General features: G+C 61.2%; 51 protein-coding genes (2 of these 51 only partly in view). 25 read left to right on the forward strand and 26 right to left on the reverse strand.

Features of this window, described 5'->3' with window-relative positions:
- The 3 genes from hrpB to AC02Y0_RS18810 form a co-directional block, all read left to right on the forward strand.
- A protein-coding gene (gene hrpB, locus AC02Y0_RS18800) for an ATP-dependent helicase HrpB (RefSeq protein ID WP_476380416.1) crosses the window boundary here: on the forward strand, window positions 1-2,433 show its 3' portion. It extends 39 nt beyond the left edge of the window; the window shows 2,433 of its 2,472 coding nt (coding positions 40-2,472); its start codon lies off the left edge, out of view; its stop codon occupies window positions 2,431-2,433.
- 25 nt (window positions 2,434-2,458) lie between these two features.
- Window positions 2,459-3,760 carry an ActS/PrrB/RegB family redox-sensitive histidine kinase gene (locus AC02Y0_RS18805; RefSeq protein ID WP_476380418.1) on the forward strand — a complete coding sequence of 434 codons (1,302 nt, stop codon included), beginning with the start codon at window positions 2,459-2,461 and terminating at the stop codon, window positions 3,758-3,760.
- 72 nt (window positions 3,761-3,832) lie between these two features.
- Window positions 3,833-4,429, forward strand: a complete 597-nt coding sequence (locus tag AC02Y0_RS18810) for an ActR/PrrA/RegA family redox response regulator transcription factor (RefSeq protein WP_476380420.1) — start codon at window positions 3,833-3,835, stop codon at window positions 4,427-4,429.
- Here the strand turns inward: AC02Y0_RS18810 and AC02Y0_RS18815 are convergent, their stop codons facing one another.
- Window positions 4,430-4,912, reverse strand: coding sequence for an MmcB family DNA repair protein (locus tag AC02Y0_RS18815; protein ID WP_476380422.1), 483 nt, complete (start codon window positions 4,910-4,912; stop codon window positions 4,430-4,432).
- Window positions 4,913-5,089: 177 nt separating this feature from the next.
- On the opposite strand from AC02Y0_RS18815, the gene AC02Y0_RS18820 reads away from it, so the two are divergent.
- Window positions 5,090-5,755: a L,D-transpeptidase gene (locus AC02Y0_RS18820; RefSeq protein ID WP_102021237.1), complete on the forward strand. Its 666-nt coding sequence runs from the start codon at window positions 5,090-5,092 to the stop codon at window positions 5,753-5,755.
- An 82-nt stretch (window positions 5,756-5,837) separates the two neighbouring features.
- Here the strand turns inward: AC02Y0_RS18820 and AC02Y0_RS18825 are convergent, their stop codons facing one another.
- The 6 genes from AC02Y0_RS18825 to hslV form a co-directional block, all read right to left on the reverse strand.
- Complete coding sequence (locus AC02Y0_RS18825; protein WP_476380424.1) at window positions 5,838-8,009, reverse strand: malate synthase G; 2,172 nt, start codon at window positions 8,007-8,009, stop codon at window positions 5,838-5,840.
- Between the two features lie 106 nt (window positions 8,010-8,115).
- Window positions 8,116-10,104 (reverse strand): hydantoinase/oxoprolinase N-terminal domain-containing protein, encoded by a 1,989-nt coding sequence (locus AC02Y0_RS18830; protein ID WP_476384083.1) that lies wholly within the window; start codon window positions 10,102-10,104, stop codon window positions 8,116-8,118.
- Between the two features lie 113 nt (window positions 10,105-10,217).
- Window positions 10,218-11,621, reverse strand: coding sequence for a cytochrome P450 (locus tag AC02Y0_RS18835; RefSeq protein ID WP_476380426.1), 1,404 nt, complete (start codon window positions 11,619-11,621; stop codon window positions 10,218-10,220).
- 38 nt (window positions 11,622-11,659) lie between these two features.
- Entirely contained in the window at window positions 11,660-12,658 is a 999-nt protein-coding gene (locus tag AC02Y0_RS18840; protein ID WP_476380428.1) for a DUF1402 family protein, read from the reverse strand.
- A gap of 117 nt (window positions 12,659-12,775) precedes the next feature.
- On the reverse strand, window positions 12,776-14,083 hold the full coding sequence (gene hslU / locus AC02Y0_RS18845; protein ID WP_476380430.1) for an ATP-dependent protease ATPase subunit HslU: 1,308 nt from the start codon (window positions 14,081-14,083) through the stop codon (window positions 12,776-12,778).
- A 69-nt stretch (window positions 14,084-14,152) separates the two neighbouring features.
- A complete protein-coding gene (gene hslV, locus AC02Y0_RS18850; protein WP_476380432.1) occupies window positions 14,153-14,680 on the reverse strand; it encodes an ATP-dependent protease subunit HslV in 528 nt (175 codons plus the stop codon).
- Window positions 14,681-14,880: 200 nt separating this feature from the next.
- Here hslV and hisB point away from each other — a divergent pair, with 200 nt between their 5' ends.
- From hisB to coaA, 6 genes are all read left to right on the forward strand, one after another.
- Entirely contained in the window at window positions 14,881-15,477 is a 597-nt protein-coding gene (gene hisB / locus AC02Y0_RS18855) for an imidazoleglycerol-phosphate dehydratase HisB (protein ID WP_076397083.1), read from the forward strand.
- A gap of 87 nt (window positions 15,478-15,564) precedes the next feature.
- On the forward strand, window positions 15,565-16,215 hold the full coding sequence (gene hisH / locus AC02Y0_RS18860) for an imidazole glycerol phosphate synthase subunit HisH (protein WP_476380434.1): 651 nt from the start codon (window positions 15,565-15,567) through the stop codon (window positions 16,213-16,215).
- Between the two features lie 17 nt (window positions 16,216-16,232).
- Window positions 16,233-16,967, forward strand: a complete 735-nt coding sequence (gene hisA, locus AC02Y0_RS18865) for a 1-(5-phosphoribosyl)-5-[(5-phosphoribosylamino)methylideneamino]imidazole-4-carboxamide isomerase (RefSeq protein ID WP_476380436.1) — start codon at window positions 16,233-16,235, stop codon at window positions 16,965-16,967.
- 10 nt (window positions 16,968-16,977) lie between these two features.
- Window positions 16,978-17,754, forward strand: a complete 777-nt coding sequence (hisF, locus tag AC02Y0_RS18870) for an imidazole glycerol phosphate synthase subunit HisF (protein ID WP_069042711.1) — start codon at window positions 16,978-16,980, stop codon at window positions 17,752-17,754.
- Window positions 17,755-17,770: 16 nt separating this feature from the next.
- On the forward strand, window positions 17,771-18,094 hold the full coding sequence (locus AC02Y0_RS18875; RefSeq protein WP_476380438.1) for a phosphoribosyl-ATP diphosphatase: 324 nt from the start codon (window positions 17,771-17,773) through the stop codon (window positions 18,092-18,094).
- The gene (gene coaA, locus AC02Y0_RS18880; protein ID WP_476380440.1) at window positions 18,091-19,086 is read left to right on the forward strand and encodes a type I pantothenate kinase; all 996 of its coding nucleotides are present in this window, start codon (window positions 18,091-18,093) and stop codon (window positions 19,084-19,086) included. The genes AC02Y0_RS18875 and coaA overlap by 4 nt, the downstream gene beginning before the upstream one ends.
- A gap of 15 nt (window positions 19,087-19,101) precedes the next feature.
- On the opposite strand, the gene AC02Y0_RS18885 is transcribed toward coaA, so the two are convergent.
- The 3 genes from AC02Y0_RS18885 to AC02Y0_RS18895 form a co-directional block, all read right to left on the reverse strand.
- Complete coding sequence (locus tag AC02Y0_RS18885) at window positions 19,102-19,731, reverse strand: alpha-ketoglutarate-dependent dioxygenase AlkB (protein ID WP_476380442.1); 630 nt, start codon at window positions 19,729-19,731, stop codon at window positions 19,102-19,104.
- Between the two features lie 2 nt (window positions 19,732-19,733).
- On the reverse strand, window positions 19,734-20,168 hold the full coding sequence (gene arfB, locus AC02Y0_RS18890; protein WP_102021295.1) for an alternative ribosome rescue aminoacyl-tRNA hydrolase ArfB: 435 nt from the start codon (window positions 20,166-20,168) through the stop codon (window positions 19,734-19,736).
- A gap of 115 nt (window positions 20,169-20,283) precedes the next feature.
- The gene (locus AC02Y0_RS18895; protein ID WP_476380444.1) at window positions 20,284-21,894 is read right to left on the reverse strand and encodes a phosphoenolpyruvate carboxykinase; all 1,611 of its coding nucleotides are present in this window, start codon (window positions 21,892-21,894) and stop codon (window positions 20,284-20,286) included.
- A 339-nt stretch (window positions 21,895-22,233) separates the two neighbouring features.
- Here AC02Y0_RS18895 and AC02Y0_RS18900 point away from each other — a divergent pair, with 339 nt between their 5' ends.
- The 12 genes from AC02Y0_RS18900 (at window position 22,234) to trxA (ending at window position 39,796) form a co-directional block, all read left to right on the forward strand.
- Window positions 22,234-22,959 (forward strand): response regulator transcription factor, encoded by a 726-nt coding sequence (locus AC02Y0_RS18900; protein ID WP_210200169.1) that lies wholly within the window; start codon window positions 22,234-22,236, stop codon window positions 22,957-22,959.
- Window positions 22,960-23,012: 53 nt separating this feature from the next.
- Complete coding sequence (locus AC02Y0_RS18905) at window positions 23,013-24,794, forward strand: stimulus-sensing domain-containing protein (protein ID WP_476380445.1); 1,782 nt, start codon at window positions 23,013-23,015, stop codon at window positions 24,792-24,794.
- Window positions 24,791-25,249, forward strand: coding sequence for an HPr kinase/phosphorylase (locus AC02Y0_RS18910; RefSeq protein WP_476380447.1), 459 nt, complete (start codon window positions 24,791-24,793; stop codon window positions 25,247-25,249). The genes AC02Y0_RS18905 and AC02Y0_RS18910 overlap by 4 nt, the downstream gene beginning before the upstream one ends.
- Window positions 25,250-25,366: 117 nt before the next feature.
- Window positions 25,367-25,768 (forward strand): PTS sugar transporter subunit IIA, encoded by a 402-nt coding sequence (locus AC02Y0_RS18915; RefSeq protein ID WP_102021222.1) that lies wholly within the window; start codon window positions 25,367-25,369, stop codon window positions 25,766-25,768.
- 4 nt (window positions 25,769-25,772) lie between these two features.
- The gene (locus AC02Y0_RS18920; protein WP_172450213.1) at window positions 25,773-26,051 is read left to right on the forward strand and encodes an HPr family phosphocarrier protein; all 279 of its coding nucleotides are present in this window, start codon (window positions 25,773-25,775) and stop codon (window positions 26,049-26,051) included.
- 161 nt (window positions 26,052-26,212) lie between these two features.
- Window positions 26,213-27,610, forward strand: a complete 1,398-nt coding sequence (gene ahcY / locus AC02Y0_RS18925; RefSeq protein WP_102021221.1) for an adenosylhomocysteinase — start codon at window positions 26,213-26,215, stop codon at window positions 27,608-27,610.
- A 240-nt stretch (window positions 27,611-27,850) separates the two neighbouring features.
- Window positions 27,851-30,394 carry a PAS domain-containing sensor histidine kinase gene (locus AC02Y0_RS18930; RefSeq protein ID WP_476384084.1) on the forward strand — a complete coding sequence of 848 codons (2,544 nt, stop codon included), beginning with the start codon at window positions 27,851-27,853 and terminating at the stop codon, window positions 30,392-30,394.
- Entirely contained in the window at window positions 30,391-31,920 is a 1,530-nt protein-coding gene (gene tsaE / locus AC02Y0_RS18935) for a tRNA (adenosine(37)-N6)-threonylcarbamoyltransferase complex ATPase subunit type 1 TsaE (RefSeq protein ID WP_476380449.1), read from the forward strand. The genes AC02Y0_RS18930 and tsaE overlap by 4 nt, the downstream gene beginning before the upstream one ends.
- A gap of 5 nt (window positions 31,921-31,925) precedes the next feature.
- Window positions 31,926-32,660 (forward strand): nucleotidyltransferase family protein, encoded by a 735-nt coding sequence (locus tag AC02Y0_RS18940; RefSeq protein WP_476380451.1) that lies wholly within the window; start codon window positions 31,926-31,928, stop codon window positions 32,658-32,660.
- A gap of 1 nt (window position 32,661) precedes the next feature.
- Window positions 32,662-35,850: a double-strand break repair protein AddB gene (gene addB, locus AC02Y0_RS18945; protein WP_476380453.1), complete on the forward strand. Its 3,189-nt coding sequence runs from the start codon at window positions 32,662-32,664 to the stop codon at window positions 35,848-35,850.
- Entirely contained in the window at window positions 35,843-39,400 is a 3,558-nt protein-coding gene (addA, locus tag AC02Y0_RS18950; protein ID WP_476380454.1) for a double-strand break repair helicase AddA, read from the forward strand. The genes addB and addA overlap by 8 nt, the downstream gene beginning before the upstream one ends.
- Window positions 39,401-39,475: 75 nt before the next feature.
- Entirely contained in the window at window positions 39,476-39,796 is a 321-nt protein-coding gene (trxA, locus tag AC02Y0_RS18955) for a thioredoxin (protein ID WP_069042721.1), read from the forward strand.
- A gap of 52 nt (window positions 39,797-39,848) precedes the next feature.
- Here trxA and AC02Y0_RS18960 read toward each other — a convergent pair whose 3' ends face one another.
- From AC02Y0_RS18960 to AC02Y0_RS18995, 8 genes are all read right to left on the reverse strand, one after another.
- Window positions 39,849-41,189, reverse strand: coding sequence for a bifunctional folylpolyglutamate synthase/dihydrofolate synthase (locus AC02Y0_RS18960; RefSeq protein ID WP_476380456.1), 1,341 nt, complete (start codon window positions 41,187-41,189; stop codon window positions 39,849-39,851).
- Between the two features lie 41 nt (window positions 41,190-41,230).
- Window positions 41,231-42,139 carry an acetyl-CoA carboxylase, carboxyltransferase subunit beta gene (accD, locus tag AC02Y0_RS18965; RefSeq protein WP_102021215.1) on the reverse strand — a complete coding sequence of 303 codons (909 nt, stop codon included), beginning with the start codon at window positions 42,137-42,139 and terminating at the stop codon, window positions 41,231-41,233.
- Window positions 42,140-42,177: 38 nt separating this feature from the next.
- Complete coding sequence (gene trpA / locus AC02Y0_RS18970; protein ID WP_444556731.1) at window positions 42,178-43,017, reverse strand: tryptophan synthase subunit alpha; 840 nt, start codon at window positions 43,015-43,017, stop codon at window positions 42,178-42,180.
- Between the two features lie 2 nt (window positions 43,018-43,019).
- Window positions 43,020-44,240: a tryptophan synthase subunit beta gene (gene trpB / locus AC02Y0_RS18975; RefSeq protein ID WP_102021213.1), complete on the reverse strand. Its 1,221-nt coding sequence runs from the start codon at window positions 44,238-44,240 to the stop codon at window positions 43,020-43,022.
- Complete coding sequence (locus AC02Y0_RS18980) at window positions 44,237-44,911, reverse strand: phosphoribosylanthranilate isomerase (RefSeq protein WP_476380459.1); 675 nt, start codon at window positions 44,909-44,911, stop codon at window positions 44,237-44,239. Before AC02Y0_RS18980 ends, trpB begins: the two co-directional genes overlap by 4 nt.
- Before the next feature lie 72 nt (window positions 44,912-44,983).
- A complete protein-coding gene (locus AC02Y0_RS18985) occupies window positions 44,984-45,742 on the reverse strand; it encodes a M48 family metallopeptidase (RefSeq protein WP_476380461.1) in 759 nt (252 codons plus the stop codon).
- Window positions 45,743-45,839: 97 nt separating this feature from the next.
- Entirely contained in the window at window positions 45,840-46,271 is a 432-nt protein-coding gene (locus AC02Y0_RS18990; RefSeq protein WP_476384085.1) for a DUF2852 domain-containing protein, read from the reverse strand.
- 144 nt (window positions 46,272-46,415) lie between these two features.
- Entirely contained in the window at window positions 46,416-47,696 is a 1,281-nt protein-coding gene (locus tag AC02Y0_RS18995; protein ID WP_102021211.1) for a polyhydroxyalkanoate depolymerase, read from the reverse strand.
- Between the two features lie 275 nt (window positions 47,697-47,971).
- Between AC02Y0_RS18995 and AC02Y0_RS19000 the strand changes: the two genes are divergently transcribed.
- On the forward strand, window positions 47,972-48,562 hold the full coding sequence (locus AC02Y0_RS19000) for a nitroreductase family protein (RefSeq protein WP_476380463.1): 591 nt from the start codon (window positions 47,972-47,974) through the stop codon (window positions 48,560-48,562).
- Between the two features lie 115 nt (window positions 48,563-48,677).
- On the opposite strand, the gene gyrB is transcribed toward AC02Y0_RS19000, so the two are convergent.
- The 5 genes from gyrB to AC02Y0_RS19025 all read right to left on the reverse strand — a co-directional run bounded on the left by gyrB (window position 48,678) and on the right by AC02Y0_RS19025 (window position 53,991).
- Window positions 48,678-51,113, reverse strand: coding sequence for a DNA topoisomerase (ATP-hydrolyzing) subunit B (gyrB, locus tag AC02Y0_RS19005; protein ID WP_476380465.1), 2,436 nt, complete (start codon window positions 51,111-51,113; stop codon window positions 48,678-48,680).
- A 141-nt stretch (window positions 51,114-51,254) separates the two neighbouring features.
- On the reverse strand, window positions 51,255-51,620 hold the full coding sequence (locus AC02Y0_RS19010; RefSeq protein ID WP_102021208.1) for a helix-turn-helix domain-containing protein: 366 nt from the start codon (window positions 51,618-51,620) through the stop codon (window positions 51,255-51,257).
- Window positions 51,617-52,177, reverse strand: a complete 561-nt coding sequence (locus tag AC02Y0_RS19015) for a Smr/MutS family protein (protein WP_476380467.1) — start codon at window positions 52,175-52,177, stop codon at window positions 51,617-51,619. Before AC02Y0_RS19015 ends, AC02Y0_RS19010 begins: the two co-directional genes overlap by 4 nt.
- On the reverse strand, window positions 52,178-53,296 hold the full coding sequence (gene mltA, locus AC02Y0_RS19020) for a murein transglycosylase A (RefSeq protein ID WP_476380468.1): 1,119 nt from the start codon (window positions 53,294-53,296) through the stop codon (window positions 52,178-52,180). It abuts the gene before it with no gap.
- Window positions 53,293-53,991 carry a Tim44/TimA family putative adaptor protein gene (locus AC02Y0_RS19025; RefSeq protein WP_476380470.1) on the reverse strand — a complete coding sequence of 233 codons (699 nt, stop codon included), beginning with the start codon at window positions 53,989-53,991 and terminating at the stop codon, window positions 53,293-53,295. The genes mltA and AC02Y0_RS19025 overlap by 4 nt, the downstream gene beginning before the upstream one ends.
- Window positions 53,992-54,139: 148 nt before the next feature.
- Between AC02Y0_RS19025 and AC02Y0_RS19030 the strand changes: the two genes are divergently transcribed.
- Together AC02Y0_RS19030 and secB are read left to right on the forward strand one after the other, a co-directional pair.
- Entirely contained in the window at window positions 54,140-54,643 is a 504-nt protein-coding gene (locus tag AC02Y0_RS19030; protein WP_476380472.1) for an FxsA family protein, read from the forward strand.
- Window positions 54,644-54,732: 89 nt separating this feature from the next.
- A complete protein-coding gene (gene secB, locus AC02Y0_RS19035; protein ID WP_476380474.1) occupies window positions 54,733-55,209 on the forward strand; it encodes a protein-export chaperone SecB in 477 nt (158 codons plus the stop codon).
- A gap of 51 nt (window positions 55,210-55,260) precedes the next feature.
- Here the strand turns inward: secB and dnaQ are convergent, their stop codons facing one another.
- The 3 genes in view from dnaQ to AC02Y0_RS19050 are tightly spaced (each overlapping or abutting the next) and all read right to left on the reverse strand, a layout consistent with a single transcriptional unit that may run on beyond the window.
- A complete protein-coding gene (gene dnaQ, locus AC02Y0_RS19040; RefSeq protein WP_476380476.1) occupies window positions 55,261-55,962 on the reverse strand; it encodes a DNA polymerase III subunit epsilon in 702 nt (233 codons plus the stop codon).
- Window positions 55,955-56,560, reverse strand: coding sequence for a dephospho-CoA kinase (coaE, locus tag AC02Y0_RS19045; protein ID WP_476380478.1), 606 nt, complete (start codon window positions 56,558-56,560; stop codon window positions 55,955-55,957). Before coaE ends, dnaQ begins: the two co-directional genes overlap by 8 nt.
- On the reverse strand, window positions 56,557-56,953 hold the end of the coding sequence (locus AC02Y0_RS19050) for a shikimate dehydrogenase (RefSeq protein ID WP_476380479.1). It continues 464 nt past the right edge of the window; only the last 397 of its 861 coding nucleotides appear in the window; the start codon falls outside the window, past its right edge; its stop codon occupies window positions 56,557-56,559. Before AC02Y0_RS19050 ends, coaE begins: the two co-directional genes overlap by 4 nt.

Genomic DNA, 56,953 nt, shown 5'->3' on the forward strand with positions numbered 1-56,953 from the left:
AAGCTTGCAGCCCTGGCTGCCGCCCTCGAGACCGGAAACCGCGCCGTCCTCTCCGCTCCCCCGGGCGCCGGCAAGACGACACTGGTTCCACTCCACCTTCTCGACCAGCCCTGGCGAGAGGATAGTCGGATCATCCTGCTCGAACCCCGACGGCTTGCAGCCCGTGCTGCAGCATCCCGCATGGCAGCACTTCTAGGAGAAACTGTCGGCGGGACGGTCGGCTATCGCATGCGGCTCGACAACCGGATCAGCGCGCGCACCCGCATCGAAGTGGTGACGGAAGGTGTCTTCGTGCGGATGATCCTTGATGATCCAGAGCTGCACGGGGTGGCCGCCGTCTTGTTCGACGAGTTCCATGAGAGGTCGCTGGATGCGGATCTCGGCCTTGCCCTGGCGCTCGATGCGCAATCGGCGCTGAGGCCGGACTTGAGGATCCTCGTGATGTCGGCGACGCTCGATGTCGAGCGCATTGCATCTCTCCTCTCGGGCCCGCCGGTGATCATCAGCCAGGGTCGGAGTTTTCCGGTGGAGGTGCGGCACCGGGACAGGCCGGGAGACGAGCGGATCGAAGATGCCGTGGCGTCCACCGTGCTCAAGACGCTGGCGGAGGAGCAGGGATCGATCCTCGCCTTCCTGCCGGGACAGGCCGAGATCCGACGCGTGGCAGAACGGCTCGAAGGTCGGGTCGGCGCCGATGTCGTGATCACACCTCTTTATGGCATGCTCGGGCAGGCAGAACAGGACGCGGCGATCCGTCCTGCAACAGGGGGCATGCGCAAGGTGGTTCTGGCGACGTCGATCGCCGAGACCTCGATCACCATCGACGGTGTGCGCGTGGTGATCGACAGCGGCCTGCAGCGCCTTCCGGTCTATGAGCCGTCGACGGGTATCACCCGGCTGGAGACGGTGCGCGTGTCGAAAGCCTCGGCGGATCAGCGGGCCGGTCGTGCCGGGCGAACGGAGCCGGGAATCGCAATTCGCCTCTGGCATAGCGGACAGACTGCAGCACTGCCGGCCTTCACACCGCCTGAGATCCTGTCGAGCGATCTCTCAAGCCTGGCGCTCGACATGGCGCATTGGGGGGTCGCCGATCCGCGTCAGCTGCTGTTGCTGGACATGCCGCCCGAGGCGGCGCTCAAGGAGGCACGGCAGCTGTTGATTGGGCTTGGCGCGCTGGACGAGGCCCTTCAGCTGACGGCCAAGGGCCGGCGGATGCGCGATTTCGGCCTGCCGCCGCGCCTGGCTGCCATGGTGCTCGATGCCGCCGACCACGGCGAGGCCAGCGCTGCGGCAGAACTGGCCGTGCTTCTGACAGAGCAGGGCCTGGGCGGCACGGATCTCGACCTGGATGAAAGAATGCGGCAGTTCCGGCGCGACAAGGGAGAGCGGGCGCGCAATGCCCGCAGCCTGGCACAGCGGCTGTCATCGGGTTTGTCGGATCGAAAGACCGAGGGTGCAGGGCTGCCGGCTTCGGCGGGGGCGCTGCTCATCCATGCCTTTCCGGATCGGATTGCGCGGCAGCGCGGCGGACGCGGGCGCTTCGTCATGGCCAATGGTCGCGGCGCGGAGATCGCCGCCACAGAGCGGCTTGCGGGTGCCGAGCTTCTTGTCATCGCCGATCTCACCGGCAAGGCGGCGCAAGCCCGCGTGCTTGCGGCCGCCGAGATTACTCGCAGCGATATCGAAGCGCTCAATCCGAATGCCATCCGGACTGCAGACGAAAGCGGCTTTGATCTGTCGAGCCGCCAGGTGCGCGCGCGCCGCGTGACACGGCTCGGGGCCATCGTCTTCGAAGAGCAACCTTTGGCCAAACCGAGGGGAGAAGAAGCCGCCAAGGCGCTGGCAGACGGCGTCAGGGCACTCGGGCTCGACGCCCTCCCCTTTTCAGAAGCCGCCGAGCAGCTTCGGCAAAGGCTGGGCTTTCTGTTTCGAAGCCTTGGCGATCCCTGGCCGGACACCAGCGACGAGGGTCTCGTCGACCGTCTGGACGACTGGTTTATCCCCTTCCAGTCCGGGGTTACGCGCTTTCAGGATGTCAGTGCGGGCAGCTTGCATGACGGGCTGATGTCGCTCGTACCGGGAGGATCCCAGCGGGAGCTGGACAGGCTCGTTCCGACGCATTTTACCGCCCCGACGGGTCAGTCGCATCCGATCCGATATGACGGCGAAGAACCGGTTCTTCAGATCAGAGTGCAGGAACTCTTCGGGTTGAAGACACACCCGGCGATTGGCGGCGGCAAATTGCCACTGCTGTTGGAGTTGACCTCGCCGGCCCATCGCCCCATTCAGACCACACGGGATCTCCCGGGCTTCTGGGCTGGCTCCTGGAAGGATGTGCGCGCCGACATGCGCGGCCGCTACCCGAAGCATCCCTGGCCTGAAGACCCCGCTGCGGCGCAGCCAACGACACGAGCGAAACCCCGCGGGACCTGAGGGCGCGGCAAGACAGGGGATACGGATGAGCATGGATCTGGCAGCGAAATTCGGCCCGAGCAGCCGACGCCTTCGCCTGGAGACGCTGGTGAAGCTGCGCTGGGTGGCGGTCGCGGGCCAGTTGCTGACGATCCTCATCGTGGCGCTGTGGTTCGACTTTACCCTGCCATTGATGACCTGCCTCGGGCTGATCGCCGCCCTGGCAGCGGCAAACTCGCTGCTATCGGTCGCCTTTCCGCCAACCTACCGGCTGGAGCCGGCCGCGGCTTTCGCGGTGCTGGCCCTCGATCTCTTTCAGATGGGTGCGCTTCTCTTCATCACAGGTGGCCTGAACAATCCCTTCGCCCCCCTGATCTGCATCCCCGTCATCATTTCCTTCGCGTCGCAGCCGAGCCGTCATTCGATCGCGCTCTTCATCACGGCGCTTGCCTTCATTACGCTTCTCGCCTTCACGCCCTATCCCCTGCCCTGGTTCGAAGGCCGGACACTCGAAGTCCATCCGCTCCTGCAGCTGGGCATGTGGAGCTCCATCGTCTCGATGACGGCCTTTGCCGCCTTCTATGCCTATCGCGTATCGCAGGAGGCGAGCCTGCTCGCGGACGCGCTGACGGCAACGGAACTGATCCTGCAGCGGGAGAAACACCTGCATCAGCTGGATGGGCTTGCCGCCGCCGCGGCCCATGAGCTCGGCACTCCGCTTGCAACGATCAGCGTCGTCGCCAAGGAGATGGAACGCGATCTCGGCCATGACGAGCGCTACCGGGAAGACGTGCAGTTGTTACGCAGTCAGAGCGAGCGGTGCCGGGATATCCTGCGCCGCCTGACGTCACTCGCCACCGAGGGCGAAGCGCATATGCGTGAGCTGCCTCTGTCGTCGATGATCGAAGAGGTCATTGCACCACATCGGGAATTCGGGGTGAAGGTGGAGCTGATCGAGCTTTCGGAGCGCGCGCTCGAACCGGTTGGTACCCGCAACCCGGCCATTCTCTATGGTCTCGGCAACCTTCTGGAAAATGCGGTGGATTATGCCCGCTCGAAGGTGACGGTCAGCGTCGAGCATACGGCGGCCGATGTGACGGTGACGATCGAGGACGACGGCGCCGGTTTCTCGGCCGGGGTCTTGCAAAGAATTGGCGAGCCCTATGTTACGAGCAGGCAGAGCGATACACGCGCCGGCGGCCTGGGTCTGGGGCTTTTCATCGCCAAGACACTGCTCGAGCGGTCCGGAGCAGCACTTCGGTTCGAAAATCGCAGTCCCGAAGGGTCCGGGGCGCGGGTCGTGGTCAACTGGCCGCGCGAGTACATGGAATTGGACACGTCGTTATGACTTTACCTGTGGGGCCTTGGCCCGCATAAGGTCGACAGCGCAGTTTTTTCAAACAGCCGCAGGAACAAGAAGATGGCAGACGCAGTATCACAGGTCGCAAAATCCGCCGCAGGCACGCCAGCAGCCGGCAGTCATGATCTCGGCCCTGATCCTTCTCTGCTGATCGTCGATGACGATGCGCCGTTTCTGCGCCGTCTGGCGCGCGCCATGGAAAGCCGCGGCTTCGTGGTCGAGCTTGCCGGCTCCGTTGCAGAAGGTATCGCCAAGGCCAAGGAGGCAGCTCCCAGCTATGCCGTGGTCGATCTGCGGCTCGGAGACGGCACAGGGCTCGACGTGATCGAAGCAATCCGAGAACGGCGGTCGGATACCCGGATCATCGTGCTCACCGGCTATGGCAATATCGCGACGGCAGTTACCGCCGTAAAACTCGGCGCGCTCGACTATCTCGCCAAGCCCGCGGATGCGGATGATGTTTATCTGGCGCTGACCCAGCGGCCCGGCGAGAAGGCGGAGATCCCAGAAAACCCGATGTCGGCAGACCGGATCCGTTGGGAACATATCCAGCGCGTCTACGAAAGCTGCGAGAGGAACGTTTCGGAGACGGCGCGGCGGCTGAACATGCACCGCCGGACCTTGCAGCGCATTCTGGCGAAACGCGCGCCGAAGTAATCAGACCGATTTGAGTTGAGCTGCCCATTCGGCGGCAAGAAGCCTTTGTGCGGCGGCCCTCGAGAAATCGAGGGTCACGGACTTGCGTGTCGCGGGCGGAAGTCGATGCTCCGGGGCGTCCCGCAGCATGTGGCCCGAATATCCGTCCGACAGGAACAATCCGCAGTCCTCGGGGAATATCTCCAAGGGCACGCCGGCATGGGTCGCGAAGAAGAGACGATCGCAATAGCGTCGATAGTCAGGCCATTTCCTGTCGACACGAAAATCCTCGATCGACGACTTGATCTCGATAATCCAGATCTCGCCCTTTTCCGACAGGCCGATAAGGTCGGCGCGGCGTCCGTTGGACAGCGTCAATTCCGGCAACATGGCGAAGCGCATCTCTGCCAGGAGGATCTGGACGCCGCGGCGAATCATCATCGCACGATCGGACTGACGCCCGTCGATTAAGGGATTGTTTACTGCGACAGAGACTAAGGTCATGGACAACTCCGCTCCGCACGCTCAAGCCTGTTGCAAAAAAGCAATGCGGAGTCATTTTGCAGCGCCGAAGACACTCGGCTGAAGTACGGCACTTGCGTCGCCGAGATTAATTCAAAATAAACCATAATCAAAGATGGTCGACGAACCATCTCCCAGCCATCACCCATGAGCTTCCTTATGCGCTTCCGCAATATAATGACGTCGCTCGGCCTGGTCATGTCGCTAGGCCTCGCGGGCTGCACGACGACGACTGGTGAAAAAGCCGAAGTCGCCGAAACCACGAAGGTTCAGATCTTCAGCGATTCCTACGGCTCGGTCACGGACGCAGGTTATGCGCTACCGGCGATTCCGATCCAGAAGGTCGACAAGAAGTTTCATCGGCAAATTGTCGATTATGCGACCACGGAGAAGCCCGGCACTGTCGTCGTGAACACCCGCGAGCGCTTCCTCTATTACGTGATGCCGCGCGGCAAGGCTGTTCGTTACGGCATCGGCGTCGGCAAGCAGGGTTTCGCATGGCAGGGTGAAGCCTATATCGCCTGGAAGCAGGCATGGCCGACCTGGCACCCGCCGAAGGAAATGGCAGAGCGCAAGCCTGAGGTCGCGAAGTATGTCGAGAAGGGCATGGACCCCGGTCTTCGCAACCCGCTCGGCGCCCGCGCCATGTATCTCTTCAACGAGAAGGGCCAGGACACGCTGTTCCGCCTGCACGGCACGCCGGAATGGGCCTCGATCGGTACGGCCGCGTCTTCGGGCTGCATTCGCATGATGAACCAGGACGTGATCGACCTGTACAATCGCGTGAAGCCCGGTCGCAACTCCAAGGTCGTTGTTCAGCAGTAATCTGCCGACACGTAGTTCAAAAGAAAGACCCGCTGGATCGCTCCAGCGGGTCTTTTTGTTTGATGACACTCATCGCGGAGGATCAAGCGGCGGCTTTCGCCTTGAGTTCGATGCGGCGGCGATGAAGGACAGGCTCGGTATAGCCATTGGGCTGCTCCCGGCCTTTGAGGACGAGATCGAGTGCCGCCTGGAAGGCGATGGAGTCGTCATATTCATTAGCCATAGCGACATAGGCCGGATCGGCAGCATTCTGTCCATCGACGACGATCGCCATCCGCTTCAAGGTCTCGATCACCTGTTCCTCAGTCACCACGCCGTGATGCAGCCAGTTGGCCATATGCTGGGCCGAGATGCGCAAGGTGGCACGGTCTTCCATCAGGCCGACATTGTTGATGTCCGGGACCTTGGAGCAGCCGACGCCCTGGTCGACCCAGCGGACGACATAGCCGAGAATACCCTGGGCATTGTTGTCGAGTTCGCGCTGGATTTCCTCGGGTGTCCAGTTCGGGCGCGGTGCGACCGGAACGGAAAGGATATCGGCCAGTTTTGCGCGCGGCCGGGACTTCAAGACCTTCTGCACGTCGGCCACGTTGACGCTGTGATAATGGGTGGCGTGCAGCGTTGCCGCGGTCGGCGACGGAACCCAGGCGGTGTTCGCGCCGGCCTTCGGATGGGCGATCTTCTGCTCCAGCATGGCTGCCATCAAATCGGGCATGGCCCACATGCCCTTGCCGATCTGGGCGTGGCCCGACAGACCGCATTCTAGGCCGATGTCGACGTTCCAGTTTTCATAGGCCGAAATCCAGGCCGCCTGCTTCATGTCGCCCTTGCGGATCATCGGACCCGCCTCCATCGAGGTGTGGATCTCGTCGCCGGTGCGGTCGAGGAAGCCAGTGTTGATGAAGACAACGCGCTCGCGGGCGGCGCGGATGCATTCCTTGAGGTTGACGGTGGTGCGGCGCTCCTCGTCCATGATGCCCATCTTGATCGTGTTGGGCGCCATGCCGACGAGTTCTTCGACCGCCGAGAAGATCTCGCAGGCGAAGGCGACCTCTTCTGGTCCGTGCATCTTGGGCTTCACGACATACATGGAACCGGCGCGAGAGTTCTTGCGGCGGCCATTCGGGCCGATGTCATGAAGTGCAATCAAGGCGGTGATCGCTGCGTCCATGATGCCTTCCGGCACCTCGTTTCCATCGCGGTCGGTGATCGCCGGATTGGTCATGAGGTGACCGACATTGCGGATGAGCATGAGGGAGCGACCAGGCAAGGTGACAGCACCTGCGTCCCCACCTGTCAGCGTGACGTCGTCGCTGAGCGCGCGGATGAAAGTCTTGCCGCCCTTCGACACCTCTTCCGTGAGGTCGCCCTTCATCAGGCCGAGCCAGTTCGAATAGACGACGACCTTATCCTCGGCATCGACGGCGGCGACGGAGTCTTCGCAGTCCATGATGGTGGTGAGCGCCGATTCCATCCGGCAGTCGTTGATGCCTGCCGGATCGGCCTTGCCGATGACACCCGTCTTGTCGACAAGGATTTCGACATGCAGACCGTTCTTGCGCAGGAAGATGCTTAAGGGAGCAGACACCTCACCCACGAAGCCAGCAAACTGTGCCGGATCGGCAAGGCCCGTCATGCCGCCATCCTCAAGGCGGACCGAGAGTGCGCCGTTTGCGACCGCGAGGCTGGCCACCTTGTCCCAGGCGCCTGCTGCCAGCGGGGCGGAGCGATCGAGGAAGGCACGCACCCAGGCGATGACCTTGGCGCCGCGGACGGGATTATAGCCCTTGCCTTTTTCGGCACCGTCAGCCTCGGAAATCGCATCCGTTCCGTAAAGGGCGTCATACAGCGAGCCCCAGCGGGCATTCGCGGCGTTCAGCGCGTAGCGGGCGTTCATGACAGGAACGACAAGCTGGGGGCCTGCGAGGGTCGAGATCTCCGGATCGACATTGGCTGTTTCGATCTTGAAGTCGGGTCCCTCAGGCAGAAGATACCCAATCTCGCGCAGAAATGCTTCGTAGGCTGCCAGGTCAGACGGGGCACCGTTCTGCCGATACCATGCGTCGATCTCGGCCTGCAGACTATCGCGCTTGGCCAGAAGGGCGCGGTTCTTCGGTGCGAGAGCATGCACGATCTTCGAGAAGCCGGCAAAGAAGGTATCCGCGTCGACTTCCGTTCCCGGGATCGCCCGGGCAACGATGAAATCATACAGACGCTGGTCGATCGAAAGTCCGTGGGCTTCAACTGATGGCATGACGTCACTCCTCGCACTGAATTCGTTTTCGGATGGCAGCATCGCGCCGAACCGCATTAGCAGTCAATCTGTCATAAGTTAGAAATATTCTTTCCAAAATGGAAAGTCAGCTTCTGGTCGTTCTCGGCCGACCCGTGGCCGTCGCGGTGATGCGCGCCTCGACGAGCTTGCGTCGACCCTCGATTTCGGGGGCGTCGAGTTCTTCCTTCAGCAGCAGAACCACATCGACGGCGCCACTCGCCTCGGCCCGGGCCCGCGCGAGTTCGCTCGCCTGATAGCGCGCGGCATCCAGCGCCATGGTCTCATTCGTCATGCGTTCGCTGTTGCCGCCCCCGGTGAGAATGAAGAGCCCCTCCTCCGGCGAACTCACGGTGATCGTGACGCTGCTGCGCACCTGTCCGACCACCGCGCCGACAGCATTTGCGACGTCAGCATCTGACGGCACCGCGAAATCGGATGCCAGCATCTCGGCGATGGCGGGATAGTACACACCTGCCGAGGCACCAAGGCCGATCAGCGGCCGATCGAGCGACAGGCTGAAGCGGGCAATTCCCGTCTCGCGGCGAAGGGCGCGATCGATGAGCACGGACCGAGCCGGATCAACGTCTGCAAGGCCATCTTCCGCGAGGGCTGCCGAGAGAATGACCTCCGCCGACTGGCGGGTGAGGCGATCGACAATGAATTGGGCAAGCACTTCAGCCGATGACGCAATCGGCTGGCCCGAGCCATCTTTCTGACGGATCGCCAGCATCATGCCGAGTTCAGCGGCTTTGCGGTCCCACTGGCCCTGCCGGTCCAGAACATGCATCGCATCCGAAGGGGTAAGCCCACAGATATGGACGAGGCCCCGCGCGACGAGGCGGTCGAGCGTCGCCTTCTGCTGGGTAAAGCTGATCAGCTGATCGAGCGGCAGCGGCACCGCGCCGATCTTCTGGAAAAGCGCTGCCTCCTGCGGCTGGAGGCCGGCTGCTAGGTGATCCGGAACGCCGGTGCGCACGGCAAAGCGCCCGTCGTGGCGGCCGAGATGCGGCGCACGCAGCTGGCGCTCGAGCACGTCGGTAATCGCCGTCCCATGCAGGGCGGCTGCGAGGCTCAAAGGGACGAGGCGGCGGGGGCCAAGCTCGATCTTCGCTGCGAGGCCGCGATCATCGAAACGGACTTCCGAGTCGCCGCCGAGACCGAAGGTGCGCATGGCCACGGCTTCCACCATGGTCCGGTAGCCACCGACGACTGCGCCGTCCTGGTCGAGCCGCGGTTGGCCCGCCTCCATGACGGCGACGTCCGTCGTCGTGCCGCCGATATCGGAGACCACGGCATCATCAAGTCCGGTCAGGTGACGCGCGCCAACCAAACTTGCAGCAGGTCCGGAGAGAATGGTCTCGATCGGGCGTAGGCGGGCTTCAGCGGCGGAAATCAATGCGCCGTCACCGCGGACGACCATCAGTGGCGCCTGGATGCCACGCTCCAGGAGATAGCGCTCGGCCGAACCAATTAGCCGGTCAATCATGGCCACGAGACGGGCGTTGAGAAGGGTGGTCAGTGCGCGGCGCGGGCCTCCGAGCTTTGACGAGAGCTCGTGGCTGCAGGTGACTGGCAGGCCGGAATGGCGGCGGATGATGTCGCGTGCCCGTTGTTCGTGCGCCGGGTTGCGAACAGCGAAATAGCCGGCGATCGCAAAGGACGAGACATTGGCCGAGAGTTCGGGAAGGGCGGCCTCCAGGGTGTCCGAATCGAACGGAGTTTCATTGCCATGCACGTCATGGCCGCCCGCGATGAAGAGGACAGGATCATTGCCAAGCGCATCGGCGAGGCCGTCGCGCTTCAGATCCTCGGGGCCGAAACCGATCATGATCAAGCCGGCGCGGCCGCCCTGCCCTTCCACCAGCGCGTTTGTCGCGAGCGTCGTCGACAGCGAGACAAGTCTGATGGCCGAGGGATTGATCGCTGATTCGGCCAGAACACTTTCGAGCGCGCCGGAGATACCGATCGACAGATCATGGCGGGTGGTCAGCGACTTCGCCTTGGCGACGATCCCATGCTCTTCGCTGTAGATCACCGCGTCAGTGTAGGTGCCGCCGGTGTCGATGCCCAGCATGTAATCGGATGTCACGCAGTCTTCCCCATAGTGCCCGCCCGGATGGCGACGCATCCCTTATGGCACAGGCATCTGCCCGATTTCCAGCGAAGGAGCGGCAGGATGACGCCGCTTTACGGCTTGCGCGGCGTGATCCGCATCGGCAGACCGCCGGCCGGCTGGGTCGTGAGCTTCTGCACAGGCCAGGGTTTCGTCTGCGGGGTCGTATCAAACCGGTAGCGCTGCATGAGGACCGCGAGCGCGATCACCGCCTCCTGCAGGGCGAAGGTGGCCCCAATGCAGACGCGCGGTCCAGCACCGAAAGGCAGGTACTGAAAGCGGCCGATCTTTTCCCGCTCGCCCGGCAGGAAGCGGGAAGGATCGAACACCCTCGGCTTGTCCCAGTAAAGCTCGTGGCGATGCAAAGTCCAGGGCATGACGAGGACCGTCGTACCCTTGGCGATCTCCACGACTTCGCCATTGGGCGCCGTGTAGCGGTCATCGGCAATGGCGTCGCGATTGATCGAGGGCGCTGGCGGATAGAGCCGCATGGCTTCCTCGAAGGAGGCGCGCACATGCGGCATCTTGTCGAGCCATTCGACAGGATCGGCACCGGAGGCGATCACTGCATCAACCTCGCGCTCCATCGCATCCCGCACGTCAGGACAATGGGCGACGCAATACAGCGTCCAAGCGAGCGCGCGCGCGGTTGTCTCATGGCCCGCACCGATGAAGGTGAGGATGTTGTCTTCGATCTCCTCCGAGGTCAGGCCGTCAGGTCCCTCGAGTTCAAGCAGGAGCGTGAGGAAGTCATCCGGTGCCTTTTCACGCTCGGTGTTGATGATTGCACGACGATGATCCATCGTCCGGCTCACCAGCTCGCGGAACTTGCGAAGGACACCGAGGCCCCGAATGCGCGTGAGGCGCGGGATCCATTTTGGTGCGCGCAAGAGATCTAGGGGATCGATCCGTCCCATGCTGTGCAGGAGATCGTCGACATCCCTGGCGAAATCGCCCTGTTCAGAGATGATCCCGCCGGAGAAGAGAGTTTCGGAGAGGATCGCATAGGTGAGTTCGGTCATGTCGACGGCTATATCGCGGACGATGCCTTCTCCTTGCGATTGATAGCGATCGAGAAACAGCTCGCTCTGCTCGCGCATCTGGCGGGCAAAGCCACGCGCGTGGCGTGGGGTGAACACGGGCGCCATGGCCTTGCGGGAGCGTTTCCAGACGGGTCCTTCTGCCGTCAGCAGACCGTCGCGCAGGATGGGACGCAGCACGAGCTGACGGATCTCCGACATCTCGTAATTCGAAGCGTTGTCGACGAGCACATGCCGGATGAGGCCAGGATCATTGGCGATGATGGTGGTCTGGCCGAAGAAGCGGGTGACGATCCAGGGCCAGGTGTAGGACGGTTGCCCCCAGAGCTCGAGCGGGTTGCGCAGCACCGTTCGGATAATTTCCAGCCGGCTGGGCGGGATGGTCCGCGGCACGGGTGCCGGCGGCTCAAAGGTCGATTTCCGCAGACTGGCGTCCATGTCATGCTCCTTCGGGGGCTTCGACGCCCCCATAGGAGTTAGAGCAGGGCCTCAAGCTCGTCCAGCCGATCATTGATCAGCCAGCCGTAATAGTTCTCTTCCGGCCAATTGGCCGCACCGCTGGATCGCCGGGATGCGAGAGCCTGAGCACGCTGCTGCGAACCGCCGATGTTGAAGAGCGTCGCGGTCAGGCCGGGGTTTTCTGAGATATCAACATCGGCGATCTGCCTGTAGTCGTCGATGGATTTGCGGATGACAGCCGCCATGAAGGCGAGCGAGATATCCGGATCCATGATCGCCTTGTAGACATCCGCCGCATCGTTCTCGTCGAGCTTCTGGTAGCCGGACTTTTCATGCACCAGATCCGACAGCATCAATGCCGTCAGCGGATTGATCTGACCCAGACCAAACGTCTGACCCGCATAGAACGGCTGGAAGAAGACGGCGCTGAAGCGGTTGTTGGGATAGGATGAACCACCAACGGACTTCCCGCGGAAGCTATCCTCCCAAACATTTTCCCGGCAGGTCCAGAGACGATAGGAATCCGAATAGCCGTTGCATTCGGCAAATTCCGGCCGGCTGACAAAGTCGGAAATGCTCTCGTCCTTATAGCCGAAGCGGAAGCTGTTGCCGGCGTAGGAAGCCGCCTTCACATAATAGCTCTGCAGGCTGTCATAGGCGTCGACATTGTAGGTGTGCTCGCCAACGATCGCGCCGACCATGTGAATAGGCGCGATGCCATAGGCAGACGCAGTCTTCTTGATCTTGCCAACGAGCGCGGAGTCCGTGCGCAGGAGATCGCGGACCTTCTCGTATTTCACGTCGAAGCTGGTCTTGCCCGCCTTGGTGCGGCGCACGGAGGCGCCCGGGATGGCCGGCTGCTCCGCATTGCGATTGCCTGGCGGCACCTTGTCGGCAGCGATGGTCACTGCGGGCGTGAGCCCGGACAGTCCCAATGCGACGATGATGATCCTGGTGATGTTCAGCACGATGCGCGGCCCCTCGGACATGTGTCCTTGAACGGATTGGCGACGCATGGTGGCCGACACCCGACAGCGGCACTCCTTACATAAGGCCTGCCTGTATTGTCGATATGGGACGCTTTCACTTTCCCGGCACGCCCGGGGTGAAAGCGACCCATAGATGCACAAAGATCACAGGATGTAGCGGCTCAAGTCCGTATTGGAGGCGAGATCGCCGACATGCTGCTGAACATAAGCCGAGTCGATCATTACAGCCGAGCCGCCACGATCCGGTGCGTGGAAGGAGATCTCATCCAGCACCCGCTCCATGACCGTCTGCAGGCGGCGAGCACCGATGTTCTCGACGGTTTCGTTGAGCTGAACCGCGACATCGGCAAGGGCGTCAATCGCATCCTCGGTGAAATCGAGGTTGAGCTCTTCGGTCGCCATCAGCGCCTTGTACTGGCGGATGAGGCTCGCCTCGGTCTCCGTCAGGATGCGACGGAAGTCTTCCTTCGTCAGCGGCTTCAGCTCGACCCGGATCGGCAGACGACCCTGGAGTTCCGGCAGAAGGTCGGAGGGCTTGGAGACGTGGAATGCACCTGATGCAATAAAGAGAATGTGGTCGGTCTTCACCGGCCCATACTTTGTCGCAACGGTCGTGCCTTCGACGAGCGGAAGCAAGTCGCGCTGCACGCCTTCGCGCGAAACGCCGGCGCCCATGGCTCCTTCGCGGGCGGCAATCTTGTCGATTTCGTCGAGGAAGACGATGCCGTCATTTTCAACCGACCGCAGCGCCTCCCGCTGGATGACTTCGTTGTCGATCAGCTTGTCCGACTCGTCACGAATCAGGTCGGCATAGGATGCCTTCACTGTGGTCCGGACCTTCTTGGTGCGGTTGCCCATGGCCTTGCCGAACATTTCGGACAGATTGAGGATGCCGATATTGGCGCCGGGCATGCCGGGAACTTCGAAGCCGGGCGCGCCGGAGCCGCTGTCGGCCACCTCGATATCGATTTCCTTGTCGTCCAGCTCGCCGTTGCGGAGCTTCTTGCGGAAGCTGTCGCGTGTGGCAGGAGACGCGGTCGCGCCGACCAGAGCATCGAGGACGCGCTCTTCGGCCAGCTGGTGGGCCTTGGCCTGCACTTCCAGACGCTTCTTGTCGCGGATCAGCGCAATACCGATCTCGACCAGATCGCGGATGATCTGCTCAACGTCGCGGCCGACATAGCCGACTTCGGTGAACTTGGTGGCCTCGACCTTGATGAAGGGTGCGCCAGCGAGCTTGGCCAGCCGACGGGAGATTTCCGTCTTGCCGACGCCGGTCGGGCCGATCATCAGGATGTTCTTCGGCATAACCTCGTCGCGAAGGTCTTCCGAGAGCTGCTGACGGCGCCAGCGGTTGCGCAAGGCGATCGCGACCGCACGCTTGGCGTCATGCTGGCCGATGATGTGGCGGTCGAGCTCGGAGACGATCTCGCGCGGAGAAAAATTGGTCATTTCGAGTTGCTCCTCACGATGCCGCGGTAACGCGCATCGTCGATTGCGGTGGGACGTTTTCGGCAGCCGTCAGTCGGCGTCGAGGGTTTCGACCACCATGTTGTTGTTGGTGTAGACGCAGATCTCGCCGGCGATCGTCAGCGCACGGGTTGCGATATCTTCGGCCGAGCGATCGGTATCCATCAGGGCGCGCGCAGCCGCATAGGCAAAGTTGCCGCCAGAGCCGATCGCGATTGTGCCGTGTTCAGGCTCCAGGACGTCGCCATTGCCGGTGATCGCGAGCGTGATCGACTTGTCGGCAACCAGCATCATGGCTTCGAGATTGCGCAGATACTTGTCGGTGCGCCAGTCCTTCGCGAGCTCGACGGCGGCGCGCATCAACTGGCCGGGATACTGCTCGAGCTTCTTTTCGAGACGATCGAGCAGGGTGAAGGCATCGGCAGTCGCGCCGGCGAAGCCTGCGATTACATCGCCGCCCTTGCCGATGCGGCGGACCTTGCGCGCATTGCCCTTCATCACGGTCTGGCCGAGGCTGACCTGGCCATCACCGGCCATCACCACCTTGCCGTCCTTGCGTACGGTAATAATCGTTGTCATCAGTCACCTGTCACCCGCCTCTGCGGGCCTTGTGGGACGGGCTGTCTGGCCCGGTTTGTCGGTTCCTATGTAAGTGGGCTTTCGACGATTGCAATCTGCGGCAAAAGCTCTGACGCCGCCTTGCGGCAGCGCAATGTAACTTCTGGATATTTCACCGCCCTGCTGTTATGGGAGGGCCGAGATCCTCATGGAGCAGCCAAATGGCAGAGCGTAAAGGCGAAGTTTCCCGCAAGACCAACGAAACCTCGGTCTCGGTTTCCGTCCATATCGACGGCACCGGCACGGGTAAGATTTCGACGGGCGTGGGCTTCTTCGATCACATGCTCGACCAGCTCTGCCGCCATTCGCTCATCGACATGGACATCGATGTGAAGGGTGACCTGCATATCGACGATCACCACACCGTGGAAGACACTGGCATCGCGCTCGGTCAGGCGATTTCCAAGGCGCTGGGCGACCGCAAGGGCATCACGCGTTATGCGTCGATTGACCTTGCCATGGACGAGACGATGACCAAGGCGGCCATCGACGTCTCCGGTCGTCCGTTCCTGGTCTGGAACGTCGCTTTCAGCGCCCCGAAGATCGGCACCTTCGACACCGAGCTGGTGCGCGAATTCTTCCAGGCTCTCGCCCAGAACGCCGGGATCACGCTGCATGTGCTGAACCATTACGGCGCGAACAACCATCATATTGCCGAGACCTGCTTCAAGGCGGTCGCGCGCGCGCTTCGCACAGCAACCGAAGTCGATCCGCGGCAGGCAAATCGTATCCCCTCCACCAAGGGCACCCTGGTTTAAGGGGCAGCTTCCCCCACGGGGGAAACTGCCACCTTGCTCCGGTTCGGACGTTGAAGCCGAACCGTTGAGCAGAAAGGACTGGAAGACATGCGTGTAGCTATCATCGACTACGGTTCGGGCAATCTGCGCTCGGCCACCAAGGCCTTCGAACGGGCCGCCCGCGAGGCCGGCCTTAACGCCGAGATCGAACTCACCGACAAGGCAGACAGGGTCGCGACCGCCGACCGGATCGTACTTCCGGGTGTTGGGGCCTATGCCGACTGCCGTAGGGGACTCGATGCGGTCCCCGGCATGCATGACGCGATCGCTGACGTTGTCGAGAAAAAGGGCCGTCCCTTCTTCGGTATCTGCGTCGGCATGCAGCTGATGTCATCGCGCGGGCTCGAGAAAACCGTGACCGACGGCTTCGGCTGGATCGAAGGCGACGTGGTCGAAATGACGCCGTCCGATGCGTCCCTCAAGATCCCGCAGATCGGCTGGAACACGCTGACGCTCAACCGGCCGCATCCCTTGTTTGACGGCATTCCGACCGGACCGGACGGGCTGCACGCCTATTTCGTGCATTCCTATCATCTGGCTGCGCACAAGCCCGCGGATGTGATCGCGACGACCGATTACGGTGGCGCGATGACCGCATTTGTCGGACGCGACAACATGGTGGGTGCGCAATTCCATCCCGAGAAGAGCCAGGCACTCGGCCTGAAGCTCATCGCCAATTTCCTGACCTGGACGCCCTGAAGGGCACGGATAGACTCATGATCCTCTTTCCCGCCATCGACCTCAAGGACGGCCAGTGCGTTCGCCTCAAGCTGGGCGATATGGACCAGGCGACCGTCTACAATCCTGATCCTGCCGCGCAGGCACGGGCCTTCGAAGACCAGGGCTTTGAATGGCTCCATGTCGTTGACCTCAACGGTGCCTTTGCCGGTGAAAGCGTCAATGGCGCGGCCGTCGATACTATCCTGAAGGCGACGAGAAACCCGGTGCAGCTCGGCGGCGGCATCCGCACCCTCGACCATATCGAGAGCTGGCTGTCGCGCGGGTTGTCGCGGGTGATCCTCGGTACGGTCGCCGTCCGTGATCCGGCCCTCGTCCTCGAAGCCTGCAAGCGCTTCCCGGGCAAGGTCGCCGTCGGAATCGACGCGAAGGGCGGCAAGGTTGCTGTCGAAGGCTGGGCGGAAGCCTCCGAACTCGGCGTGATCGAACTTGCAGAGCGTTTCGAAGGCGCCGGTGTCGCGGCGATCATCTATACCGACATCGACCGCGATGGAATCCTGACCGGTATCAACTGGGCCTCGACACTGGAACTGGCCGCTGCTGTTTCGATCCCTGTGATTGCGTCCGGAGGTCTCGCTTCGATCGAGGACATCAAGCGGATGCTGGAACCGGATGCGAAGAAGCTCGAAGGTGCGATTTCCGGTCGCGCGCTCTATGATGGTCGCATCGACCCTGCGGAGGCGCTCGCGCTGATCAAGGCTGCGAGAGGCTGAGGAGGAAACAATGACACTCAAGGCCCGTGTGATCCCCTGCCTCGACGTCAAGGACGGCCGCGTCGTCAAGGGCGTGAACTTCGTCGATCTCATCGATGCCGGTGACCCGGTCGAGGCGGCCAAAGCCTACGACGCCGCCGGCGCCGACGAGCTCTGCTTTCTCGACATCACCGCATCCTCGGACAACCGCGACACGATCTTCGACGTGGTTGCCCAGACGGCCGATCATTGCTTCATGCCGCTGACGGTCGGCGGTGGCGTTCGCGCCGTTGCCGATATCCGCAAGCTGCTGCTCTGCGGCGCCGACAAGGTGTCGATCAACTCGGCTGCGGTAAAGAACCCCGATTTCGTCGCGGAAGCCGCTGACAAGTTCGGCAACCAGTGCATCGTCGTCTCGATCGACGCGAAGAAGGTTTCCGCTGCCGGCGAAACGGATCGCTGGGAGATCTTCACCCATGGCGGACGCCAGCCGACCGGGATCGATGCCGTCGAATTCGCGGTGAAGATGGTCGAGCGCGGCGCCGGCGAACTGCTGGTCACGTCCATGGACCGGGACGGCACCAAGAGCGGTTACGACATCGGCCTCACCCGCACGATCGCAGACAGCGTTCGCGTCCCCGTCATCGCCTCCGGCGGCGTTGGCAATCTCGATGATCTGGTCGCCGGCATTCGCGATGGTCATGCGACCGCGGTGCTTGCCGCATCGATCTTCCATTTCGGCACCTATTCGATTGCAGAGGCCAAGGCCCACATGGCCGCAGCCGGCATCGCCATGCGTCTCGACTGACGCGGAAAGGCTTGTCATGAGCACGTTCACTCTTGCCGATCTGGAGGCCATCGTCGCCAGCCGCGCTCAGGCGGACCCGAGCCAATCCTGGACGGCCAAACTCGTGGCGGGCGGGCAGGCGAAAGCGGCGAAGAAGCTGGGCGAAGAGGCGATCGAGGCTGTTATGGCTGCGGTCAAGGATGATCGCGAAAACCTCGTCTATGAGAGCGCGGACTTGCTCTATCACCTGATGGTCGTATTGAAAATTGCGGACATCCCTTTACAAGCAGTGATGCAGGAACTTGAGCGTCGGACCGCTCAGACGGGCCTGAATGAGAAGGCCAGTCGGCAGGATCCATGACGATAGCTATGCGGGACCCCGAAACGCCAGACGTCCTCGACCATTTTCAGGCGAACGGCTATTCCCCCTACCTGTTCTTCGGCAGCGAGGAATGGGCGCATTTTCGCGCTGATACGCCGCTGACGCTGACGGCTGATGAAGTTAAGCGGCTGCGCTCTATCGACGACCCGATCGACCTCGACGAAGTCCGTCGGATCTATCTTTCGCTGTCGCGCCTGCTGTCGTCACACGTGGAATCCTCGCAGCTACTTTTCGAGCAGCGCAACCGTTTCTTGAGCATGTCGGACGTGTTCAAGACACCCTTCGTCATCGGCATTGCCGGATCGGTAGCGGTCGGCAAATCGACGACGGCGCGTATCCTCAAGGAACTCCTGGCCCGCTGGCCGTCGAGCCCGAAGGTAGATCTCGTCACCACCGACGGCTTCCTCTATCCCAACGCCCATCTGGTGAAGAACGGCATCCTCAATCGCAAGGGTTTCCCGGAAAGCTACGACATCGGGGCGCTCCTGCGTTTCCTGTCGGCGATCAAGGCCGGACTGCCGAACGTCAAGGCGCCCAGCTATTCGCACCTGACCTATGACGTGTTGCCGAACGAGCACCGCGTGATCGACCGGCCCGATATCCTGATCTTCGAGGGCATCAACGTTCTGCAGTCGCGCAATCTGCCGGCAGATGGCAAGATCGTGCCGATGGTCTCGGACTTCTTCGACTTCTCGATCTATATCGACGCGGATGAGAATGCGATCCATCGCTGGTATGTCGAACGCTTCATGAAGCTCCGGCAGACCGCCTTCAGAGATCCGAACTCCTACTTCCATCGCTATGCGACGATCAGCGAGGATGAGGCCAAGGAGATCGCCGAGGGGCTCTGGGCAAACATCAACCTGAAGAACCTGCGCGAGAACATCCTGCCGACGCGTCCGCGGGCTGATCTGATCCTGCGTAAGGGTGATAACCACCTCGTCGAGACAGTGGCACTCAGAAAACTGTAAGCGATCGATCGCCGGCTATGGGTTGACCCGACGAAGCGTCAGGTTGATGCGGCCGCCGGATTTCAGAAGGGTCGAGGTTCCAGGATAGATGCGGTCGACGCCATGGAAGCACAGTCGACCTTCGCCTCCGAGGATGAAGAGATCGCCGCTTTCCAGCTTCAAGGATTTCGTCCTGTCGGTGCGCGATAGGCCGCCGATGCGGAACAGGCAGGTGTTTCCAAGTGAGATCGAGAGGACCGGCGCCGACAAGTCGGTTTCATCTCGATCCTGATGTAGGCCCATCTTGGCGTCATCGGCATAGAAATTGACGAGGCAGGCTTCGGGATCTTTCGGATGGCCTGAGAGCTCGCGCCAGAGGTCGAGCAAAACCGGGGGGATGTCGGGCCAGGGCTTGGCCGTCTGCGGATGAGACGGCTGATAGCGATAACCCCTCTCCTTGTCGGTCACCCAGCCAAGCGGACCGCAATTCGTCATGCGGACTGACATAGGGCGGCCTGAGCCGGGCATTACCGGAACATAGAGCGGCGCCTCGACCACAACCGCGCGAATGATATCGACCAGCTCTTCCTGCTGGGTCCGCGACAGGCGGCCCGGGAGATAACGAAGACCGGATTGGAGGCTGATCTCGGCTTTGGTTTCAGCCATGCTCAATCTCCCGCCGGCTTGCCGCGCATCTTCTTCACATCTGAACGTCCGGACTTTGCCTTAAGACGCCGTTCGATCGAGCCCTTGGTGGGCTTGGTCTTTTTGCGGGGCGGCGGTGGTGGCTTGGCCGCTTCGAGCAGCAGCTCCTTCAGGCGATCGCGGGCGTCTTCGCGATTGCGGTCCTGACTGCGGAAGCGGCTGGCCTCAATCATCAGCACGCCTTCCTTGGACAGGCGTTTGCCGGCAAGCTTCGCGGCATTCTGCTTCACGCGATCATTCAGCGCGGGCGATCCGAGCAGATTGAAGAAGAGCTGAACGGCGGTCGAGACCTTGTTGACATTCTGACCGCCTGGGCCGCCGGCCAGCACGAATTGCTCCGTCAGCTCCCAGCCGGCGATCGTTATGCGGTTGTTGATCTCTAGCGGTTCGCTTGCCATGTCATCGGTCTCTTTCTCGGCTTCCATATCGGCCGCAAAGACTTCAAAGGCAAGCCGGAAGCAGAAGAGGCCCGGCAAACTTGCCGGGCCTCTTCATGGTCGTCAAATCAGTAGATCACTCGGCAGCGAAGCGAATGCCCGGGGCTGCGTCGCGGACCTTGCCGTCGACATGGGCTTCGAACTTGGCGAAGTTGTCGATGAACATGCCGACCAGCTTCTTGGCCTGCGCGTCGTAGGCGACGCCGTCAGCCCAGGTCGAGCGTGGGTCGAGGATCTTCGTGTCGACGCCACCCACGGCGACCGGAACTGCGAAGCCGAAGTTGGCATCCGTACGCATCTCAACCTTCTTCAACTCGCCGGTCAGAGCAGCCGTCAGAAGCGCACGGGTCGCCTTGATCGGCATGCGGTTCCCGGTCCCATAGGCGCCGCCGGTCCAGCCGGTGTTGACGAGCCAGCAATCGACCTCGTGACGTGCGATCAAATCGCGAAGCAGGTTGCCGTATTCCGTCGGGTGGCGCGGCATGAAGGGGGCGCCGAAGCAGGTCGAGAAGGTGGCTTCCGGTTCGGTGACACCCTTTTCGGTGCCGGCAACCTTCGCGGTGTAACCGGACAGGAAGTGGTACATGGCCTGTTCCGGCGTCAGCTTGGCGATCGGCGGGAGAACACCGAAGGCATCCGCTGTCAGCATGATGATCGTCTTCGGATGCGGTGCGATGCCGGTCTCCGATGCATTCGGAATGAAATGCAGCGGGTAAGCGCAGCGGGTGTTTTCCGTCAGCGAGCCGTCATTGAAGTCCGGAACGCGGTTTTCGTCCAGAATGACGTTTTCGAGCACGGTGCCGAAGCGCTTGGTCGTGGCGAAGATCTCCGGTTCAGCTTCTGCCGAAAGACGGATGGTCTTGGCGTAGCAGCCACCTTCGAAGTTGAAGATGCCGTTTTCACCCCAGCCATGTTCATCGTCACCAATCAGGGTGCGCTTCGGATCAGCCGACAGCGTGGTCTTGCCGGTGCCGGAGAGGCCGAAGAAGACGGCTGCGTCGCCATCAGGGCCGACATTGGCCGAGCAATGCATCGGCATGACGCCCTTGGACGGCAGCAGGTAGTTGAGGACGGTGAAGACCGACTTCTTCATTTCGCCGGCATAGGATGTGCCGCCGATGAGGACGATGCCATTGGTCAGGTCGCAAGCGATAACCGTCTCGGTGCGGCAACCATGACGGGCGGGATCGGCACGGAAGCTCGGCAGATCGATGATCGTCAACTTGGGCAGGAAGCCTTCCAGAGCTTCACGCTCGGGACGGATCAGCAGGTTGCGGATGAAGAGCGAGTGCCAGGCGAATTCGGTCACGACACGGGTCGGCAGTGCGTTGTCTGCGTCGGCGCCGCCAATCAGATCCTGAACAAAGAGGTCCCTGCCCTCGGCATGGGCCAGCATGTCCTGATGCAGCACGGCGAAATGCTCCGGCGACATCGGCTTGTTGTTGTCCCACCAGATCTGGTCGTCGGTCTTTGCATCGCGAACGACGAACTTGTCCTTGGCGGAGCGACCCGTGTGCTGACCGGTCAGAGCGCGCAGCGCACCATCGGCTGTAAGCTCGGCCTCGCCGCGACGGATAGCCTCTTCATAAAGAGCGGCCTCCAGGAAGTTGTAGCGAACGCTGGCGGCCTTCCCCAAGCCGATATCCGCGATACCCGCAGCCGGGTTCCTCACGCCGAATTCCTCCATGGGTGCGCCTTCCTCTCACATGGGCCAGAACTGAATGAGTGAAAACTAAACGGCACCGGCTCGAAAAGCAAGGCGGCACTCTAAAAAATATAATGATATCAATTATTTAATCGATTTAAACTGGAAAATGGCCTTTTTAAATCGTTTAGTTCCGCTTCCATTCCACGTCGAAAGACGGAGATCGGAGGAGCGAAATTGCCGTTTGACCGAAATCTGCTCGGCACGCCCCTTCCCCTCTGCCACAATTTGTTCCACCTTTATCCTCATATCGCACTGCCATGGAACCAGAGCTGGGCTGGACGAACCAGGAGCAGCGCAACGATGACGGAGACGTACACTATGCAGACGATCGCCCTCGTGGATGACGACCGCAACATTCTGACTTCGGTTTCGATTGCACTCGAAGCGGAAGGCTACAAGGTCGAAACCTACACCGACGGCGCCTCGGCTCTCGACGGTCTTCTCGCCCGTCCGCCGCAGCTGGCCATCTTCGACATCAAGATGCCGCGTATGGACGGGATGGAGCTCCTGCGCCGCCTGCGTCAGAAATCCGACATTCCGGTGATCTTCCTCACCTCCAAGGACGAAGAGATCGACGAACTCTTTGGCCTGAAGATGGGCGCCGACGACTTCATCACCAAACCCTTCTCGCAGCGCCTGCTGGTCGAGCGCGTCAAGGCGATCCTGCGGCGCTCGGCAAGCCGTGAGACGCTGGCGGCCGGTGGCGGCCCTGCAAAGGGGAGCCCAGAACAACAGGCGCGCACGCTGGAGCGTGGCCAGCTGGTCATGGATCAGGAGCGCCACACCTGCACCTGGAAGGGCGATCCGGTCACGCTGACCGTCACCGAATTCCTGATCCTGCATTCGCTGGCACAGCGCCCCGGCGTCGTGAAGAGCCGCGATGCGCTGATGGATGCGGCTTATGACGAGCAGGTCTATGTCGATGACCGCACCATCGACAGCCACATCAAGCGGCTGCGCAAGAAGTTCAAGATGGTCGATACCGACTTCGACATGATTGAAACCCTTTACGGTGTGGGCTACCGCTTCCGCGAAGCAGCGTAAGGTCTCGTCGTCATGGCCGCTTCGGCCAATACAGACGGGCGAAAGGTAAAGGTTTGACCCAGCAGGTTGACGAGGGACATCTGGAGGAGCCGGAATCCGGCTCCGAACAGCGTCGGCTGTTCACCCACCCCTTCACGCTGATCCGTCGGATCTTCGGCCACGCGCTCTTTTCGAGCCTGACCCGCCGTATCGTCTTCTTCAACCTTGCCGCATTGATCGTGCTGGTCGGCGGCATCATGTATCTCAACCAGTTCCGCGAGGGGCTGATCGATGCGCGCGTCGAGAGCCTACTGACTCAGGGCGAAATCATCGCCGCTGCCGTCTCGGCTTCGGCCTCCGTCGACACGAATTCGATCACGATCGATCCGGAAAAGCTGCTCGAGCTCCAGGCCGGGCAGAGCATCACGCCTGTTCCGAACGACGAGGATCTGGAATTCCCGATCAATCCGGAACGCGTGGCGCCGGTGCTTCGGCGCCTGATCTCGCCGACCCGTATCAGGGCCCGCCTCTTCGATGCCGATGCCAACCTTCTGCTCGATTCCCGGCACCTCTATTCGCGCGGCCAGGTACTGCGCTTCGACCTTCCACCCGTCGACAACGATTCCACCAGCTTCACCGACTGGATCACCCGCCTCTTCAATACCATCCTGCAGCCCGGAAACCTGCCGGTTTACCGCGAAGCGCCGGGCGGAGACGGCTCGATCTATCCCGAGGTGATGAACGCGCTGACCGGCGTGCGCGGCGCCGTGGTTCGCGTGACAGATCAGGGCGAGTTGATCGTCTCGGTGGCGGTTCCCGTCCAACGGTCACGTGCGGTGCTCGGCGTGCTGCTGCTCTCCACCCAGGCCGGCGATATCGACAAGATCGTGCATGCAGAACGCCTCGCCATCCTCCGCGTTTTCGGCGTGGCAACGCTGGTCAACATTGTCGTGTCGCTGCTTTTGTCCTCGACCATCGCCAACCCGTTGCGCAGGCTTTCGGCTGCGGCCATCCGCGTTCGCCGTGGTGCCAAGGAACGCGAGGAGATCCCGGACTTCTCGATCCGTCAGGACGAAATCGGCAACCTCTCCATCGCACTTCGCGAGATGACGACCGCACTTTACGACCGCATCGATGCGATCGAGAGCTTTGCAGCCGATGTCAGCCACGAGTTGAAAAACCCGCTGACATCGCTGCGTTCGGCCGTCGAAACGCTGCCTCTGGCAAAGACCGATCAATCCCGGCAGCGGCTGATGGACATTATCCAGCACGATGTCCGGCGCCTCGACCGTCTGATCAGCGATATCTCGGATGCATCGCGGCTCGACGCCGAGCTTGCGCGCTCGGATGCCAAGCCGGTTGATCTGGAGGTGTTGGTCTCGAGCCTTGTCGATATCTCTCGGGAGATCCGCAGCGGCAAGAAGGTGGTCAAGATCGACTGCGTGGTGGACCATAAGCAGGGTTCGAACCAGAATTTCCTCGTCAACGGGCATGATCTCCGCCTCGGCCAGATCGTGACCAATCTGATCGAAAACGCCCGCTCCTTCGTGCCGGAGGAGACAGGTCGGATCCTGGTCAAGCTTTCGCGCAACAAGAGCCGATGCCTCATCCAGGTCGAGGACAACGGTCCCGGCATTCAGGCCGAAGACATCGACCGCATCTTCGAGCGCTTCTACACCGACCGCCCCGAGGGCGAGAGCTTCGGCCAGAACTCCGGCCTTGGTCTTTCGATCAGCCGGCAGATTGCAGAAGCGCATGGTGGCACGTTGAGGGCCGAAAATGTGATGGATCCGGCAACGGGCCGCATTACCGGCGCTCGCTTCGTCCTGTCGCTGCCTGTGGGCACGCTCACATGAGCGAAACGCCTGCGAACATTCACGGGACGGCGATCACCGTGGATGGCATCGGGCTTCTCTTCCTCGGACCATCTGGAAGCGGCAAATCGAGCCTTGCTTTCGATTGTCTGTCAGAGGCCAGGCTGATGGGATGCCCCTGTGCGCTGATCTCCGATGACCGCGTGCTGGTGTCGAAGCGCGGCGATACGATCATCGGGGCGGGTCCTGGCTCGATCCGCGGACTGATGGAGTTGCGCTACAGCGGCATCGTCTCCGTCGCTCATGTTGCCGAGGCGGATCTGCACTACGCGATCCTGCCGGTATCAGGCGATGAGGTGGACCGGCTTCCGCCTGATGATGAGGTCGCCGACATCACTCCCGCCATCCGTCTGCCGGCCATCCGATTGCCCTTGTGGAGCCGATTTCCGCTGAGCTTGATCTTCGCACGGATCCGCAGTCTGCAGACAACCGGATGAAACACACGCTGTTTTGGCTTGCACTTCCCGCTTTGATCGACAAGATGGCGACCCACTGATGGACGAAACGCCAATCTTGAGCTATTCGGCGAGAGTTGCGCTAAGGGGCAGTTAAGAATGATCGGACTTGTGCTTGTCACGCATGGCAAGCTGGCTGAAGAGTTTCACCACGCGGTGGAGCATGTCGTAGGCCCACAGAAATTCATCGAGACCGTTTCGATCGGCCCCGAAGATGACATGGATCAGCGCCGCCAGGACATTCTCGATGCAGTCTTGCGCGCGGATGATGGACATGGCGTCATCATCCTGACCGACATGTTCGGCGGCACGCCTTCCAATCTCGCCATCTCCGTCATGAACACCGGTCGCATCGAAGTCATCGCCGGGGTCAATCTCCCGATGCTGATCAAGCTTGCGGGCGTTCGTGGCGATAACGACATGGATCGCTCGCTCGTAGAGGCTTCGGAAGCCGGACGGAAATACATCAATGTCGCAAGCCGCGTGTTGAGTGGTAAGTGAAACGATGAGCGACATGATCTCGCGTGATCTGCTGATCATCAACAAACGCGGCCTCCACGCCCGGGCCTCGGCCAAATTCGTTCAGACCGTCAGCGGCTTTGACGCGACGGTCAGCGTTTCGAAAGACGGCACCACCGTCGGCGGCACGTCGATCATGGGGCTCATGATGCTGGCTGCCAGCCCCGGCTGCTCCATCTCAGTCTCCGCCTCGGGCAACCAGGCGCAGGATGTGATGAATGCCCTCTCGGCGCTCGTCGCCGATCGCTTTGGTGAAGAGATGTAAAGCATCGCGACATAAAGACATAAAGACTTCTTTATGTCAGATTGCGTTTAATGCCTTTCCCTGCTAGAAGACGACCAAGCCCTGCAGACAGATCTGCGGGAGAGCCAGTTTGTCCATCCGCCATGAATTGCGGATCGGATCGGATCCAGCCGGAGAACCCCATGAGCAAACATGACTATGTGATCGCCGATATCGGTCTTGCCGATTTTGGCCGCAAGGAAATCAGCATCGCTGAAACCGAAATGCCGGGCCTGATGGCCTGCCGCGAAGAATTCGGGGCGAGCAAGCCGCTGAAGGGTGCGCGCATCACCGGTTCGCTGCACATGACGATCCAGACGGCAGTCCTGATCGAGACGCTTGTCGCGCTCGGCGCCGAGGTCCGTTGGGCATCCTGCAACATCTTCTCGACGCAGGACCATGCTGCGGCAGCAATTGCTGCTGCCGGCATTCCGGTCTTCGCGATCAAGGGCGAGTCGCTGACGGACTATTGGGACTACACCGACAAGATCTTCCAGTGGACTGACGGTGGCCTGTCCAACATGATCCTCGACGACGGTGGCGACGCCACCATGTACATCCTGCTCGGTGCCCGCGCCGAAGCCGGTGAGGACGTTCTTTCGAACCCGCAGTCGGAAGAAGAAGAAATTCTGGTCGCGCAGATCAAGAAGCGTCTGGCCGCTACGCCTGGCTGGTTCACCAAGCAGCGCGATGCCATCAAGGGCGTGACCGAAGAAACCACCACGGGCGTGCACCGCCTTTACGAACTCGCCAAGAAGGGCCTCCTCCCCTTCCCGGCGATCAACGTCAACGACTCGGTCACGAAGTCCAAGTTCGACAACAAGTATGGCTGCAAGGAATCGCTGGTTGACGGCATTCGTCGCGGTACCGACGTGATGATGGCCGGCAAGGTTGCCGTCGTCTGCGGCTACGGCGACGTCGGCAAGGGTTCGGCCGCTTCGCTGCGTGGCGCCGGCGCCCGCGTGAAGGTGACGGAAGTCGACCCGATCTGCGCCCTGCAGGCCGCCATGGACGGCTTTGAAGTTGTCACGCTCGAGGACGTCGTTTCCTCGGCCGACATCTTCATCACGACCACCGGCAACAAGGACGTCATCCGCATCGAGCACATGCGCGAGATGAAGGACATGGCGATCGTCGGCAACATCGGCCACTTCGACAACGAGATCCAGGTCGCTTCCCTGAAGAACCTGCGTTGGACGAACATCAAGCCGCAGGTCGACATGATCGAGTTCCCGAAGGGCAACCGCATGATCCTGCTCTCGGAAGGCCGCCTGCTGAACCTCGGCAACGCAACCGGTCACCCGTCCTTCGTCATGTCGGCCTCGTTCACCAACCAGGTTCTCGGCCAGATCGAGCTGTTTGCGAAGAACGATGAATACAAGCCGGGCGTCTATGTCCTGCCGAAGCACCTCGACGAAAAGGTCGCTCGTCTGCACCTCGAAAAGCTCGGCGTGAAGCTGACGCAGCTTTCGGACGAACAGGCAGCCTATATCGGCGTCACGACCCAGGGTCCGTTCAAGTCAGAACACTATCGCTATTAAAATATAGCTGGATAATATCTACATCTAGTGGGCGGCGCCTTGACAAGGGCGCCGCTTTCTTTTTTGGGCCCCGGCCTTCCCGACCCTATCCATCAAAGGTATTGTTTTAGAACTTGATTCGTGGACTGCACGAGCGCTCCGCGGATACGGATGTCTTGTCGACGATGCGGCACATAATAAGACGGAGACAGACCGAGAATGTCGGTACATCAACGCGCCCCGCGTCAGCGGGATACGGCTATGACGGCCGGTTTTCCAAGCCTCTGGCGGCCAACTTCAGACCTGACAACCGCGGTGCTGCGCAAGGTCGCACAGCGCCCAGCCGTGGCAGCCATGCGCCGCTTGCTGACTTGCGGTAGCGCACTTGCGGGCATCATCACGCCCGGCCTCGCGCATGCCCAAACCGCTGCGGCTCCGCTGCGCGGCTTCGACAGCGCCGATGTGGCGGGCTATGCCGTACTCCTCGGATCGGTTTCCGCAGCCCTGATCTTCGCCGCCGTTCTGCTTCGCCAGCGCAACAGGCTTGATGTCGAAGTGCGCGAACTGCGCTCGGCTTTTTCGGACAGCCAGCACAAGATCTCTCGGTACCAGACCCTGATCGCCGACAAGAACCGACGCACGGTCATCTGGGAAGGCCATAACGGAAAAGCAGAACTGCTCGGCCAGCTTCCGGCGGAGACAGGCGCTCCCCAGCAGGATCCGGACTTTCTGGCTTTCGGCCGCTGGCTTAAGCCACACTCTGCAAGCGAAGTCGAACGCGCCATCGAAGGTCTGCGGCTGAATGCCAAGTCCTTCGATCTGGTCGTCGAAACTCAGCGCGGTGAAGTTCTGGAGGTCCAAGGCAAGCTCTACGGCGGCCGCGCCTATGCGCATTTCGTTGCCCTCGACAACCTGCGTGCCGAACTGGCCGAACTGAAGATCGAGCGCAACCGCCTGCGTAGCTCGATTGCAACCTTTGAATCGCTGCTCGATTCGATCGAACAGCCTGTCTGGCAGCGCGACGGTGAAGGCCGTCTGGTCTGGGTCAACCAGGCCTATAGCGACGCCGTGGAGGCAAGCTCGCCGCAACAGGCGGTGCAGGAGGGGCGCGAAATTCTGGGCACCCTCACCCGAGAAAAGATCAAGGCGTCAGCGACCCCGGAATCACCCTTCCAGGATACCGTTTCGACGGCCGTTCGTGGCGCGCGGACCTTCTTCGATGTTGTCGATGTGAGGGGTCCTGCGGGCTCCTGTGGCATGGCGATCGACGTCTCGTCCGCAGAGACGCTTCGGGAAGACCTGACCCGGACGCTGAAGAGCCATGCCGATACGCTGGACCATCTGGCAACGCCGGTGGCAATCTTCGACGCCGACCGCCGCCTGCAATTCTACAACCAGGCTTTCCAGCAGCTTTGGGGTCTCGAAGCCAAGTTCCTCGAAAGCCGGCCCGATCATGCCGAACTGCTGGATCGGCTTCGTGCGGCGCATAAGCTGCCGGAACAGCTGAGCTGGAAGGCTTGGAAGGAAAATTGCCTTTCCGTCTACCGCGCTCTGGAGACGCAGACGGACCTCTGGCATCTGCCAAACGGCCAGACGCTTCGGGTGATTGCGTCTGCCCATCCGCAGGGTGGCGCCACCTGGGTGTTCGAAAACCTCACGGAACAGGTCAATCTGGAGACCCGCTACAACACGCTCGTGCAGGTGCAGGGTGAAACCATCGACCACCTGTCCGAAGGCGTCGCCGTCTTTGGTCCAGATGGCCGTATACAGCTGTCCAATCCCGCCTTCCGCGCCCTCTGGGGCATCACCGAAGCGCAGGCCGCTGTTGGCACCCACATCAGGCTGCTCGAAGCTGCCTGCGGGACGTCCTATGACAAGCCGGACGGCTGGAAGGCGTTCGGCAAGATGATCACCAGCTTCGAGGACGAGCGTCCGTCAAGTCAGGGTACACTGGAGCTCTATTCCGGTCTGGTGCTGGATTATGCCGTGACGCCGCTGCCGAATGCTCAGACCATGCTCACCTTCGTGAACATGACCGACAGCGTTCGTGCGGAACGGGCGCTGAAGGAGAAGAACGAAGCGCTGCAGAAGGCAGACGAGCTGAAGAACGATTTCGTCCAGCACGTCTCCTACGAGCTGCGCTCGCCGCTGACCAACATCATCGGCTTCACCGATCTCCTCAAGACACCGACGATCGGCCCGCTCAACGAGCGGCAGGCCGAATATATCGACCATATCTCGACCTCGTCTTCGGTACTGCTGACCATCGTCAACGACATTCTCGATCTCGCGACTGTCGATGCCGGCATCATGCAGCTGGACTATTCGGAAATCGATCTGAGCGATCTTCTCGACGATGTCTCGATGCAGATGACCGACAGATTGCAGGAAGGCGGCGTGACGCTGGAGATCGCGGCTCCCGCGCAGCTTGGTCATCTGATTGCCGACCGGCAGCGGTTAAAACAGATCCTTATCAAGATCCTGACCAATGCCGTGAATTACGCCCCCGAAGGCTCGGTCGTCTCGATGAAGTGCTGGCGCGAGGCCAATGATTTCGCCTTTTCCGTGAGTGACAACGGCTGCGGCATGAGCGCCGACCTTGTGTCCTCGGCCTTTGACCGCTTTTCGACAAGCGCCAAGGGCGGCAAGCGTAGCGGGCCGGGTCTTGGTCTCTCGATCGTCCAGAGCTTCGTCAACCTGCACAAGGGTGAAGTGAAGATCGAAAGCGAGCCGGGCCGCGGAACCACGGTCCACTGCCGCATTCCTTCTGCCAGTCTACCGCAGATGATCGCCGCCGCCGAATGAGCGCCGAGCCCACCCCGCTTGCCATCCACCTCGCCGACGACCGTGCCACCGCACTGTTCGGCGAGGATTTGCTTCTTGCACTTCAGGTCGGTGATTGCATCGCGCTTGAGGGCGACCTTGGGGCCGGAAAATCCACGCTGAGCCGAGCCTTGATCCGAGCCCTTGCGGAGGATCCGGATCTGGAGGTTCCAAGTCCGACCTTTACGCTGGTCCAGAACTACGAGCTGCGGATCCCCGTCGCGCATTTCGATCTCTACCGCCTGTCCGATCCGAGCGAGCTCGACGAACTCGGTCTGGAGGAGGCCTTGGCCGAGGGCATCTGCCTCGTTGAATGGCCAGGCAAAGCTGGCCGCGCGCTACCGAAGAACCGGATCGAGATCTGTGTCGCATTTGCGTCCGACGGTGGTCGGGACCTGTCCATCCGGGCTCCGGAAGCGAAACTGGCAAGGCTGCGCCGCGTTGCGGATATCAGACGCTTCCTCGACGCAAACGCCTGTAAGGATGCGCACAGACGCCACCTGACGGGCGACGCCTCCAACCGCGCCTATGAACATGTCTACCCGGCTGCAGGGGAGCCGCGTCTTGTTCTGATGGACGCGCCCAAACGGCCGAATGGTCCGCCGATCCGCGACGGGAAACCGTATTCGCAACTCGTGCATCTCGCAGAGGATGTCCGGCCTTTCGTCGCCATCGGCCAGGCTTTGAGAGAGCGGGGATTTGCGGCACCGAAAGTGCTGGCCCAGGACCTTGACGCAGGCATCCTGCTTCTGGAAGATCTGGGCGAAGACGGCGTGCTCGACCATCAGGGCAAGCCGATTGCGGAGCGCTACCGTGCCAGTGCCGCTTGCCTTGCAGCAATCCACGACACGCCGTTCGATAGAGAAATCGCCATACCGGGCGGTCATCGGCACAGGATCCCGGATTTCGATCGCGCAGCCATGAAATTCGAGGCCGAACTGCTCCTCGATTGGCACCTGCCCTGGAAACGGGATGGCAAACCGGTAACGACGGAAGAGCGTACGCGCTATCTCGCCATCTGGGACCAGTTAATCGACGAACTGGCGGATGCCGACACATCCATCGTGATGCGTGACTTCCACTCGCCCAATATCATCTGGCGGGACGACCGCGAAGGCCATGACAGGGTCGGGTTGATCGACTTCCAGGACGCCATGATCGGGCCAGCCGCCTATGATGTGGTATCGCTCGTTCAGGATGCGCGGGTGACGATCGAGCGTCCGCTCATGGATCAATTGATGGCCGACTATCTTTCCGCACGGTCGAGCATATCGGGCTTCGATGAAGGCGCATTTCTGAAGAGCTGGGCGATCATGTCGGCGCAGCGAGCCTGCAAGCTGAACGGGCTCTGGGTCCGGCTCAAGGAACGGGACGGCAAGCCGGGCTATATGCGCCATCTGCAGCGGACCCTCTGGCATCTCAACGTGGCTTTTGAGCATCCTGTTCTCGCCCCCTTGCGGAACTGGTGCCTAGAGGCTGGAATCGAGCTTCCCGAATCACCGGCCTGAGCAAAATGATCATCAAGCAAGCCATGGTGCTCGCGGCCGGACTCGGTACGCGGATGCGCCCCATTACAGAGACAATGCCGAAGCCGCTGGTCCGCATCGGCGGCAAGCCGATGATCGACTATGTGCTCGACGCGCTCGTTGAAGCCGGCGTGGAAACGATCGTGGTGAATGTCCATCACCATGCCGACCAGATGGAAGCGCATCTGGCTAAAGAGAAGCGCGCGGAGATCCGGATCTCGGACGAGCGCGACACGCTGATGGATTCTGGCGGTGGACTGGTAAAGGGCCTCAAGCTGCTGGATCATGACCAGCCGGCAATCGTCATGAATGCAGATCTCTTCTGGGTCGGCGAACAGCATGATGAGCCGAGCAACCTGATCCGGCTTGCGCAGCAGTTCGATCCCTCGCACATGGACATGTGCATGCTCTGTGTCGACGAACAGCGCACCACAGGCCACAATGGCAAGAACGATTTCTCGATGGCGGAAGACGGGCGGCTCACCCGCTATATCACCGGCGCCCCGAACCCGGTCGTCTATGCCGGGGCTCTCGCGCTGATGCCGCATCTATTCCACGACGCGCCTGATGGCCCCTTCAACCTCAACATCTATTTTGATCGTGCGATTGCCGCCGGACGATTGTTCGGCACCAGCCTTAATGGTCAATGGCTGACGGTCGGGACGCCTGACGCAATAGCGCCTGCCGAAGCCGTGGTTGCCCAATACAGCAGGAGCGCCTGAGATGGCGGGCGCGGCGCCGCGTCTGTTGACGATCCCTCCGGGTCGACCCTTTCTCCGGACACTGACGGAAGCGCTGCTCGACGGGCGATTGACCGAAAGCTTTCGCTACGACGCCACGGATCCGCTTTCGCTGGCAGGCGTGACGCTGCTTGTGCCGACGCGACGCGCGGCGCGCGTGCTGCGCTCCGAATTCGTTGATCTGCTCGGCGGGCGCGCTGCCATTCTGCCCGATATCCGCACACTCGGAGAGACCGACGACGACAGCGGCTTTTTCGACCTCGATGCGCCCCTGCTGATGGACCTTGCACCGCCGGTCAGCGGCACCGTGATGCTTCTCGAACTGGCACGGCTCATCCTTGCCTGGCGCAACCAGTTGCCGGAGATCGTGCGGTCGATCCATGCCGATACGCCGCTTGTGGCACCGGCGAGCCCGGCAGATGCCGTCTGGCTAGCGCGCGCCCTCGTCGAACTGATCGAGGCGGCGGAGACGGAGGGATGTGACTGGAGGGATCTGGAGAAGCTTCAATCCGCAGACTTCGGGTCCTGGTGGCAATTGACGCTGGAGTTTCTCAAGATCGCCACCAGCTTCTGGCCGGCGCGACTGCAGGAACTGGTGCGATCCTCTCCGGCGCGCCACCGCGATGCCGTGCTGCGGGCGGAAGCCGAGCGTTTTCGCAGTCAGGGTGCGGATGGGCCCGTCATCGTTGCGGGCTCGACGGGTTCGATCCCGGCAGCGGCTGAATTGATCGCGGCCATTGCAGAACTCGACCAAGGCGTCGTGGTGTTGCCGGGGCTCGATCTCGACATGCCGGACGAAGACTGGTTGAAGCTGAACGATCGGGATATCTCTCTTGTACGACCGAGCCCGGCCGTTCGCGGGCATCCGCAATATGGCCTCGCCCATCTGCTTCGCCACATGAAGCTTGAGCGCGCTGATGTCCAGGTGCTCGAACCCGCAGCGCAAGCCCTCAAAGACCGTGCGGAATTCCTCTCCCGTGCCATGGCCCCTGCGGAGGCGACAGACACCTGGAAAGCCTGGCGCGGGGGTATCGATGATCACCGGGTGCTCGACGCGTTCCGCGATGTCGCGCTCATAGAGACGGCGAACGAACGCGAGGAAGCAACCGCCATCGCGATCGCGCTTCGTCTGGGGCTGGAGCAAGTATCAGAGAACCCGGAGAGCCGGGTGGCGCTCATCACGCCGGATCGTGCCCTGGCGCGGCGGGTGATGTCGGAACTCGCCCGCTTCGGCATCGAGGCGGACGATTCGGCTGGTACGCCGATGACGGGTACACAGGCTGCGATGCTCACACAGGTGGTGGCGGAGGCCTGCCTGCGGCCGGGCGACCCGGTGGCGATCGTATCGGTGATCAAGCATCCGCTGGCGCGTTTCGGATTTTCGGCCGAAGACATGCGCAAGGCGGCTGACGCCCTCGAGAGAATTGCACTACGTGGCGGTCTTAAAAGTCTCGATCTGGCTGATATGGAAGCGCTTTTCGCCGAAGGGCTGGAAGCGCATCTCGCAGACCGGCACAAGCCGCAATGGCGGATCTCGATCAGCGCGGAGGAGATGAACCTTGCACGGGCACTTGCGCAACGCGTAACCGCAGCCGTTGAGCCCCTTGTCTCTTCCTTGGTCCGGTCACGCGACGGACGTGTTCTGTCGCAGCAACTAACGCTCAGCGATTGGGCGGAACGCACGGGCCGGGTGCTCGAGGCCGTCACCATCGACGAGCGGGGCGATCTTGCCGGCCTCTGGGGCAATGCAGCGGGTGAGGCTCTCGCCCGGCTTCTCGCCGAGGTGCTGGAAACAGATGGCCAGATCGAGGCGGATGGTGCGCAATGGGTGGATATCCTGACGGCGCTGATGGCTGGCCAGGCGGTCAAGCCGCGCGCCATGCGGCACCCGCGCGTCTTCATTTTCGGCACACTCGAAGCCCGCCTGCAGAATGTCGATATGATGGTGATCGGCGGGATGAACGAAGGCAGCTGGCCGGGGCAGACCAAGAACAATCCCTTCCTGTCGCGCGTGATGAAGACGGAAGTAGGTCTTGAGCCACCGGAACGGCAGATCGGCCAGGTGGCCCATGATTTCCAGATGGCCTGCGGCACCCGCAAGCTGATCTTTTCACGATCCCTTCGGCAAGGTTCGGCACCGACGGTTGCCTCGCGCTGGCTCCAGCGACTGATGGCATTGGGCGGACCGCTGCTTGAAGACGAGATGCGGCAGCGGGGGCAGATCTATCGCCGCTACGCCGATCTGATCGACCAGGGCGAAAACCAAGCCCCGGCACAGCGGCCTGCGCCACGGCCGCGCGCCGAACTCCAGCCGCGTAGCTTCAGCTTTTCCGAGGTCGGGCGCTTCCGGCGCGATCCTTACTCGATCTATGCACGGCGAATCCTGCGTCTCGATCCTGTCGATGCCTTCAATCAGGATCCGGGAGCGGCCGAACGCGGAACGCTCTACCACCGGATCGTCGAGCGGTTCATTCGCGAGGATCATGACGCTGCCCGGCTGGACGCGATCAATATCCTGCATCGGATTACGGATGAGGAGTTCCTGACAGAGGCCCTGCCACTGCATATCGATATTGTCTGGCGGCAGCGCTTCTATAGCGTCGCGTCGGCCTTCCTCACCTGGGAGCGGGAGCGCAGACCGGAAGTGAAGCGATCACTGACAGAAGTGCGCGGCAATGTCCTATTGCGCCCCGTCGATATCACCATCAGCGGGATTGCCGACCGCATCGATATCCGGGGCGGCGGCTTTGCCGATATCATCGACTACAAGACGGGCCTCAACCCCAGCACCAATCAGGCGCGCAGCCTGCTCGATCCGCAGCTGGCGCTGGAGGCGGCGGCCCTCCTCCAGGGTGCATTCAAGCCCGCCGGCGACATGAAGCCTCTCAATCTGGTCTATGTCCGTCTGCGACCCGGCGACCGGTTCTCGGCCGACCAGGTGAACAACGAGATGGCGACGCGGGGCGACAGCAAGAAGTCTGCGCTTGAGCTTGCGACGCAATCCGTCGACGAGCTCGGTCGCTTCGTTCAGGCGCTGCAGAGCGGCGAGCGCGGTTATGTGTCTCGCCTGATCCCGGCAGAACAGAACGCCTATGGCGGCGAATACGACCATCTGGCGCGTGTAGCCGAATGGTCGACGGCGGAAGCCGAGGAAGGAGCCGGCGATGAGTGATCAGCGCTTTGCCCTGGACGAGCTACCGACCGGCAGCGATCCCGCCGCCTGGCTCGGCTGGACGACGCTTGCCCAATCACGCGCATCCCATCCCGGCCAGTCGGCCTGGGTGTCGGCCAATGCCGGCTCCGGCAAGACGCATGTGCTGACGCAGCGGGTGATCCGGTTGCTGCTGGCGGGCGCCCGCCCCTCGTCCATTCTCTGCCTGACCTATACCAAGGCCGCGGCGTCCGAAATGTCGAACCGCGTCTTTGAGCGGCTGGCTGAATGGGCGACACTTGACGATCGGGAACTGGCCAAACGGATTGCGGCGATCGAGCAGAAGGAGCCGGATCGCGCAACGCTGGCGGCCGCACGCCGGCTGTTCGCAAAAGCACTGGAAACGCCCGGTGGGCTTAAGATCCAGACGATCCACGCCTTCTGCGAAGCCCTGCTGCACCAGTTTCCGCTAGAGGCAAACGTCGCCGGGCATTTCAACGTTCTCGACGATCGGGCGGCCGTGACCGTCCTTGCCGAGGCGCGGCGATTGCTGCTGACGGCGACATCGACGGAAAACGACGCCGGCCTGGCGGAAGCCTTCTCCCAGGTGCTGAGCATTGCGGATGAAAGCGGGCTCGAAGCACTCATCGCCGACACCGTGGCCAACAGACACGCGATCCGCGACTTCCGGCTGCGTGCAGAACGGACCGGTGGTCTCGATGCCGCCCTGCGCAAAGGCCTTGGTATTGGCCCGCTCGAAAGCGAGATCAGTCGCGCCGAAGAATACTGGCCGCTTGCCGGCCTATCGGGTGGCAATTTCAGCCGTTACATCCAGCTTGCCCTCGAAAAGGGCGGCGACAAGGTGCGCACAGTCGCGGAAGTGCTTGAGCGGGCGCTGGTGGAGAAGGATCCGCTGGAGCGGGCGAAGCTGCTCGATCAGGCCTTCCTGACGGCGCAGGAAGCCCCAAAGGCCGACAGCTCTCTGATTGCCGCCGCCATAACAAAGGTTGCGCCTGATTTCAAGGATGCTGTCATCGCGGCCCGGGATCATGTGGTCGCCATGCGGGACCGGCTGCGGATCTTCCGCATGTATGAGGCGACGCGTTCGGCGCTGACGCTGGCCGTGCGTCTCGACACTGACTACGAGGAACTGAAGAAGCGGCGCTCGCAGCTCGATTTCGAGGATCTGATCGTTCGTACCGCCCGGCTTTTGACGCGGGGCGATGTCGGTGCCTGGGTGCATTACAAGCTCGACCAGGGCATCGACCATATCCTCGTCGACGAAGCGCAGGATACGAGCCCCGTGCAATGGGATGTGATCCGGTCGCTACGCGAGGACTTTTTCACAGGTTTGAGTGCTCGGCCGGAGATCCGAACCTTTTTCGCCGTGGGGGACGAGAAGCAGTCGATCTATTCCTTCCAGGGGGCACGACCCGAGCAGTTCTCACAAGAGGCGCGCCAGACAGAACGGGCCGTGACCGAGAGCGGACAGAGCTTCAACACGGTGCGCCTGCCGCTCTCCTTCCGCTCGACGCAGTCAGTGCTTGCGGCTGTCGACCAGGTCTTCAGTTTCTCGGAAAACAACCGGGGCCTGAGTGCTGCCGGCGCCGACGTGGTGCACCAGTCCAGCCGTATCGGTCATCCCGGTACCGTCGACGTCTGGGACATGATCGCTGCCGAGAAGCAGGAGAAAGACGAAGACTGGACGGCGCCTTTCGACGCCACCCCGGAAAGCGCGCCCTCCGCCATTCTGGCACGGCGCGTGGCGCACCAGATCAGTCAGATCGTCGGCCGCGAGACGATCATAGAGAAGGGCAACAAGCGACTGATCCGCCCGGGCGATATCCTCGTCCTCGTCCGCAAACGCGACGGTTTCGTCAATGCGCTAACCCGCTCTCTGAAGCTTCCCTATAATGTACCGGTCGCCGGTGCCGACCGTCTGAAGTTGACCAGCCATATCGCGGTGCAGGACCTGCTGGCACTCGGGCGCTTCCTGCTGCTACCGGGTGACGACCTGTCCCTGGCGTCCCTTCTGAAAAGTCCCCTCTTCAACCATGGCGAAGACGCGCTGATGGAATTGGCGGCCGAGCGGCCGGAAGGACAAAGCCTCTGGGACCGCCTAACGGCGCAGGCCGAGACGGATGGGGCTTGGAAGCGAACGTCCGATCTCCTCCGCCTGTTTCTGGAGCAGGCGCGGGAATACTCCGTGCATGATTTCTACGCGCGTGTGCTCACTGTTCATGGCGGTCGACGGGCCTATCTGGGCCGCCTCGGCTCCGAGGTCAGCGATATCCTGGATGAATTTCTGACCTTTGCCCTGTCCTTCGAGACCAGCGGGCTGCCGGGCCTCCAGTCCTTCGTTTCGACGCTGGAAATGGAGGCGCCGGAGGTCAAGCGCGAGCAGGACAAGGAGCGCAATGAAGTCCGGATCATGACGGTGCATGCCTCGAAAGGGCTTGAGGCACCAATTGTCTTCCTCATCGATGGTGGATCAAAGCCGTTCAATTCCAACCATGTGGCCAAACTCCGGATCCTCGAGCGTCCCCAAGGGGGGGCCTTGCCGATCTGGGTTCCGACCAAGGCGCTCGGAAATTCGATTTCCGCAGGCGACATGGACAAGCGCAAGGGCCAGGCAGAAGAGGAGTATCGCCGCCTGCTCTATGTTGCGATGACGCGCGCGGCGGATCGCCTGATCGTGGCGGGCTATCGCGGCGTGCAGGATACTGGCGAGATCTGGCACAAAATGATCTCCCATGCGCTCAGTTCCGATGAGATCCGCTCAAGCCCCATGGAGTTTCAAGGGCCGGACGGTAGCTGGACCGGGATGCGCTGGTCTCTGGGCGAGGCTGAGCAGGATCTGCCGGTTATTGCCGAGAGCGCCGAAAGCGAAGAGAGCCACAGCCTCCCCTCTACGCTCTGGAAGCCGCTGCCACCGCCGGTGAGCCTGCCAAGACCCTTGAGCCCATCGGGTGCGGGCAGCATCGTCGTGGATGACGACGATGATGTGCTGACCGCCTCGGCACTCTTTGCAACGACGGAGAAGGCCGATCTCGCCCTCCAGCGCGGACGCCTCATCCACCGCTTGCTGCAGAACCTTCCAGTCCTTCCGGCCTCAGAGCAGAGAGCGGCGGCCGAGCGCTATGCCAACCGCGCTGCACGGTTCTGGACCGCAGAGCAGCGGGAGCGGCTCGTCTCGACTGTGATGTCCGTTCTGGAGGACGAAAGCCTGGGTCCCCTGTTCAGCGCCGGCAGCCGAGCCGAGGTTTCTGTCATGGGGACGATGCGGCTGAAGGGTGAACTGCGCGCTGTTTCAGGGCGGATTGACCGAATGACCGTGCTTCCTGATCGGGTCATCATCGCGGACTACAAGACGAACCGGAATCCCCCATTCGAGGCTGCTCAAGCGCCCCTCTCCCATCGGGTCCAGCTCGCCATCTACCGCGAGATCCTGCAGCCACTCTATCCGGGCAAACAAGTCGAATGCTGGCTGATCTACACCGAAAACGGCAGCCTCATTCCGCTTGATGACAGCCTTCTTCAGCGGTCCCTTGCCGACCTCGAAACATCGTGAGATACCGCATATTGAAATTGCTGCCGTGCGGCATCACATATCTAGTCAATTCCGTATTTATGAAGGGAGAGCCCCATGGCTACCGTTAAAGTCGACAAGTCCAACTTCCAGGCCGAGGTTCTCGACGCTTCCGAACCGGTTGTCGTGGATTTCTGGGCTGAATGGTGCGGCCCGTGCAAGATGATTGCCCCGAGCCTCGAAGAAATCTCCAACGAACTCGCCGGCAAGGTGAAGATCGCCAAGCTCAACATCGATGAAAACCCGGAACTGGCTGCCCAGTTCGGCGTTCGCTCGATCCCGACGCTTGCTGTCTTCAAGGGTGGCGAAGTGGCCGACATCAAGGTGGGTGCGGCCCCGAAGACCGCGCTGTCCAGCTGGATCGCCGGCGCTGCATAAGCCTCACGTCATTGATGACCAAAGAAAAAGCCCGGTTTTCACCGGGCTTTTTTCATGTGGGGATGGTGCCGTTCTCGGCGAGCACATTGCCCGCGAGATAGAGGGAACCGCCAATCATGATGCGGGGCGGAACTCCGCCTTCGCTGCGTTCGCGGATGGCATCCAGTGCCTGGGCCAGCGATCCCATCGGAACCGCCTTCAGTCCGGCCTCTGCTGCTGACAGAGCGAGGGCCACCGGGTCGAGGCCAACGTCAGAGCCGTGTATCGGGACGGTATAGACGTTGTGGGCGATATCAACGAAGGCACGGAAGAAGCCGATCGGGTCCTTAGTGTTGATCATGCCGATCACCAGATGCAGCGGCCTTGCCTGACGTTCTTCCATGGCTGCCATGGCTTCGGCGATCACTTCGCCCGCACCCGGGTTGTGACCACCGTCAAGCCAGATCTCCGAGCCCTCAGGCGCATGTTCCACTAGGCGGCCCTCCGTCAGCCTCTGCAGACGGCCCGGCCATTCCACTGAGAGCATCGCCTTTTCCGCGATCTCTTCCGTCACCGAATAGCCGGCTGCCTTCACGGCACGGATGGCTGTTGCGGCATTGCCGATCTGGTGTCGACCCGGAAGACGCGGCAGCGGCAGATCCATCAGACCGAACTCGTCCTGGTAGACTAGGCGACCGAATTCCTCATAGGCAAGGAAATCCTGGGCAAAGACGGCGAGCGGACAGCCAAGGCGTTCTGCCGTGCTGATCAGCACATCCTTGGCGCCATCGAATTCCTGATGGCCGATCACCACGGGAATACCGCGCTTCATGATGCCTGCCTTCTCGGCAGCAATCAGCTCGACGCGGTCGCCGAGATAGGCCTGGTGATCAAGCGAGATCGGCTGAACGATACAGACAGCCGGGTTTTCGACAACATTCGTGGCGTCGAAACGCCCACCAAGGCCCACTTCAAGCACGACGACGTCGGCAGGCTGCTCGGAGAAGAGAATGAAGGTGACCGCCGTCAGGATCTCGAAGACGGTGATAGGCTGGCCGCCATTGGCCTCGGCAACACGGCGCAGCGCATCTGCGAAGAGCGCATCGTCGACGATCTGCCCGCGGCCACCCTTGACGCCGATACGATAGCGCTCATGCCAGCGCACCAAGTGTGGCGACGTGTGGACGTGAACAGAGAGGCCCTGCGCTTCCAGAAGCGCACGGCAGAAGGCGGTGGCTGAGCCCTTGCCATTGGTGCCGGCCACATGAATGACCGGCGGCAGCTTCAGATGCGGATTGCCCAGAACCTCGAGGAGGCGCCGGATGCGGTCGAGCGAGAGATCATAGCCCTTGGGGTGCAGCCCCATGAGCTTTTCGATCTCGGCATCGGCCTGGCTGACGATGGGGTCTGTCATGACACTCGTTCCGCTGCCGCGGGCTCAAGGGGAAGCAAGGCTCAGGCCGAGGCCTTGGCGACCGGCTTCGTCACGTTGGCCGGAACCGCCGTGTCGTTTGCAGGGCGCTTGGTCATGATCTTCAGGACGCGCGCCAGCGTGTCCGGAATGTCGTGACGCTTGACGACCATGTCGACCATGCCGTGTTCCAGCAGGTATTCCGATGTCTGGAAGCCTTCCGGGAGCTTTTCGCGGATCGTCTGTTCAATAACGCGCTTGCCGGCGAAGCAGATCTCGGCACCTGGCTCTGCAATGTGGAGATCGCCCAGCATGGCGTAAGATGCCGTCACACCGCCCGTGGTCGGGTTGGTGAGGACGACGATATAGGGCTGGCCGGCTTCCTTCAGCATGTCGACGGCGACCGTGGTGCGGGGCAACTGCATGAGCGAGAGGATACCCTCCTGCATGCGCGCACCACCCGAAGCCGGGAACATGACGAGCGGGCACTTTTCCTTGATGGCGCGTTCAAAGGCTTTCACGATCGCTTCGCCAGCCGCAATGCCGAGCGAACCACCCATGAAGTTGAATTCATGCACAACGGCCACGAGCTTCAGGCCCTGTACGGTGCCGACTCCCGCGACGATCGTGTCTTCCTGATCGGTCTTGACGCGGCTATCCCGCAGGCGGTCGGTGTATTTCTTGGAATCGCGGAACTTCAGCGGGTCCTGCGCCACCTTCGGCTGCTGCAGAGCTTCAAACTGGCCACCGTCGAAGAGGTCGGTCAGACGGGCCTTGGCCGGCATCTTCATGTGATAGCCGGAGGCCGGGATGACCCACTTGTTCTCTTCCAGATCCTTGTGGAAGACCATCTCGCCCGTTTCCGGGCACTTGATCCAGAGGTTTTCCGGAACTTCACGGCGACCCAGCATGGAATTGATGCGCGGGCGCACATAGTTGGTGATCCAGTTCACGCGGCTTACTCCTGATGTTTGAAGCCCATATGGGGTGCTTATTCGGCGGCAGCAAGACGTGCGGAACGCACGCCGCTTGCCAGCCCGCGCACCAGCGTGGCAACGGCCTGAACCGTATCCGCCGTCGCTTTTCCATCGGCTGTGAGGTTGGTGGCAACCTGATTGACGATCGCGGTCCCGACCACGACGCCATCGGCATTGGCGCCGATCAAGCGCGCATGCTCGGCGGTCTTGACGCCGAAGCCGACGCAGATCGGCAGGTCCGTGTGCGCCTTGATGCGCTGGACAGCGCCGGCAACACGCGAGGGATCCGGCAGCGACGAACCGGTAATACCGTTCATCGAGACGTAATAGACGAAGCCCGAGGTGTTCTTGAGAACGGTCGGCAGACGCTTGTCGTCGGTGGTCGGGGTCGCCAGGCGGACGAAGTTGATATCGCGGCTGCGGGCCGGAATGCAGAGTTCGTCGTCCATTTCCGGCGGCAGATCGACGACGATCAGGCCGTCGATTCCGGCAGCGAGCGCGTCATCAAGGAAACGCTCGACGCCATAGACGTAGATCGGGTTGTAATAGCCCATCATGACGATCGGCGTTTCGTTGTCCGTCTTGCGGAATTCACGCGCGAGATCAAGCGTGCGCACGAGGGTCTGGCCGGCCTTCAGAGCCCGCTGGCCGGCAAGCTGGATCGCCGGGCCGTCAGCCATCGGATCCGAGAAGGGCATGCCGAGCTCTATGACGTCGGCGCCGGCTTCCGGCAGGGCCTTCATGATCGCAAGCGACGTATCGTAATCCGGGTCGCCACCCATGAAATAGGTGACGAGAGCCGGGCGGCCTTCTGCCTTCAGGGCAGCGAAACGTTGGTCCATACGCGCAGTCATGATCAGAGCCCCATACCGAGAATCTTGCCGACAGTGAAGATGTCCTTGTCGCCGCGGCCGCAGAGGTTCATCACGATGATCTGGTCCTTGTCCATCTTGGGCGCGCGCTTGATGACTTCGGCGAGCGCGTGGCTCGGCTCAAGCGCCGGGATGATGCCTTCGGTGCGTGTCAGCAGCTGGAACGCGGCGAGTGCCTCATCGTCCCTGATCGGAACGTATTCGACACGGCCCATATCCTTGAGCCAAGAATGCTCCGGGCCGATGCCAGGATAGTCGAGGCCGGCGGAGATCGAATGACCTTCCTTGATCTGGCCGTCACCATCCTGCAGCAGATAGGTGCGGTTGCCATGCAGCACGCCCGGCGTGCCTGCGGTCAGCGAGGCGCAATGCTCCTCACCTTCAAGACCCTTGCCACCGGCTTCAACGCCGACGATGCGGACGCTTTCGTCGTCGAGGAACGGGTGGAAGAGGCCGATCGCGTTCGAGCCACCGCCAACAGCGGCAATCAGCATGTCCGGCAGACGGCCTTCAGCGGCCAGCATCTGCTCGCGCGTTTCGCGGCCGATGACCGACTGGAAGTCGCGGACCATTTCCGGATAGGGATGCGGGCCGGCGGCGGTGCCGATCATGTAATAGGTGTCGTCGACATTGGTGACCCAGTCGCGCAACGCCTCGTTCATGGCATCCTTCAGCGTGCCGTGACCAGCGGTGACCGGCTTCACCTCGGCGCCAAGGAGCTTCATGCGGAAGACGTTCGGCGCCTGGCGCTCGACATCGGTCGCGCCCATGTAGACGACGCAAGGAATGCCGAAGCGGGCCGCGACCGTGGCCGAGGCCACACCGTGCTGGCCAGCGCCGGTTTCAGCGATGATGCGGGTCTTGCCCATGCGCTTGGCGAGCAGAATCTGGCCGAGGCAGTTGTTGATCTTGTGCGAACCGGTGTGGTTGAGCTCGTCGCGCTTGAAGTAGATCTTCGCGCCACCGAGTTCTTCCGTCAGGCGCTCTGCGAAATAGAGCGGGCTCGGACGGCCGGTGTAATGGGTGTTGAGATGCGCCAGCTCAGCCTGGAATTCCGGATCCGTCTTTGCCTTTTCCCATTCCGCCTGCAGCTCCAGGATGAGCGGCATCAGCGTCTCGGCCACGAAACGGCCGCCGAAGATGCCGAAGCGGCCGTCTTCGTCTGGACCTTCACGGAAAGAATTGGGTTTGGGTGACTGGTTCACTTGACACTCCCTGAAACCGGCTGTGCACGACTTGCCTCGGCGACGGCCGCAAAAAACTCATCCATAATCTGCAGATCCTTGACGCCCGGCGCGGATTCCACGCCAGAGGATACGTCGATTGCACGGGCTCCGGTTTCCCGCAGAGCCTCTGCGATGTTGGCCTTGTTCAGGCCTCCGGAAAGCATGTAATCGACGCTGTCGTCAAGCGAGCGCAGCAGGCGCCAATCGAAGGTCACGCCATTACCTCCGGGCAAATCGGAACCCACAGGCGGTTTGGCGTCGAAGAGAAAACGATCGGCAATACCGATATAGGGCTCTATGCGCCTCAGGTCATCGGCATCGCGGATGGAAAATGCCTTCATGATCGGCAGGCCCGTTACGGCCTTGACGGTCAACAGGCGTTCCGGGCTTTCGTGGCCATGGAACTGCAGAATATCCGGACGCATCAGCGCAATAATCTCGTCGAGATCATCATTGTCCGCATCGACTGTTACCGCGACGCTTTTGACCCGACCGCGAACGCGATCGGCGAGCGTTCCTGCGATATCGGGCTCAATGTTGCGCGGGCTTTTTTCGAAGAAGATGAAGCCAATATGGCTCGCGCCACGTTCGGCCGCACGATCGACGGCCTCCGGCGTCTTCAGTCCGCAGATCTTGATATCGGGTCTCATGGCAGCGAAGTCGCACGAAATCAAAAAAGAGTCGAGCCAATTTGCGACAAAGGCTGAAAGGTCGCGGGTCGCTCAGGCAAAGTCGATGGCGTGCAGTGTCGAGCCATGCCGCTTCAGCCATGCCTTGGCCTCTTCCATCTCGGGGCAGAGCTTGCGGCAGAGTGCCCAGAAGTCCGGGCCATGGTTCATCTCACGCAGGTGCGCAACTTCGTGGGCAGCGAGATAGTCAATGACAAGAGGCGGCGCCATGACGATGCGCCAGGAGAAGCTGAGCTTGCCATCCCAGGAACAGGACCCCCAGCGGCTGCGGGTGTCCTTGAGGGTCATGCTCTTCACCGGCTTACCGACATTTTTGGCATGAAACTCGACCAGCCGCTCCAGATCGCGACGCGCTTCCTTCTTCAGGAAGTCGGCGACACGCCTCGGCAGGTGATCTTCAAGACCGCTGACGCTCAGCACATGGCCAATCTCGCTGTCGATCGACTGGGTGAGACCTCGCAGTTGTCCGGTATGGACGATCCGATGCGGAATGCCGCGGAGCAGGATCTCTCCACCGTCCTCGATGCTGCCGACCGACTTCTGGCGCTTCAGCTTGGTGCTGAGCCAGCCCTGGTGCCGGTCGAGAAAGTCATCGATGTCCCGGTCGCGCAAACCATGGGGGATGGTCATCTTCAAGGCGCGTCCGCCTGGCTCGATCCTGAGTGTGATGCGGGTTGCGCGCCTGTTCCTGCGAATTGTCAGCGGGATCGACCGGCCATTGACGGCGACGGCTCGCTCCAGCTGGATTGCTGGTTCTCTGAGTGGTTTCAGCTTTTTAAGCAGGGGAAACATGGTCCGTGTTCTAGCCGATTCGTGCGCGGGTCGCTGATCAAAAAAAGGCCGGCGCAATAGCGCCGACCTCGGTCTCGTCACGTGAGCACCCGGCAAATCAGTTGCCGGTGAAGCCCTGGGTCGGAGCGGATTCGCCTGACGTCTTCATCTGCTGACGGTCGCGCATGAAGCGGTCGAATTCTTCCTGGTCCTTCGCCCGGCGCAGTTCGCGGGCGTAGTTGTCGAATTCGGCGCGCATTTCATCGAGACGACGACGTTCTGCGTCGAGACGCTCGAGTTCGGTCTTGCGCCAGTCGTCGAAAGCGGCGTTGCCGGTCGAGGCAGGCGCAGTGTAGCTGTTGGAGCGGCACCAGGCGAAGGCACTATCCGCCTTCTGGTTGGCTTCCCGCTTGAAGCTCTGGAACTTCTCGCCGAACAGGATGTAGGCAAGCATGGCCAGACCGAGCGGCCAGAAGACCATGAAGCCGACTACCATCAAGGCGACGGTTGCCGGAGTCCAATCCGGCCGAAGCAGTGCTGACTGGTTCATCATCGATAACCTCGTTTTGCGCGGACGGCGGAATGCCGTCCGATGGTTTCGATGTGGGAAATGCAACCCTGCCCTTCAAGAAAGAAGCGGACCCAATCGAAGAACCGACTGAATCCGCTACTTAAATTCGAAATGCCGAAAGTATCAGAGAGCCTTTCCGCCCTTGATGACGCGCTTGACGGGCGTTGCCTTCTGGCCTTTGCCGTGGGTCTTGGCGAACTGGACGATGCGCGGAGCGATCTCGCGGCGGAAGCGGGAACCGTTGAAGACACCGTAGTGCCCGACATCCGGCTGCATGTAATGCATCCGCATATGCTCCGGAATATTCGTGCAGATCGTCTGCGCGGCCTTCGTCTGGCCAACGCCAGAGATGTCGTCGTTTTCGCCTTCCACGGTCAGAAGCGCGACATTGCGGATCGCCGTGGTATCGACGCGCTTCGTCCGGTGCATCATTTCCCCCTTGGGAAGCGCATGCTTGATGAAGACGGTATCGACCGTCTGCAGATAGAATTCCGCGGTCAGGTCCATGACCGCCAGATATTCGTCGTAAAAGTCACGGTGCTTTTCGGCGGAGTCCCCGTCGTTCTTGACGAGGTGCATGTAGAATTCCTTGTGGGCGATCATGTGCCGATCGAGGTTCATCGACATGAAGCCCGAGAGCTGCAGGAAGCCGGGATAGACGGCGCGCATGACGCCGGGCTGCGGCCACGGAACCTGCATGATGACGTTGTCGCGGAACCATTCGAGCGGCTTGTCCTGCGCCAGCTGATTGACCGCCGTCGGGTTGATGCGTGTGTCGATCGGGCCGCCCATGAGCGTCATCGATGCCGGGGCACAGGTGTCTCCATCGGCTTCCATCACGGCTACAGCGGCAAGCACGGGCACGGACGGCTGACAGACAGCGACAACATGGGTGTCCGGGCCGAGATGGTGAAGCATGTCGATGACGTAATCGATGTAATCGTCGAGATCGAAGTCGCCCTCGGTCACGGGAACCATCCGGGCGTCGATCCAGTCGCTGATATAGATGTCAGCACTCGGCAGCAGCGCCTCGACTGTGCCGCGCAGCAATGTGGCATAGTGGCCGGACATCGGGGCGACGATCAGGATACGCGGGCCTTTTTCGGCACCGGCCGGCAGATGCCGCTTGAAGTGGATCATGTCACAGAATGGCTTGCGCCAGACGATCTCTTCCTCGACCTTGACGCTCTCACCATCGACCGTGGTTGTCGGAAGACCAAAGGCCGGCTTGCCGTAGCGGCGCGTGACGCGCTCGAAGACTTCGAAGCCTGCGGAGAAGGAGCGCCCCACGACCGTGTGCGACCAAGGGTTCAACGGATTTTTCCAGGCGAGGTTCATTGCGTCGGCGGTTGCCCGGAAAGGCGCCATGACTGCGTGGTTCAGTTCGTAGAGCTGATAGAACATGGGTTCTGTACCTTTGTACCAGACCGAGAGGTCCGAGTTCATTCGCTACACTAACAGACTTTGTGCAACGCAAAAGCCCGGATTTTTCCTCGGCTGGCGTCACGGAAAGCCCTCAGACTTCGGATGATGTTCGAAAAGGCTTAAGGTTCCCTCCCCGCGACGCGGTTAATCAATGACCGCAGAGTTCACCTGAAATTGCAGCCTCTACCCTTTCCGAGGCTTGCGAATTGATGTTTGTTCCATCCGTCGTCCCAAGACATGAGTGAAGGAACACCATGACCACCAGCAATCACCGTAAGTCCGAGTACAATGTCGATCCGATCTTCCTCGATCGTTGGTCTCCGCGTGCTTTCGACGGAAGCACCATGCCGAAAGAAGACCTGCTGACCATCCTTGATGCGGCTCACTGGGCACCGTCTGCGTTCAACTACCAGCCCTGGCGCTTTGTCTACGCCCTGGAGGGCACGCCGGAGTTCGACAAGTTTCTCGACATTCTGATCGAGTTCAACCAGGGCTGGGCCAAGAACGCCTCGGCTCTGGTCTTCATCTTCTCCGATACATTGAGCCGCCCTGCCGACGGTTCTGAGCCGAAAGCCTACCGCAGCCACAGCTTCGATGCGGGCGCTGCCTGGGGACTCCTCTCCCTGCAGGCTATCAAGTCGGGTTACTTCGCTCATGCCATGACCGGCTTCAGCTTCGACCGTGCGCTCTCCGAACTGGGCGCACCCGAGGGTTTCCATATCAATGCGGCCGTTGCGATTGGGAAGCTCGGCGACAAGGAAGCCCTGCCCGAGGGCCTGCGTTCGCGGGAAACGCCAAACGATCGCAAGCCGCTTTCAGAAGTCGCCCTTGAGGGTCACTTCTAAAGGCCTTGCCTGGTTTCACGTGAATCACGTTAACCATTGCGCCGGCAATGACTGTGGATAAAGAAAGGGCCGCTTCGATCCGAAGCGGCCCTTTGTCGTTTGCTGATTGAGCAAATTAGATGTCGAGGTTGGCGACGCTCAGCGCATTTTCCTGGATGAACTCGCGACGTGGCTCGACTTCGTCGCCCATGAGGCGTGAGAACAGGCCATCGGCATCCGTCGCATCGTTGACCTTGACCTGCAGCAGGGAGCGGACATTCGGATCGAGCGTGGTTTCCCAGAGCTGCTCGGCGTTCATTTCGCCCAGGCCTTTGTATCGCTGCATCGAAAGGCCCTTGCGGCCAGTGGCGAAAATCGAATCCAGCAGCGCGCGGGGACCGGACATGTCGCTACGTCCGTCCTTACGGGTCAGAACCGGTGGCTCCGAATAGATCTCGCGGAGGCGTGCGGACATCTGGTCCATATGGCGGGCATCGGCAGAGCCGATCAGAGCGACGTCGACCGAGGCGACTTCCTTCACGCCACGGACCATACGCTCGAAGCGCAGACCGCCTTCGTCGGTGACAAAACCTTGCCAGCCGCGCTCGGTGTCTTCCGCGATCATGTCGAGGCGGCTTGCGACTAGCGCTGCCGTTGCTTCCGCCTGCTGGCGATTGCCGGTGAGCTCAGGATTGAGAGCGCCGCCGATTGCCGCCTGCTCGATGACATTGCGATTGTAACGGGAATGCAGGCCATCAACCAGAGAACGCAGGCGCAGCGCATCCTGAATCACGTCCCGCAGGTCCTGGCCGGCGCGGACTTCGCCATTGGCGAGAGTGAGCGTGGCTTCCTCGAGACCCATTGTGATCAGGTAATCTTCCAGCGCCTTTTCGTCCTTCAGGTACTGAACGGACTTGCCGCGCGAGACCTTATAGAGCGGCGGCTGGGCGATGTAGAGGTGACCGCGTTCGATCAATTCCGGCATCTGACGGAAGAAGAAGGTGAGCAGCAAGGTTCTGATATGCGCGCCGTCCACGTCAGCATCGGTCATGATGATGATCTTGTGGTAGCGCAGCTTGTCCGCGTTGAACTCGTCCTTGCCGATCGATGTGCCGAGCGCCGTGATCAGCGTGCCGATTTCCTGGCTCGAGAGCATCTTGTCAAAGCGCGCGCGCTCGACGTTCAGGATCTTACCACGCAGCGGCAGGATCGCCTGGTTTTCGCGCGAACGGCCCTGCTTCGCGGAGCCACCTGCCGAGTCACCCTCGACGAGGAAGAGTTCGGATTTGGCCGGGTCGCGCTCGGAGCAGTCGGCGAGCTTGCCTGGCAGGGAGGCGATGTCGAGTGCGCCCTTGCGGCGGGTCAGTTCACGCGCCTTGCGGGCGGCTTCGCGGGCAACAGCGGCCTCGACGACCTTGCCGACGAGGATCTTGGCTTCGGTCGGATGTTCTTCGAACCAGGTGCTGAGCGCTTCGTTGACGAGGTTTTCAACGACCGGGCGCACTTCCGACGAAACGAGCTTGTCTTTCGTCTGCGACGAGAACTTGGGATCCGGTACCTTTACCGAGAGGACGGCCGAGAGACCTTCGCGGCAATCTTCACCCTGCAGCGATACCTTTTCCTTCTTGGTGATGCCGGAGCTATCCGCATAGGACGTCACCTGACGCGTCAAAGCTGCGCGGAATCCGGCCATATGGGTGCCGCCATCGCGCTGGGGGATGTTGTTGGTAAAGCAGAGGACATTCTCGTGGTAGCTGTCATTCCACCACATGGCGACTTCGACGGTGATGCCGTCCTTCTCGCCCTTGATGGCGACAGGCTTATCGACGAGCGGCTTCTTGGAGCGATCGAGATAACGGACGAAGGCTTCGAGGCCGCCGTCATAGAGCATTTCTTCCTGGCGGATGTCGGACTTGCGCTTGTCGGTCAGAAGAATGCGGACACCGGAATTCAGGAAGGCGAGCTCGCGAAGGCGATGCTCAAGCGTTCCATAGTCGAAATCGACATTGGTGAATGTCTCAGTGCTGGGCAGGAAGGTCACTTCCGTTCCCGAACGGCCTTCATATTCACCGATCACCTTCAGCGGACCGTCGGCCACGCCGTGGGTGAAGGTGATCTCGTGCAGCTTGTTGTTGCGGCGGATCTTCAGGGTGAGCTTGACCGAGAGCGCGTTGACGACGGATACGCCGACGCCGTGCAGACCGCCTGATACCTTATAGGAATTCTGGTCGAACTTACCGCCGGCATGCAGCTGGGTCATGATGACTTCGGCAGCCGAAACGCCTTCGCCGGTATGGATATCCGTCGGGATACCACGACCGTTGTCGGTGACCGTGACCGAACCATCCGCGTTCAAGGTGACGGTGACGATGTCGGCGTGACCGGCCAGAGCCTCGTCGATCGCGTTGTCGACGACTTCGTAGACCATGTGATGAAGACCCGAGCCGTCGTCGGTGTCGCCGATATACATGCCGGGGCGCTTTCGGACTGCGTCCAGTCCCTTCAGAACCTTGATCGAGTCCGCACCATATTCGGCCGGACCATCATTTTCCGCGATCGGCAAGTCGGTCATTCAGCAATCTTTCCAGTCAATTCTCAAAGGCCCGGCTGATTCGAATCAGCAGCTTCAAGTGGCCCGACTATAGGGGTTTTGGCCTGAGTTCCAAAGGCGAGGGCGTTGTTTCTGGTGGATAGAGAGGGCTTTTCAACCCCATCACGGCCGTTTTTTGGCGCCATCCAGAATATCCTGCATGTCTCGTATCACATCCGGAGAGAGCTGGCGAATCAGCTTCGAAAGATCGTTGGCGAATGCGGTGTATTCGGGCTTCATACCGGAGGTATCGATGACGACCCTCGGGTCTGAACGACCGGCCACAGAGAAAAGCTCCTCAGCCTCATCCCAGATGATATTGAAGTATCCGGCCACCCGCTGAAGGAAGTCGAAATTCGGCAAGCCACGCTTGCCGTGCTCAAGTGCCGAGAGGTAGGCAGGCGATACGCCGATAGCGGCAGCCATCTCCTTCTGGGACACGCCCTTGCGTTCCCGCAGCTGCCGCAAGGCGTCGCCGAAGGGCGTCATCGACGATCCTGCCCGCGGCGGGACAGCCGCACATAGAGGGCGCCCTCCCCACCATGATGCCGTGCTGCCGGCTCATAGGACGAGATGATGAAACGGAACTCGGGCATCGCGAACCAGAGCGGGACTGCACGCTTCAATGCGCCTTCGCTGCCGAGCGAGCTGCCCTTGCCGGTAATGACCAGGACGTGGCGCAGCCCACGCTCATGCGCGCGGATCAGGAAGTCCAGCAACATGCCATGGGCCTCGCTCTGGATCAGGCCGTGCAGATCGATGCGTGCTTCGAGTGCCAGATGACCACGGGAGAGCTTGCGCTTGACCGGTTTTTCCAAGGGGTGGTGCGCATGCTGGGCTGGCTTGCGATCGCCCTCACTGCTGACTGCAGACGACGACAAGGCAGCGCGGTTGAGCGCGGGCACATCCTTTTCCTCGACCGGTGTCTCGAACTGCTCCTCGAAGCTCAAAAGGTCTTCCATCCGCCCGGGCATGGGGCGGGTGGAGCGTGCGACCTTGCCCCAGAGGACACGATCTTCCGGATTGAGCTTTGATCCACCCGACACTCAGAAGAACCTCTCTGCCGCCTGCTTCGGGATCAGTATATAGAAATCCGCCGCACTACGCACGGCGCCGGCGAGTTCGCCGGCCTCATCGCCAGACCCGGTGAAGATATCTCCACGAGCCGGGCCGACGATCGCAGAGCCGGTATCGAGCGCCAACATGGTGCGGGCAAAATCACGCCCTCCATCCATATGGGTGAGACCCTTGGCATGGATGAAGAAGGGAAAGCCGAAGGTGTGGATCTGGCGATCGACCGCGAGCGACCGTCCGGCGATCAGCGGCACCTTGGCCGCAGCAATCGGGCCGCGGGTGAGATCATCGACCTCTGCCTCGCGAAAGAAGATGTAGGATCTGTTGTGCCACAGGATCTCGTGCACCCGCTCAGGATGGTCAGCCAGCCAGGCCCGGATCGACTGCATCGAAATTGCCGCTTCCGGGATCTCGCCAAGATCGATCAGCAGACGGCCGATACCCGAGAAAGGATGTCCGGCTTTTGCGGCATAGGTGATGCGCCGAAGCCGGCCATCCGGATATCGCAAACGCGCTGCACCCTGGACATGGGCAAAGAAGACATCGACCTTCGAGCGAGCCCAGGCAATCTCAAGGTTTCGACCGTCGAGCCAGCCTTCGTCGATCGCGCGTCGATCCGGATAGAGCTGGATCCCATCACCCGACTGCAAGGCGAAGGCATAAGACGGATCGAGGTGATCGGGACGATTGCTGTCATCGACATCAACCAGATCCAGGGGGCGGCGATAGAAGGGATAGGAGAATTCATCATCCCGAACGTCGCTGACGGCCACTTCCGGCTCGTAAAAAGCCGTGACGAGCCCCGATTGAGTGCTCGTGGGCTCGATCAGAAAAGCCTGCGTCTCTTGCTCGAAGAATGATCGCGCATCACCGGCAGAGACAGAATTCAAACTGCCAGCGCGCTCAAGAAGAGGCAGCAGATCATCGGCAGTTAGGCCGAGTGAACCCGCCTTATACGGTTTGACCGACCGCAGGTAATTCCCGCAGTCGGCCATGGCAGTCCAGAGAGACGATGGGTCATCGAAGCGCCAGCCCGGGATATCCTCGAAGGAGACGGGCTTCAGGCGAAAGGCGGAACCGACCTCCGTCATTGTTCCGCTTCGGTCGCAATCAGCTTCCAGTTCGGGTCACGCGAACGAACATCACGTGCGAATGTCCAGACATCGTTGACCTCTGACACCGCCTCGGCGTCGCCATCGATCATGGTCCCTTCCTTATCGAAAGTGGCCGTAATCAGCTGGCTGACAATTCGAACGGTGACCTGCTCTTCGTTGTCTCGTGCCGAAGCCTGGGTGATTTCTGCCTTCTCGATCCCGACAAAGGTCGACCTCACGGTTTCGCCCCTGCTTTCGCGGTCGGCAATCGCGCTCTCGAAGCCCTCAAGGACTTCGCGAGACAGCAGGCCCTTCAGGGCTTTGCGATCGCCATCCGCATAGGCCATCACGATCATCTCGTAAGCAATCTTGGCGCCGTTCAGGAATTCCTTAGGGCTGAAGCTCGGATCGTGGCTGAGTAGTTCGCGAAGCTGATCATTGAGAGGCGTGCCAGCCGGCGCATAAGCGTCTACTGCACCGAAGCGCTCCTCACCTGTCGCTTCCTCGCGGCGCGGCAGGGTCACAACCTTGCCGTCGTCACGCTCCGACGCCTTGGACAGATCGCGCTGAGCAAAGGGATCGAAGGGTGGCTTTTCGCTGCCCGTACGACGTCCGAGCACACTGCGAAGCTGAAAAAAGATCAGGACCGCGGCCACCAGGAAGAACAATGTAACGAAATCGCTAGATCCCATGAATACCGCCAGGCTTGATTGAATTTGATTTTTCGTTCTCCCATATAGTCTTCAGTGCCGCATCATTCAAATGGCGATGCGCATTCTTTGCAGCGAGTTTCCGCCGACTGTTGCGATATCGGGATCACAATGGCGTTTGGAGTGATACATGCGCCTGCCACTGGTGATCTTTCTGATCGCACCGCTCATCGAGATCGCCAGCTTCATCATCGTTGGTCAGGCGATTGGCGTTCTGCCCACGCTCGGGCTGATCATCCTGTCGGCCGTTGTCGGTGTAGCGCTGTTGCGCTTCCAGGGAGCTGGCATCTTGCGCCGCCTGCAAAGCGAGGCTCAGAGAGGCGTCGACCCGGGACGCGAACTGGTTCATGCGGCACTTCTCGTCGTTGCGGCCTTCCTGCTTATCGTGCCCGGCTTCTTCGGCGACATAATTGGCATTCTGCTCTTCCTCCCCTTCCTCCGCGTCCTCGCCTGGCGCTTGATTAAGCCGCGTCTCGTCGTTCGGAGCGCTTTTTCAGGCAGTGGTTTTCGCACAACCCGTCCGGCCGATGAAAATGTCGTCGACCTCGGTGACGACGAGTTTCAAAGAGAGAGCAATCCGAACTCCGCAAGGCCCGACTCACCCTGGCGCGATCCTCGGATCGGCCGCGACTGACATGCCCTGCCCCTGCCGGGCCGCAGGGTTGTAAGGTGAAGTTTCAAATGTTAGATGGCCTTAGCAATTCATCTTCAAGGACACGCCCTATGGCCGACAACAATCAGGGAACGACTTCTCCTTCCCTCAATATTCTCGCCCAGTACATCAAGGATTTCTCCTTTGAAAATCCGGGTGCACCGCGATCGCTTCAGGCGCGCGACAAGGCGCCGGCCATCAACATCAATGTCAACGTCAATGCCAATCCGCTGTCCGACACCGACTTCGATGTCGTCCTGGCTCTGAATGCAGAAGCCAAGGATGGCGACAAGGTGGTCTTCGTCACCGAGCTGGTCTATGGCGGCGTCTTCCGGATTTCCGGCTTCCCGCAGGAACACATGCTGCCGGTTCTCTTCATCGAGTGCCCGCGCCTGCTCTTCCCCTTTGCCCGCCAGATCATCGCGGACGCTACCCGCAACGGCGGTTTCCCGCCGCTGATGATCGATCCGATCGATTTTGCGCAGATGTTTGCGCAGCGCGTTTCGGAAGAACAGTCGCGCCCGCAGAGCCAGTCGGCTCCGAACTGAGAAACTGCTGCAGTCAGCAAATATGGAAAGGGCCCTTGATCGGGCCCTTTTTCATGCGCTGTATTTGGACCAGATCGCCTTAGCCCCAAGGCGGGCGACAAGTCCGCCGTGACCTTCCACCTCGGAGGGAGAGAGCCGCGGAGCAAGTGCCCGAGGCCGCTCATAGCTGATCTCGATGACATCGGTGACTTCGTCAGTCTGGTTGCGCCGCGTTTCGACACTGGTAAGCCCGAGCGCCGCCTGCCGACCGCCGAGCATCTCGATATAGACTTCGGCCAGAAGTTCGGAGTCGAGCAAGGCGCCGTGCTTGGTACGATGCGAGTTGTCGATCCCATAACGACGGCACAGGGCATCCAGCGAATTCGGACCCATCGGATGTTTCCGGCGGGCGAGCGAAAGCGTATCGATGACCATATCGCCGGGAACGGGCGGAAGGCCCAACCGGTCGAATTCCGCATTGATGAAGCCCATATCGAATGTCGCGTTGTGCGCGATCCACTTCGCTCCGTCGAAGAATTCCTGCAGCTCCGCAACAATGCCCGCGAATGGTGGCTTGTCTTTCAGGAAGTCATCCGTGATGCCGTGGACCGCAAGGGCATCCGGGTGAACCTTGCGGTCGCCGGGGTTGATGTAGACATGAAAGGTACGGCCGGTCGGGAAGTGGTTCATCAACTCGATGCCGCCGATTTCAATGACACGATCGGCTTTGTTGTCGAGGCCGGTTGTTTCCGTGTCGAAGATGATCTCACGCATGGTTCGTCTGCTCCGCCTGCTCGTGTAACTCTCTCACGATCGTCTTGACCTGCTCGCGCGCCATGTCAATGCCGTGGCCGGTATCAATGACGTAGTCCGCACGCACGCGCTTCTCCGCATCCGGTGTTTGACGCGAGAGGATGAGCGCAAATTTCTCTTCCGTCATGCCCGGCCGTGACAGAACACGTTGTCTTTGGACCTCCGGCTCGCAAGTCACGACCACCACCTTATCCACTCTGGCGTCGGCACCCGTCTCGAACAGGAGCGGTATGTCGAGCACAACGATTGAACACCCCAACTCCCGTTGTTTCTCCAGGAAGGCTGCCTCGCGTGCGCGGACCAGCGGATGCACGATAGCCTCAAGATCTCGGAACTTAGCCGGATTCTTCGCCAGATTCTCAGAGAGCTTAGCCCGATCAACGACGCCTTCCACGACTACATCGGGAAAAAGCTCGGCAATCGGAGCGACGGTATCAGACCGGTATAGGTCATGCACGACCTGATCTGAATCGTTGACGGGAACGCCTTCATCAGCGAACAGCCCCGCTGTCGTTGTCTTTCCCATGCCGATCGATCCGGTCAGTCCGATGACGATCATGCATGTGCCTCGATATCATCAAGAACGATCTGCCGCAGTTCCTGCGTGACTTCCGGTTTTTTCCCGAACCATTTTTCAAATCCCGGCGCCGCCTGGTGCAGAAGCATGCCCAGTCCATCGACGGTGGCAAGGCCCGCCTCTTTGGCCTGCAACAGAAAGGGAGTCATCAGGGGGACATAGACAATGTCGGTGACCAGGCCATCGCTCTTCATCTTTTGGAACGGCAGGTGAGGAGCTGGTGCGCCATCCATGCCAAGAGACGAGGTGTTCACAAAAAGGCCGGCGCCATCGAGAAGTGAATCGAGAGCCTCCATGCCATGAGCCTCAAGCTGTCCACCAAAACGGTCGACCAGTTCACGTGCGCGGTTGATGGTCCTGTTGACCACGTAGATT

It is taken from the genome of Allorhizobium sp. nf9_anc (genome assembly GCF_056323085.1).

What these genes read in the sequence shown, in the direction of transcription:
- AC02Y0_RS18805 (WP_476380418.1), top strand. Translation starts at nt 2,459, where the DNA reads ATGAGCATGGATCTGGCAGCGAAATTCGGCCCGAGCAGCCGACGCCTT.
- AC02Y0_RS18810 (WP_476380420.1), top strand. Translation starts at nt 3,833, where the DNA reads ATGGCAGACGCAGTATCACAGGTCGCAAAATCCGCCGCAGGCACGCCA.
- AC02Y0_RS18815 (WP_476380422.1), bottom strand. Translation starts at nt 4,912, where the DNA reads ATGACCTTAGTCTCTGTCGCAGTAAACAATCCCTTAATCGACGGGCGT.
- AC02Y0_RS18820 (WP_102021237.1), top strand. Translation starts at nt 5,090, where the DNA reads ATGCGCTTCCGCAATATAATGACGTCGCTCGGCCTGGTCATGTCGCTA.
- AC02Y0_RS18825 (WP_476380424.1), bottom strand. Translation starts at nt 8,009, where the DNA reads ATGCCATCAGTTGAAGCCCACGGACTTTCGATCGACCAGCGTCTGTAT.
- AC02Y0_RS18830 (WP_476384083.1), bottom strand. Translation starts at nt 10,104, where the DNA reads ATGCTGGGCATCGACACCGGCGGCACCTACACTGACGCGGTGATCTAC.
- AC02Y0_RS18835 (WP_476380426.1), bottom strand. Translation starts at nt 11,621, where the DNA reads ATGGACGCCAGTCTGCGGAAATCGACCTTTGAGCCGCCGGCACCCGTG.
- AC02Y0_RS18840 (WP_476380428.1), bottom strand. Translation starts at nt 12,658, where the DNA reads ATGCGTCGCCAATCCGTTCAAGGACACATGTCCGAGGGGCCGCGCATC.
- hslU (WP_476380430.1), bottom strand. Translation starts at nt 14,083, where the DNA reads ATGACCAATTTTTCTCCGCGCGAGATCGTCTCCGAGCTCGACCGCCAC.
- hslV (WP_476380432.1), bottom strand. Translation starts at nt 14,680, where the DNA reads ATGACAACGATTATTACCGTACGCAAGGACGGCAAGGTGGTGATGGCC.
- hisB (WP_076397083.1), top strand. Translation starts at nt 14,881, where the DNA reads ATGGCAGAGCGTAAAGGCGAAGTTTCCCGCAAGACCAACGAAACCTCG.
- hisH (WP_476380434.1), top strand. Translation starts at nt 15,565, where the DNA reads ATGCGTGTAGCTATCATCGACTACGGTTCGGGCAATCTGCGCTCGGCC.
- hisA (WP_476380436.1), top strand. Translation starts at nt 16,233, where the DNA reads ATGATCCTCTTTCCCGCCATCGACCTCAAGGACGGCCAGTGCGTTCGC.
- hisF (WP_069042711.1), top strand. Translation starts at nt 16,978, where the DNA reads ATGACACTCAAGGCCCGTGTGATCCCCTGCCTCGACGTCAAGGACGGC.
- AC02Y0_RS18875 (WP_476380438.1), top strand. Translation starts at nt 17,771, where the DNA reads ATGAGCACGTTCACTCTTGCCGATCTGGAGGCCATCGTCGCCAGCCGC.
- coaA (WP_476380440.1), top strand. Translation starts at nt 18,091, where the DNA reads ATGACGATAGCTATGCGGGACCCCGAAACGCCAGACGTCCTCGACCAT.
- AC02Y0_RS18885 (WP_476380442.1), bottom strand. Translation starts at nt 19,731, where the DNA reads ATGGCTGAAACCAAAGCCGAGATCAGCCTCCAATCCGGTCTTCGTTAT.
- arfB (WP_102021295.1), bottom strand. Translation starts at nt 20,168, where the DNA reads ATGGCAAGCGAACCGCTAGAGATCAACAACCGCATAACGATCGCCGGC.
- AC02Y0_RS18895 (WP_476380444.1), bottom strand. Translation starts at nt 21,894, where the DNA reads ATGGAGGAATTCGGCGTGAGGAACCCGGCTGCGGGTATCGCGGATATC.
- AC02Y0_RS18900 (WP_210200169.1), top strand. Translation starts at nt 22,234, where the DNA reads ATGCAGACGATCGCCCTCGTGGATGACGACCGCAACATTCTGACTTCG.
- AC02Y0_RS18910 (WP_476380447.1), top strand. Translation starts at nt 24,791, where the DNA reads ATGAGCGAAACGCCTGCGAACATTCACGGGACGGCGATCACCGTGGAT.
- AC02Y0_RS18915 (WP_102021222.1), top strand. Translation starts at nt 25,367, where the DNA reads ATGATCGGACTTGTGCTTGTCACGCATGGCAAGCTGGCTGAAGAGTTT.
- AC02Y0_RS18920 (WP_172450213.1), top strand. Translation starts at nt 25,773, where the DNA reads ATGAGCGACATGATCTCGCGTGATCTGCTGATCATCAACAAACGCGGC.
- ahcY (WP_102021221.1), top strand. Translation starts at nt 26,213, where the DNA reads ATGAGCAAACATGACTATGTGATCGCCGATATCGGTCTTGCCGATTTT.
- AC02Y0_RS18930 (WP_476384084.1), top strand. Translation starts at nt 27,851, where the DNA reads ATGACGGCCGGTTTTCCAAGCCTCTGGCGGCCAACTTCAGACCTGACA.
- tsaE (WP_476380449.1), top strand. Translation starts at nt 30,391, where the DNA reads ATGAGCGCCGAGCCCACCCCGCTTGCCATCCACCTCGCCGACGACCGT.
- AC02Y0_RS18940 (WP_476380451.1), top strand. Translation starts at nt 31,926, where the DNA reads ATGATCATCAAGCAAGCCATGGTGCTCGCGGCCGGACTCGGTACGCGG.
- addB (WP_476380453.1), top strand. Translation starts at nt 32,662, where the DNA reads ATGGCGGGCGCGGCGCCGCGTCTGTTGACGATCCCTCCGGGTCGACCC.
- addA (WP_476380454.1), top strand. Translation starts at nt 35,843, where the DNA reads ATGAGTGATCAGCGCTTTGCCCTGGACGAGCTACCGACCGGCAGCGAT.
- trxA (WP_069042721.1), top strand. Translation starts at nt 39,476, where the DNA reads ATGGCTACCGTTAAAGTCGACAAGTCCAACTTCCAGGCCGAGGTTCTC.
- AC02Y0_RS18960 (WP_476380456.1), bottom strand. Translation starts at nt 41,189, where the DNA reads ATGACAGACCCCATCGTCAGCCAGGCCGATGCCGAGATCGAAAAGCTC.
- trpA (WP_444556731.1), bottom strand. Translation starts at nt 43,017, where the DNA reads ATGACTGCGCGTATGGACCAACGTTTCGCTGCCCTGAAGGCAGAAGGC.
- AC02Y0_RS18980 (WP_476380459.1), bottom strand. Translation starts at nt 44,911, where the DNA reads ATGAGACCCGATATCAAGATCTGCGGACTGAAGACGCCGGAGGCCGTC.
- AC02Y0_RS18985 (WP_476380461.1), bottom strand. Translation starts at nt 45,742, where the DNA reads ATGTTTCCCCTGCTTAAAAAGCTGAAACCACTCAGAGAACCAGCAATC.
- AC02Y0_RS18990 (WP_476384085.1), bottom strand. Translation starts at nt 46,271, where the DNA reads ATGAACCAGTCAGCACTGCTTCGGCCGGATTGGACTCCGGCAACCGTC.
- AC02Y0_RS18995 (WP_102021211.1), bottom strand. Translation starts at nt 47,696, where the DNA reads ATGTTCTATCAGCTCTACGAACTGAACCACGCAGTCATGGCGCCTTTC.
- AC02Y0_RS19000 (WP_476380463.1), top strand. Translation starts at nt 47,972, where the DNA reads ATGACCACCAGCAATCACCGTAAGTCCGAGTACAATGTCGATCCGATC.
- gyrB (WP_476380465.1), bottom strand. Translation starts at nt 51,113, where the DNA reads ATGACCGACTTGCCGATCGCGGAAAATGATGGTCCGGCCGAATATGGT.
- AC02Y0_RS19010 (WP_102021208.1), bottom strand. Translation starts at nt 51,620, where the DNA reads ATGACGCCCTTCGGCGACGCCTTGCGGCAGCTGCGGGAACGCAAGGGC.
- mltA (WP_476380468.1), bottom strand. Translation starts at nt 53,296, where the DNA reads ATGACGGAGGTCGGTTCCGCCTTTCGCCTGAAGCCCGTCTCCTTCGAG.
- AC02Y0_RS19025 (WP_476380470.1), bottom strand. Translation starts at nt 53,991, where the DNA reads ATGGGATCTAGCGATTTCGTTACATTGTTCTTCCTGGTGGCCGCGGTC.
- AC02Y0_RS19030 (WP_476380472.1), top strand. Translation starts at nt 54,140, where the DNA reads ATGCGCCTGCCACTGGTGATCTTTCTGATCGCACCGCTCATCGAGATC.
- secB (WP_476380474.1), top strand. Translation starts at nt 54,733, where the DNA reads ATGGCCGACAACAATCAGGGAACGACTTCTCCTTCCCTCAATATTCTC.
- dnaQ (WP_476380476.1), bottom strand. Translation starts at nt 55,962, where the DNA reads ATGCGTGAGATCATCTTCGACACGGAAACAACCGGCCTCGACAACAAA.
- coaE (WP_476380478.1), bottom strand. Translation starts at nt 56,560, where the DNA reads ATGATCGTCATCGGACTGACCGGATCGATCGGCATGGGAAAGACAACG.